A 57,515-nucleotide genomic window follows, 5' to 3' on the forward strand; every position below is an offset into this window, starting at 1 on the left:
TCAGAGGAGCAAGCTCCTCATCAAGTCCGCTCGACTTGCATGTATTAGGCACGCCGCCAGCGTTCGTCCTGAGCCAGGATCAAACTCTCCATGAAAGTTGAGTTCCATTGCTCATTTCAAAACTGACGAGATTATAAAATCTCATTGTCGATCTCACCCGAAGGCAAGATCGGTTTAACTCACTCGTTGTTCAGTTTTCAAAGATCAATTCTGTTTCTGTCGCTTTGACAATCTCTCGTCTCAGCAACTTTTATAGTATATCACGTTGGTTCCAACTTAGCAAGCACTTTTTTTTGAAAGTTTGTTTCAAGCATTTCGCTTGCCGTGTCTCTTCACCGTGACATCCAACCACCGTTTCGCGGCCGGAAATATAATATAACACACGGGTCAGTTATTATGCAAGCATTTTATTAATATTTATTTGCGGGGTGAACACGCATGAAAAATCTCTTCTATAATATAGACCGAAAAAGCACACTTAAACAAAGCAGTATTGCGTCCATGAAACAAAGTAAAAACCCGCCTCTTCTATAGAGACGGGTCTAAAGATATCTTATCTATTCGATGCCGAGCATTGCATAGCGCAAAACAATAATGATAAACAATATCCACATCAGCCAGTGTACCTTTACGTCGCGACCGGACATTTTTGCAAATACGGAGAGCACTACGTACGAAATAATACCTGCAGAGATTCCGTTAGCGATACCGCCAGTGAACGGCATCAATACAATTGTCAGGAAAGCCGGGAATGCGATAAAGAAATCATCCCATTCAATTTCCCGCACCTGGCTCATCATTAATACTCCCACGATAATGAGCGCGGGTGCTGTAGCAGCTGCCGGTACGATCAGTGCCAGTGGAGCGAGGAACAGGGAGAGAATGAACAGAACTCCTGTAGTTACCGCCGTCAGACCTGTACGTCCGCCTTCAGCTACGCCTGCAGCACTTTCCACGAATGCTGTTACTGTACTAGTTCCCAGGAAAGCCCCTGCACTGACACCGCCAGCATCCACGAGCATTGCTTTACCCAGCTTCTTCTCGCCTTGCTCCTTGTTCTTCAGCAGACCAGCACGGCCTGCAGTACCTACGAGCGTACCGAAGGTATCGAACAACTCAACAAATGTGAAAATAAAAATAACTTCCAGCAAGCCAATGCCAATGGCGCCCTTAATATCCATCTGCCCTACAGCCAGGTTATCAAAGGATGGGAACCAGCTTGCACCGCTCAGTCCCGCTGTGTTCGTTACACCCATCGGAATCCCGATCAATGTCGTTGCCACGATCCCGATCAGAAGCGCACCCTTGACCTTCAACACCATCAGAATCGCAATCAGGAAGAGACCAATTAGCGCCAGCAACACGTCCTTGTGCTCCATGAAGTTACCCAGCGCCAGGTTGAACGCCCCGCCAGCAACAGGCTGGCTGATGTCTGTTCCCGGATTAATGTTAACCGAGACCAGATTACCCAGCTTGAAGCCGATAATGGTGATGAACAAGCCAATACCGACTGTAATGGCAACCTTCAGGTTGTTCGGCACGGCCGTCAGCAGCATTTGACGAACCTTCGTCACGGTCAGGATCAGAAAAATAATACCGGATAAAAATACAGCACCTAAAGCAGCTTGCCACGTAATGGCTCCGTTCGAGCTCAGCACGACGGTCATAAAGTAAGCGTTCAGGCCCATACCCGGAGCAAGTGCAATCGGAATGTTAACAAACAATCCCATCACAATTGTAACGAGACCGGCACCTACCGCGGTGGCGAAAAACACACCCTCCTGCGGAATGCCAGCACCATCAGGACCCAGAAACAGATTGTTGACGAACAGGATGTAAGCCATCGTCATGAAAGTCGTCAAGCCTGCAATCATCTCGGTTCTGACATTTGTTCCGTGTTCCTTTAACTTAAAGAAACGCTCCATTGTTGAGATATCCCCCTTAAAATTAGTGACCAACGACGAAAAGCCCTGAAGAAATATCTCCAGGGCACCCGCTTAAAAAGATATGCATCCCAGCAGTACTGAGCCGGTTGATCCAATTCCATCAACTCTTCCTTCTCCTGCTCCGGGAGTAACACCAGCTGCTTGGATCCAGTCACTACCGGCGGGTGAGAATAAAAAGATGATGGGTGGAGCAGCACAGTCAGCCGCTAAAGCTTGCATTTCTTTTCGTAGCCAGATCATTACGGTGACCTTGTAGAGACTCCCGGGCCGATTCCCAGGATTATACGAAAAAAGCTTATATATCGTTGTTGTCATATTATCTATGAACATTCTAGGTCGAAGGCGTGTTTTTGTCAACAAAAAAAGCGAATAATCGACATTTCATTTCCTGGTATTGTTCGGAAATAACGTCTCACAGCGAAATCTCTATCTCGAACCTCAATAAGTGGCAGCTAATAAAAAGCCCTCCTGCTCCTAACGCATCACCTAACACAGATGATACGCCATAGTGCAAAAGGGCTTCTAATATTAAATCCGGCCTCTCAGTCGAGCTCTATTCCCACTCAATCGTTGCCGGCGGCTTGCTCGTCACATCGTATACGATGCGGTTGACGTTGTCGACCTCGTTGACGATGCGTACGGAGATTTTCTCCAGCACATCCCACGGAATACGCGCCCAGTCAGCGGTCATGCCGTCGATGGACGTAACAGCACGAATGCCGACGGTGTAGGAGTACGTACGGGCATCTCCCATAACTCCAACGGATTTCATGTTCGGCAGCGCGGTGAAATACTGCCAGATTTCGCGGTCAAGACCGGCCTTGGCAATCTCTTCACGCAAAATGTAATCCGAGTCGCGGACGATGGTCAGCTTCTCTTCGGTAACCTCACCCAGCACGCGAATTGCAAGGCCCGGTCCCGGGAACGGCTGGCGCCATACAATTTCCTCCGGCAGACCAAGCTCTTCGCCAACCTTGCGAACCTCGTCCTTGAACAAGGTCTTCAGCGGCTCAATCAGCTTGAACTTCATGTCCTCCGGCAGACCGCCGACATTGTGGTGGGATTTGATCGTTTGAGCCGTATCCGTACCACTTTCCACAATATCTGTATACAGCGTGCCTTGAGCCAGGAAGGCAAAATCATCGAATTTTGCGGACTCCTCATCAAACACGTAAATGAACTCATTGCCGATCAGCTTACGCTTTTGCTCCGGATCATCGACACCCGCAAGCTTGGACATAAAACGATCACGCGCATCAATCTTGACCACCTTCATGTCGAACTTGCCGACGAAGGTTTCCATGACGCTTTCCGCTTCGCCTTTGCGCAGCAGGCCATGGTCAATAAACATACAGGTCAGCTGGTTGCCAATCGCCTTGTGAATGAGCATAGCTACGACGGAAGAATCAACGCCGCCGCTCAGTGCGCAGAGAACCTTCTGCTGTCCGACCGTCTCGCGGATTTCGCGGATCTGATCCTCAATGAACGTCTCCATGCTCCAATTGCCTTCACAGCCGCAGACCTCGTACAGGAAGTTCTTGATCATCTCATTGCCCTGCAGGGAATGACGAACCTCCGGATGGAACTGCACCGCGTACAGCTGCTTGTCCACATTGCTCATCGCTGCGATCGGGGCAGATTCCGTGCCCGCGTCCAGCTTGAAGCCGGTTGGCAGGGACACAACATGATCCCCGTGGCTCATCCAGACCGTCTGGTTATTCTCCAGACCTTTGACCAGCACCGAGTTCTCATTGAACATCAGCTCAGCCTTGCCATACTCCCGCTTGGAGGCACGTTCTACCTTACCGTCCAGCTGATGGGCCATCAGCTGCATGCCATAGCAAATTCCAAAAATCGGAACCTTCAAATCATAGATAGCCGGATCCACATGCGGTGCATTTTCTGCATACACACTAGAGGGTCCTCCGGAAAAAACGATGCCGCGCGGCGACAACGCTTGAATCTTCTCGACTGGAGTATTGTAAGGCAGCAGCTCGCTGTATACTCCCAAATCACGAATCCGTCGTGCAATAAGCTGGTTATACTGTCCACCGAAGTCCAAGACAACGATGATTTCATTAGGCTTGTTCATTAACGGGCCTCCCTCAATTATTGAGATTAATTATACGCAACCCCAATTCATACCGTCAAGGAAAGGGAGGGGATGTTTTTATGACAGCTTTTTGGCGAGAGAACGGCATTGCCGTAAAAAGCTTACCTTCTCGCTTCGACTCAGCCTCTCCGCGCCGTACGCAGTACGTTCCCACAGAGCAGCAAAGGAGGCCAGCTCGGCACAAAGCTGTGCTTCGCGGAGGGGCAGAGCCTGCATGTACTTTTTGACGGTAACCGCATTCCCCATTGCTCCATAACGTCTCGCAAGGCGTCTCCATACCTGATCTGCCGCACACAATAGCTGCTCTCTCTCCAGCACAGCCGCATCCTGCGCGGCTCCTTTACGAAGCCTGTTCCCGAGAAGACGCACCCGCCACATCCGGACCGCAGCCACGGTAAGAATAGGCAACAGAAGCAGGGCACACAGTGTGATCAGCAAGAACTGCGATGAAGCAGCTCCGTTCTTCAAATTTCTCCACGACTCACCCAGCATTTGCATAAAAGCGCCGATCTGCTGCGTCAAGCCCTGCTTAGAGGGAATTGCCTGGGAGCTCATAGCGGGCCCATCTGCATGATAGCCCGGAGTAGGATCAAAGGTCGTCCAGCCCTGCTCCGGCACATATACCTCCACCCAGGCATGAGCCTCCTGCTGTGTTACTCGGTACGTATCGGACAGCTGGTCATCCCGCTCCCCGGGGGCGAAGCCGGTCACATATCTTGCCGGGATGCCTTGGGTCCGCAGCAGCACGGTCATCGCGGTAGCAAAATGAGTGCAGTACCCCTGCTTCTGCTGAAACAGAAAATCATCGACGAAATCCTCACCCCCCGCGGGAATGGTGGTGTCCAAGGTGTAAGGAAAGTTATTTTTCAGATAGGCCTGTACATTCAGCGCCTGGCTGTAGACATCATCTGTCTCCTTTGTCAGCTGGAAGCCCAGCTTTCCAATGCGTCCGGGAAGATCGGAAGGCAGCTGGAGGTAAGGAGATAACGCACTTTGGAGCCCCTCCTCTTGTAATACCTGCAGGGAAGCTTGGGACAGGAGTCCTTCTGGAGAAGTCTTCTTCTCCGTGAAGGCCTGCTTGCCGTCAGGCGGCTCCAGAGAGACCGGCTCCGATGTTACGGTGTACGATTTCAGGCCATCTATGCCCCCCTCCAGATACATAGCACCGGAGATCAGGCCGGATGCAAGCGTTGGAGACAGCGCTTCTCCGTGATGGTCTGCAAAGCCTTCGACTCCGCTCACGACACCGCCAGAAAATATCGGCATCCCATCATACGCGGAGCTGTGCAGGGTAAAGGTCTGCCTATGAGCCGCTCCGGAGGCCGGCTGCCGGGTGGCGGCGCTACTCCCGGTTTCTAAAGAAACCGGCACGCGGTCTTCGGCAATCCAGCGCCTGCCGGAATAATAGGCCATTGCTTCTCCCCGCCAGTACGATGGATGCCCTGACTGCACGGTAAACACCAGCTCGGTGTCGATCTCAAGCGGTCCGCCAAGATCTCCGCTCAGCGCATCATAGCCGGTGCGGCTGCTCCCTCGGCTTTTCACAGAGCTGCCGGTCATGCCTGCAGACCAGTCCGACACCCGTTGGACCATGGATTCCAGCGTCGAGCCGTTCCCGGAAGCTGGCTCCACCGCCTGGCCTGCGGCATACAGCATTCCCGGCACCCCTGCTGCAGCGAGGGTAATCCATAGCAGCCGGCTCCGCAGGCTGCTATGGAATGCCTTGTTATGCAATACAGGCACTCCCTCTTCTCCGGGACCCGCTTCTTCCAGCTGTAATGAAATAAAGAAGGAGATCCCTTGCGCCAGCAGCATCCAAAATGCACAGCGGATAAACCCGCCATAGACAGGCAGCTCCAGCGCGCCCTCCAGCACAGCAAGATACAGGACTGTAGCTCCGCCAAACAGCCATAAGCTGCCGCGATGCAGAAACAGCAGCTGCACCGCCGATACCAGCGTTGCCCAGCCCAGCAGAAGAATCAAGGCGCGGCTTTCTGTGCTGAGCCGGCTGAAATGCTGCGGCTGCGACAGCAGGGCGGCATCACTCGGGAGAATATTCTGAAAATACTCTCCCACCCCATACAGCAGAGATGGCGTATCCAGCAGATAGCCCCAGCACCCAAGCAGCAGCACCGCATTCAGCGGAAGCCACAGCCATTCCTTCAAGCCGCTCAGTCCCTGAAGCAGTAATATACCGGTCAGGTAGAATAAAAGGTCCAGCATTTCTCCTCCGTTACTCCCGCCCAGCCCTTGAAGCGGCAGCAGCCACTCGATCAGCAGCCCGGCGGCAGGAAGAGTCATCATGCATCTCAAGACAAACGGAGAAGCGTTAGAGCTGCGAAGCTGCTGACGCGCGGCTTGTTCAGGCTTCTGCATCGGAGCGGATATTAGGCTCATGGTACTCCTCCTGATCAGGCAGGCTGTCCGTCAGCCCTGCCGGGTAAAAAAATCCGTCACGGAGGTCAAACAGCCGACCCCCGGACTCCATCCATTGCCGTTCCAGCCCGGTCAGCTCTCTGCCGCCGGTCTGCTGCTTAGCGAGAATAAGATGCACGGTAACCTGCTTTCCAGCCCGCCGCAGCCTGAATATTGCTTCTGCCAGCCCGGGGTGCAGGACACCGGTGACGACGTGCACGTCCAGCGAACGGGATGCGCTGAATTCATCCAGCTGCAGGTCGGCTTCTGCCGGGGAAGCCTGCAGCTGTACATTTGCGAGCGGCAGAAGCCAGCCGCCTTCCCCGCCCTGCTCTTCTCGGCGCAGATGTACGATGGAAGCCGTGTGGCCCGGCAGCTGTAAATATGCTTCGCCTTGAGTCAGCGCCGCCCGGTACAGCAAGCCGGCCGCTGCGGAAACAGCGAGCTCAAAGAGCTCATCGCCAGGACAGCTGCCGGAGATGGGATAACCGGAAGCCTCCGTATCGAGCAGGATCAGCCGCTCTGTCAGCGGTCCTTGCTCCGGAACACGGCTATGCAGCCTTCCCGCTCTGGCACTATTCTTCCAGTGAACCCACTTCAGCGGATCACCCGGTACATACTCCCGGAGGTCCAGCCCCGGCCAGCCCTGGCTATGGAAAGGAGAAGGAACGTCCTGCTGATCCATTGCCAGGATTCGCTCATCATAGCCCTTCAGATTCATCGGCTTGGGCAGCACAATCACCTGAATCTCCCTCATTCCCTTCACCTCCCTGTGATAACGGAACCAGCCGAACATATCGCCCCACTTCACCGTACAGGTCCCCCCTTCCCAGCTCCCCCGCTCCTTCAGCGGAATCCGGCAGCTGAACTCAGCAGACCGCCGGAAGCCGGGGAACCAGAGCTTGCGGACGACCGCTCCCCCGATCTGCACCTGAAGCATCATCCACGGTACTGGCATCAGCGTGGCGAATTTCAGCGAAACCGTGAGCTCTGTCTCTTCACCTGCATAAATGAAGACAGGTGAAAGCCGGCGGTCTATCTTGATCGCCCTTGGTCCGGTCAGGCCAAGCAGAGCGCCACTCAGCAGTATGGCCGTGCACAGCAGCCACAGAAATCGCAGCGACGCCCCGCCGAGCCAGGTGTAAAGGACCCCTGCGATGCCCCAAAGACATATAGCTCTTAGCCAGGCCCAGGCCACGCTGCTCCCCGTGGCTAAGGACGCCTTGTCTTCTGTTGCAGGGCGGGAAGCCGGCGGATGCGTGCGCTTCATCCACGTCCGCCTTTTGCCGCTCGCTGCCGTGGCAGCTCAAATCGGCTCAGCAGCTGCTTGACGGTATCTGCTGCGCTCCATCCGGACGCCAGGACTCCGGAAGCCGGCTGCAGGCGATGAGCCAGTACGGGCACAGCGACCCGGAGACAATCGTCCGGAATGACGTACATCCGGCCATCCATAAAGGCAGAGCCCTGGGATGCTCTCATCCAGGCCAGGACTGCCCGCGGACTGATGCCAAGCCGGATGCCCTTATCTGTGCGGGAGGACGCTGCGATCTGCACCAGGTATTTTTGAATGCTGTCGTCGACATACACCCGGGAAGCCGCCCGCTGCATAGTCAACAGCTCTGAAGGGGCCAGGAGAGGTCCCGGCAGCCGCTGCGCGCCTTCGCCGTGTGCCCGCTGAAGCAGCAGCAGCTCATCCTCCATATGGGGATAACCGAGCCCCAATTTCATCATAAAGCGATCCAGCTGAGCCTCCGGCAGCCGGTTAGTGCCCTCGAACTGCATCGGATTTTGCGTGGCCAGCAGGAAAAAGGGGGATTGCAGCGGGTAGGTTTCGCCGTCCACACTGACAGTCCCCTCCTCCATCAGCTCCAGCAGCGCAGACTGGGCCCGGGAAGAGGCCCGGTTAATCTCGTCCGCCAGGATCAAATGGGCTGAAAGCACGGGGCCCCGCTTGAATTGGAATTCTCCGCGCTGCGGATGATACATCATCGTTCCCGTAATGTCGCCGGGCATGAGATCACTCGTAAATTGAATTCTGCCAAAATCACACCCCAGCACGGATGACAGGGTCCGAACCAGCTTGGTCTTACCTACGCCCGGCACATCCTCCAGCAGCACATGCCCGCCGGCCAGCATAGCAATCAGGATTAGAGAAATTTCTTCGTCATGACCCAGGATGACAGAGCTTGTCTTTTTGACGACCCTGGCAAGCAGCTCCGGTCCCCAGTACGGGTGTGCCTGCTCTTGGGACTGCCACGATGAATGGAACAATGGCCTCCACCTCTTCTTCTCGTTCATTTCTCCCTTTGAACTGAACATGTGCGGGAGTCTATGAATAGGTTTTCCAAGATTGCAAAAAGATAGACCACGTTTGGCGGGAGATTTTGGCGCACAACCTAAAGAGCCCCCGAAATCAAAGGATTTCGAGGGCTCGGGTTATTTACGTATAGGGTACCTAGTAGGCCAGTGTGAACAGACCTTTGATGTGGGACAGGTAACGCATGTTACTTGCTTCCTTCATCAGCGTTGCCGGCAGACCTTTAAGCTGGGTCTTGTTGGCGCCGATCGTACCGATCGCGTCCTTGCGTCCCAGGCTGCCCAGCGTACCGGAGAATACCGGCAAGAAGGCTTCCATAGCTCCGCCATTGGCATAAGCAAACAGGTTATAGCCTACAAGCTCGCCCATCTGCCAAGCCAGCTGTGCTGTTGGCGGATACGGACGGCCTTCCGGCCCCATTACCACAGCGCTGTCGCCGGCCAGGAATACATCCGGGTGGGAGGTAGACTGCATGAACTCATTGACTGTAGCACGGCCGCGGTTCACTTCGATGCCGCAGTTCGCCACCACGGAGTTGCCTTGTACGCCGCCTGTCCATACCAGTGTACTTGTTTGAAGCGTGCTTCCATCCTTCAGCTCTACTTCGGTGCCGTCCATCTTCGTGATCGGCAGGCCCGTAAGGAAGTTTACACCGCGCTTTTGCAGACTTGTCGTCGCACGGTCCACCAGCTCTGGCGGGAAGCCTGGCAGAATGGAAGGTGCTGCTTCTACGCAGTACAGCTTGATTTCGTCCGGAGAAATGCCGTATTTATGGGCAAGCTCCGGACGCATGTCAGCATACTCGCCAACAAGCTCAACGCCGGTCAAGCCGCCGCCGCCTACTACGATTGTAGCGTCTGCCGGATTCTTCGTTCTGCTGTATTCCGCAATGCGATCCTCTACATGCTTATGCAGACGGTTTGCATCGTTCACGGATTTCAGCACAAAGCTGTTCTCCTGCAGTCCAGGAATGCCGAAAAATGCGGTTTCGCTGCCCAGTGCAACAACCAGCATGTCATACGTCAAAGACGCGCCGTTTTCCAGAGCTACCGAGCGGCTGTCCGGCTTGATTTCCTTAACGGTACCGATCTTCAGGTCTACGTTCGCATCGCGAAGCAGCCTGTCCAAAGGCAGGGCAACCGCCTTTTCAGCAATATTGCCAGCCGCCAAACGATGCAGCTCGGTAATAATCTGGTGCGTTGTAAAACGGTTAACTACCGTGATTCTTGCGTTCATTCCGAAATGCTCACGGGCCGAGAGAGCGCTCAGCAGACCGCCGTAGCCTCCGCCCAGGATCAGAATATGTTTAGACATGACCATCCTCCGTTCTTATCCAGTTTCTTAATTAACGTTTCGTTTGTCCTTCGCGCTCATTGAGCACATCCAAGTAAGCCTGTGCAAAGCGCAGGCCCTTCTGTACCTGAGGGTCCTTCAGCATTTTCATCAAGCCAAATACGCTGATGCTGTTGCTGTCGCCTTGAAGGCGCACGCGGTCTCCGGCCTCAATGGCCGCAGAAGCGGTGCTCTTCATCGCATCGGTTACCGGCTTGGTGAAGCCGCTGAGTGAAGCCATGGTGTCCTCGGCGAGAACCGGGTCGGTAGCTACCGATTTTCCGAAGTCATATGCCTTGGTCATGAACGTCAGCATTTCAGCCAGCTTGGGAAGCTGCTCTACCAGTACCGTCAGGGATTCCTGAATTTCAGGCTTCAGCAATTGATCAAACACATCCGGAAGTCCCGCTTGCGGTGCTCCCAGATTTTCGGCAACCTTCTCCGAGCCTTCGGACGATTGCGGACGGGATGTTTCTGTCATGTTAATTGCCTCCTTTGCTTTAAATAAGGTCCCAAGAAGAAATGGCGGCGATTGAACCGGTTCGTCATTGTGTTACTTTCGGGATAACCGGCCGCTATTATGCATCACTGCTTAAAAGTGAGGGTTTGTGGAAATCTATATCGCCAAAACAAAGCAGGGGGATCGCCTCCCCCTCCCTTTTAAACCGTTTCGTTGGGATTGTGATTATTATCTCAACCTCTAGTCTATAACTTGTGCCTCATAATTACAAACAAAAAATGCACGTTTTTTCTACAAAGTTTGAATTTGATAAGCATGCTCTTTCATCACCACATGATTCAGCGGATGACCCGAGAAGTGCAGAATATCGCGGAGCGGAATCCACACGGCATTCCCCCAAATCATCACCTCGGAAGGCTGCTTCATCGAGGTATCTGGAGACCAGAGCATGCCAAGGCCCGGATCGGCACTCCATGACGCTCCACTAAGCGATACCCTGGCGGTTCTCGATGGCGCATCCCAGCTCACCCGTCCGCCAAGGCGCTCTACCGCAGAGCGCAGCGGCACCATGAGTCGGCCGTTCTCTATCCGGTATTCACCCGGCTGAAACTCAGCCGCCAGACCGGCCATGTCGAGCGTCAGCACCTTGCCCTGATCAAACAGCTGTCCGTTAGGAACGATATGCTCGGCAATCCACCTAGATCCTGGCTGCGACTCTTTAGGCTTGACTTTGCTCTGTACCTTGAACTGTACCGGTGCGGTCTCAGGCGTCAGCACGGCAAAGCGGTACCCTGCCTCCTTATAATGCTCGATAATGCGGGGCAGCGCCTTAACGGTTTCCTCGTGCCCTGCGCCATCGTGCAGCAGCAGATTGATCTCATCTCCTGCCGTCTGCATCGTGGATTGGCGAACAATCTCGTCGGCAGGCACACCGATCCGCTTGGAATCACCGCTGTCTGCATTCCAGTCGAACACACGGTAGCCTGCCTGCTTCAGCAGCTTGAAATAGGTTTCGTCAAATTTTCCTGCTGTGCCTCCTGGCGCCCGGAGCAGCTGGGGCCGTTCGCCTGTGATGCTGCGAATAATTTCCTCAGTCTGCTTGATTTGATCCCAAAACAGCGTGAATTTTCGGTATAGCTGGCTGTAATCATGATCATAGGTATGATTGCCGATGGCGTGACCTTCCTCCGCAATGCGGCTGACCAGCTCCGGACGCTGCTCGGCCTGCTTGCCGAGGATGAAAAAGGTCGCCGGAACGTTGTTCTCTTTCAGGATGTCCAGGACCTCTCCGGTCAATCCGGAAGGTCCGTCATCAAAGGTCAGATACACGGTTTTGGCTGGGGTCTCGGGGACTTGAGGGACCGCAGGAGCTTGAGGCGCGCTGCTTGAAGACAGCAGGCTATGGAGGAGCTTCACCGCCTTGGCCTGCATAGAGACCGCCATATTGGCCGCTTCAGAGTCTGCAGCCTTTTTCATTGTGAAGGGCATTACTGGCTTGGCATCTTCTATAGAATGAAACGTAGGATGATCCGGCTTGGCGGGGTTAACGGGTGGAGACAGATATGGCTCATCCGGCTTCAGCATTAGAAGCCACATGATTCCGCACACCGCGCATACCAGGAACAGCATTGCTTTTTTCATATGAATCTACCTCCATCATAATCTATGAGATTGACCGTTCACTTCGGATTTTCTGATAGATTATATGGGGGCTGCTGTTGAAAAAGACTACGCGGGTGCAATTAAAATTAAAGATTTCGTGATGAAGCATGTTCTATGAAAAAAACCGCTGCCCCAAGGCAGCGGCTGATGCTTTATGATCTGACGGCGCTTAGCACTTCCTCTACATGGCCCGCCACCTTCACCTTATTCCAGGCCTTCGCGAGACGCCCCTCCTCATCCACAAGAAACGTGGAGCGAACAATGCCTTCATACTCACGGCCGTACATTTTCTTAAGCTGCCACACTCCGAACAACTCACTCACACGGTGCTCCTCATCCGAGAGCAGCAGAAACGGCAAGCCGTATTTCTCAATAAATTTACTGTGAGACTTTAACGGATCAGGGCTGATGCCAAGCACGACTGCTCCCTCCGCCTGAAGCTCCTCATGCGCATCCCGGAAGCCGCAGGCTTCGTCTGTGCAGCCGGGCGTCATATTTTTGGGATAAAAATAAATCACGACCTTCTTCCCCTTGTAATCACGCAGGGACACCTGCTCACCGTTTGAGGCCGGCAGGGTAAAATCAGGAACCGTCTGTCCAATCTCCAGGCTCATCTCACTCATGATCTGTTCACTCCTCCTATACTTGTCCATGCTTCAGCTACTTCTTATCTTATGAAATGGATGAAGGCCGTGCAACTTTTCGATACAGCTTCTGCAAAGCTAAAATTGCTTGTCTTTTCGAAAATATCTATAATAGAATGAATACTTGTACAGAGCCAGCAACCATTATATTTATAAATGCACTTGTGCAGTCCCCGAAAGGAAGAGCCTGATGAGCATGAGCCGAAGAACCCGAAAAGCAGCAAAAAGAAAAAAATTCAAGAAAACAATGATTTGGACGGTCAGCCTGCTATTGGCGGGTATTTTAGGATACGGTACTTATTATGGAACATCGTTTTACCAAGGATTGGACAGCCTGCAGAAGAACGGCGAGGCTTCTCCCTTCCGCAATGTGGAGCAGGTGGACGCCAAGGCGCCGGAGCCTCCGAAATGGGAAGGCACAGAGCCTGTTAATATTTTGCTGATGGGCGTCGATGCCCGGGGCTTTGCGGAGGACGAAATTCCACGCTCGGACACCATGCTGGTCGCCTCGATTGACCCTGTGGATGAGACGATTCATTTATTCTCTGTCATGCGGGATACGTACACTGACATTCCGGGACACGGAAAGAGCCGGATCAATACCGCGGTCACTCATGGCCCTAATACCGCTATGAAGGCGGTTGGCGATCTGCTCGGCATCCCGGTCCAGTATTATGTGTACACGGATTTTCAGGGCTTTATCAAGCTGGTGGATGCCGTGGGCGGCGTTGATTTCTATGTAGAGAAGGATATGAAGTACGGCAGCAAAGCAGACAATCATGAATATGATATCGACCTGAAGGAAGGCATGCAGCATCTGGACGGTGACAAGGCACTGCAATACGCGCGTTTCCGTTATGATCAGATGGGAGATTATACTCGGACCGAACGGCAGCGTGAGCTGCTGAAGGCTGTAGCGAAGAAGCTCCAGACTACAACCTCGATTATGAAGCTTCCAGACATTTTGGAATCCATCAGCCCTTATATCGACACGAACCTCGACGTCAGTGATATGTGGAAGCTGGCCAATGTCGGCTATCAGAGCGAGATGAAGGGCAGTGAGCAGATTCCACCGATGAAGCTGGTCGTGGAGACCACTGTGGGCGGAGCCTCGGTGCTCACGGTCGGGAATCCAGAAAGCCTGAAGGATTATGTACAGGACGTTCTGAATCCCCCTGCCCCGGAAGTAGAAGAAAGCACCGGCACTAACAGCAGCACCTCTACACCCAACAACTAAAGCCCATCATACGGACAGGCCGCCATCAGTGCAGCCTGTCCTCATTATTGAGGAGGAAGCATCCAATGACACAATCTATGAACAGAACACGCTCGGCCGAGCTGTATGAGGAAGCGCTGAAGCATATTGTAGGCGGGGTCAACAGCCCGTCCCGCTCCTTTAAAGCCGTAGGCGGCGGCGCTCCGGTATTTATGAAGCAGGCCCGCGGCGCGCATTTCTGGGACGCAGACGGGAACCGGTACATTGATTATCTGGCCGCCTTCGGACCGATTATTACCGGACATGCCCATCCTCATATTACAAAGGCTATCACCTCAGCCGCTGAAAATGGTGTGCTGTACGGAACGCCGACCGAGCTCGAAATCCAGCTTGCCAAAATGCTGAAGGATGCCATACCATCCATGGATAAGGTCCGATTCGTCAATTCCGGCACCGAAGCGGTCATGACGACCATTCGTGTCGCACGGGCTTATACGGAGCGCAGCAAGATCATCAAGTTCGCCGGCTGCTACCACGGCCACTCTGATCTTGTGCTCGTAGCCGCAGGCTCCGGTCCCTCCACGCTTGGCATTCCGGACAGCGCGGGCATTCCGCCCAGCATTGCCCATGAGGTTATTACCGTCCCCTTCAACGATCTTGAGGCGCTGCAAGAAGCTCTGGAGCACTGGGGAGATGACGTAGCCGCAGTTATGGTGGAGCCCATCGTCGGCAATTTCGGCATGGTTATGCCAAAGCCCGGCTTCCTGGAAGGGCTGTGCAAGCTAGCTCGCGCTAACGGCTCTCTCGTCATTTATGATGAAGTCATTACCGCATTCCGTTTCCATTATGGCTCTGCCCAAACGTATCCCGGCCTTCTCAATCATGAGGCAATCCAGCCCGATCTGACAGCGCTGGGCAAAATTATCGGGGGCGGGCTGCCCATCGGCGCCTACGGCGGCCGTAAAGAGATTATGGAGCAGGTTGCTCCGCTCGGTCCTGCTTACCAGGCGGGAACGATGGCCGGCAATCCGGCCTCCATCGCCTCCGGCATCGCGTGTCTGGAGGTGCTCCAGACAGAGGGCGTATATGAGGAAATGGAGCGCCTGGCTATCAAGCTGGCAGACGGTCTCCAGGCCTCGGCCCAGCGGCATGGCATTCCGCTGATGATCAACCGGATTTCCGGCGCCTTCTCGACCCACTTCTGCAGCCACCCGGTCACCAACTATGAAGAGGCTCAGGATACGGACGGCGAAGCCTTTGCCGCCTTTTTCCGCCACATGCTGGATCAAGGCATCTTACTCGCGGCCTCCAAATATGAGGCCTGGTTCCTGACCACCGCGCATCAGGCTGCAGATATTGATCAGACTTTGGCTGCCGCAGAGGAAGCCTTCCGCCGGATGGCAGCCCAGGCGTAGACGTTGAATTCTAACAGACACTAAAAAGACATGGCCGTGTCAGGATGCCTTGACGCGGTCATGTCTTATTTAGTGAGCTGATATACAATGAATGACGTTAATGACTTAATGACGGGATAAATCACTATGAGTTATGAGTTATGAGTTCATTATGGATTAATAAAAACCGTCTTCAGCTTTTGGTGGTACTGAACATCCAGGCCCAGTCCCTGTACCAGTGCAGAGAGCGGGACATAGGTTTTATGTTCCTTGCCAACCTTGTGCAGAAAGGCTGGCGTAGTAAGGGGCACAGGGCTGCCATTTACCTTGATGTGATTTGATCCGATTGTAATGACCACGGTCCGCCCCTTGTAAGTAACCGTAGCACTTGAGGTTTCGTTGCTCCATACTGTGGTTGCACCGATGGCATTGACGATATCCTGAATGGCTACATAGTTCTGATTCTTGACCAGAACCGGCTTGTACGGCGTATTCAGGACCTTGCCGTTCACGATAATATTCATCGGCTGCCCGGGCTCTGCGGCCGCAGGCTTGGTGTAGCTGCCCCATATGGTGTTGGCAAACACCTTCGCCATCGTTTCGTATCCGTACTGATTAGGGTGGATGTCTTCCAGTCTCAAAATATGCGTCATGGTCATTTCTCTGCCTACAAATTCCTTGGCGACCGGAGCCACCTTCACAGAAATCCCCTGCTGACTAAACTGCTTCGCCAAACCCTCGATATGCCCGGTAAACAGTGCTGCAGCCTGATTCAGCTTGGCATAGAGCGCTTTGCCGGCAAGCTCAGGAATGGGATTATACTGGTCTGCAAGGACGATAACAGCATCAGGATTCATACTATGAAGACGATGGACAACCTCCGTCACATTCAGTGTGTAAAGCTCAAACAGCTCCTCGGTCAGCTTCGCCAGCTCATCGGCATTTGCCGCTCCGGCCATGGACGTCAGATTGTACATATCATTGCCGCCAATGGTCACGGTGATCAGGTCGGCATTCTCAATAAACGCGCGGGCGGCCGGAGCTTCTCTACCGATCTGCTCTGTGCGAGGATCCGGGATCAATGGCTGAATGTCATCCGCGGTCACGGAGCGTCCATCTGCGATAGCCTGTACATAATGCTTCAATCCCTCAACCTTCAGCCCGGCAATGCCCAGATTCACGGTCTCGGTTCTGCCGTGCAGCAAGCCCTGCTCCAGCAGGCGCTCGACAAAGCCATACGGCTTGGAATTGAGATCCATCCCCGGCTCATAGCCTACGGTAAGCGAATCTCCCAGACTGACAATCCGGAAGGGCTCCGGCGGGCTTGAAGACGCGGCATGGATGGCGGAAGGCTTCCCTCCCAGCGAGGCTGACAGCATGAACACCGCCAGCGTGAGGCTGCCGGCAGCCTGGAACAGCCTGTTTCTCCACAATATTGACATGATAACACTCCTTCTCATTTCATTCTTTTTCCAGTTTACCACCTCGGCATGGATCGGCGATACCGCTATGCGGGAATTCATCCAGGACACGCAGTACCCTTCTTCAAGGCTGCACAAAAAGCGGCGATACCAGGGATTGCCCCGGCATCGCCGCTGTAAAGCCTTTGGAACAACCGTTGCCTGCCGGAGAGGTCCCGGCCTGCGGATTACTTCTCCCGGTTCTGCTTCTCCACCTGCTCCAGATACTTATCATACCGGTCGTCCAGCTCCTTGCCCAGCCGCCGATATGCCCGGATCTCCTCGGCAATAGGATCATGCTTCGTCTGAATGACAATCTCATAGGGATGGGAGATTCGGCGCCGGCCTTCTTCCTGTACCTCTCCGGCCTCAAGCTCCCCTTCCGTTAGCAGCTCGCTCAGCCTCCGCTGCAGTTCCTGATCCCGCTCCTGCTTCTCGTTCATGAGATGATCTCTCCTTACACTTGAAGATTAACCGGCCGCGTCCGCCAGCACCTGCAGCAGCTCTTCATGAATAGCGCCGTTCGTGGCCGCAATGTTGCGCACCTTCAGGCTATAGGGAGACCCGTTGGTATCCGTTACCCGGCCGCCGGATTCTTCAATCAGCAGCACCCCGGCTGCCACATCCCAGGCGTTCAGGCCGATCTCCCAATAGGCGCTCAGGCGCCCGGCAGCAACGTAAGCCAGGTGCAGCGCAGCCGAGCCTCCCGCGCGGACGTTCCGCACCTTGGGAACGATGGCCTGCAAAGCCTCCATATTTTGCGGAAGATTGGAAGCCGCATCGATCGGAAAGCCTGTGGCCACCAGGCTGTCCGACAAGACGACCTCCCCGGACACTCGTGTCGGGTTGCCGTGGACATAGGCCCCCTTGCCCTTCTCGGCAATGAACAGCTCATCCCGGGAAGGATCATAGATAACGCCCAGTATGATCTCCCCCTGATAAGCCAGCGCAATGGATACCGAGTAGAAGGGGAACCCGTGCACGTAGTTGGTCGTCCCGTCAACCGGATCAATAATCCATACATAATCCTCTTCCAGCGCCGTCTCCAACGCCTTGGCTGAAGCCTCTGGCCCGGGCTCGACACCCTCCTCACCGAGAATGGCATGGTCCGGAAAGTGCGTCAGAATCAGTCTGCGGATCATCTGCTCCGCCCCCTTGTCCACTTCAGTCACAAGATCCTGGGCAGAGGTCTTGGTATTCAGCTGCTGTACCGTTCCCTGCTTGCTCTTGATCCATTCTCCGGCCTTGGCAGCACAGTTGATAGCAACAGCGGCATAGCTTTTGCTGCTCACGACATAAGGCGTCTTCTCTTTATCATTCAAAGCACTCACTCTACTTTCATATGAATCTTATAAACCTATTGTATTCCCCTTTTGCGTCTGAAGGAAGGGCTGCTATATTAACAACGAGCTGTATATTCATATTCAACAAGCACTTGACGGCTATGGTGTAACCTCAATTGCGGCCTGGTTAAGGAGCTTTACCCCATCTCCCTCTGCCGCGGCAAAATCACGCATCAGGCCAAACAGCGCCTCATCCTTCTTCTTGGCCTCAATCATGACATCAAGCTGCGGGGTGATCGCTGCAATCTCTCGTAAAAAATGAAGCAGCGGCGGCATCTCGACACCGTCCGCATGACTGCGAATATCGGTGGGCGATTTCGGGCTGGACACGTGAATCTTGGGCGGCAGAGGGTTGTCACCCTCCGAGCCGGCCTGCGCCAGCGGCGAATTCCAGGTCTCCAGCACATCCCGCCACAGCTCGCCTGGCCGCTCTCCTTCATGGTTGACCCATTGATGGTGCAGATCGAGCACCATGGGCAGCCCAAGCTTCTGACATACTGTTAACGTTTCTACGGCGTTAAAGGTTTTGTCGTCGTTCTCAAGCGTCAGCCGCTCCTTGATATCCTGGTCCAGCCCCTCAAAATGCTCTATAAAACGGGCCGCCGCCGAGGGCTTGTCCCCATAGGCGCCGCCAATATGAATATTGTTCTTCATTCGGCCGCTGAACCCGAGCGCATGAAGCATGTCGGTATGATGCCGCAGATCCTTGATCGAGTTCACCAGCACCTCCGGCCTCGGCGTGCTCAGTACCGTGAAATGATCCGGATGAAAGGACACGCGCATCTCGTGCTTGCGCACAAAATCCCCGACCTCTGCGAACGATTCCCGAAGGGCAGGGAACGGATCCCAATCGTCCAGATCGCCATGGGTGGCAAGCGGAATCAGCTTCGAGGTCATTCGGTACACCTTAATGTCGTGTGCGAGATTATGCTTCAGCAGCCGGAGCGTATTGTGCAGGTTCTCCCCTGCAATCCGCTCCAGCCGGCGAAGACCGGCTTCCCGGTCGTCCAGCTTCTTGAAGCTGGCCATCGTCATCGTTCTGGACGGGGAAGAATTCTGCACGACGGTGGACATGGCCACATAACCGAAGCGGACAATCATGCCTGATCTCCGAAGAACATTTCGTGCGCCAGAGCCGTCTGCAGCCTGGACTCCTCCTCGGTCAGCTTCCGTACGAGCTGCAGCTCGACAGAGGTCACTTCCTGTCCCTGAAAGTTGATTTCAGAAACACACGCGGTAATTTTTACGATGGCGGAGGCGACGTTCTCCGGAGTATAAGCGATCACCTTTTGTCCCGTAGGAAACACGCGGAAGCCCTGCTTCAGCATCTTGCCCCGGCCGTACTCCAGCAGCTCATACAGCTCCTGCTCGTTCTTGAACTTGCACACGGAATTAAACTCGGTTTGAAATCCCATAGCCAGCCATCCTTTCACCTGATAATGTGAGATTATAGTCAAGGGGAGCCGTGTTCAACGCGGACTCCCCTTTTGTTATATATTCAGTATACTGCATTATACCTCATTCTCATAAATGAGAGATTGCTTGTTCTCATAGCGTGCCAGCCCGAGGCTGATCATCTGATCCAGCAGCTCGCGGTAGGACATTCCGGTTTCGCGCCACAGCAGCGGGTACATGCTGAACGGCGTGAAGCCCGGCATCGTGTTCACTTCATTAATGAGGATACCTCCGTCATTGCGCCGGATAAAGAAATCAGCCCGGGTAATTCCGCTGCCCTCAATCGCCTTGAACGCCCGGATCGCAAGCTCTCGCAGCGTATCCGCGGTCTCTGCATCCACCGGTGCAGGAATAAGCATCTCTGACTGTCCGTCCGTATATTTGGCGGCATAATCATAGTATTCACTGGAGGAGACGATTTCACCCGGGATAGAAGCAATCGGCTCCTCGTTCCCCAGCACGCTAACCTCTACTTCGCGGGCATCTACGAATTCCTCGACGATGATCTTGTGGTCATACTTCAGTGCCGTCTCGATCGCCATAGCAAGCTGGGCCGCGTCCTTCGCCTTCGAAATGCCCACGCTTGAACCCAGGTTCGCCGGCTTCACGAAGCAAGGGTAGCCCAGCTTATCCTCAATGCCCTGCACCAGCTTGTGGCTGGCCCGCTTCCACTCGGCCTGCGTAAAGCAGCAGTATTCACACTGCGGCAGCCCGGCCTGCGCAAACAGCTTCTTCATGACCCCTTTGTCCATACCGGCAGCGGATGTCAGCACGCCAGTGCCTACATAAGGAATGTCTGCCATTTCGAACAGCCCCTGGATGGTTCCGTCCTCGCCAAAGGTTCCATGCAGGAGCGGAAACATAATGTCAATGTCCGGCTGCTGACTGCCGTACAGACGGCTGAATACCGCATTCAGCGCAGCCTGTGTTCCGCTGCCGCCAGAGAGCTTCAGCTCCTCCTTATCCTTAAACGGAGCATCAAGCTTGCCGCCGATTCTCCAGGTTCCCTGCTTCGTAATGTAGAAGGGAATCATTTCATACTTGTCAAAATCAAACTCATTCATGACGGCAAACGCCGTAGCCAGCGAAACCTCATGTTCTCCTGATTTCCCGCCGTAGACCAGTCCTACCGTTAATTTATCCTGTCCCATGCCATACCTCTCTTTTTGCAATTTCAGCAGTGTTCACTGCATTCATTCCATTCCTTATAACTCATCAGGAATATGGTAAAAACGGTACACCGTATTCTCGCTCCAGGCATAGGAATCGCGATAGTCCCAGTAGCGGTGCTTGCTGGAGACGGTATGCGCATTGACCAGCGGCATCCCTCCGGCGTCGAAGGCCGTGACGATCGTGCTGTGCTGAAATGCTCCGTCGCCGTCCCAATCATAGACGATAACATCTCCAAGCCTCAGCTGCTCCGCACGCTCGACCTGCTCTCCCCGAAGACCCGAGCCGCTGTATTCCAGGTATCGGGCGAAGCTGTTGGACACCGCCCAGCTGTAGCTCCACCATTCCCGTCCGCCGACGTAACCCTTGTACCACCAGCCTGTTTCTCTTTTACCAGTATAGTGGATTGGCGCTTTGCCTGCAAAGAGGCACTGCGAGATATAATTGGTGCAGTCCACGGCGAACTGGGCAAACTCCGGATTGCCGGAATCCCACCACTGATCCGCATAGGCAGCCGCCGCTTCACGGTCATACAGCCCGGCCCGGCTTCTCATTCCTGCCGCGTACACGCCGCGATGATTAATGAGCGGCACCGACTTCGCCGTCTCCCAGCCATGAACCTCTTCAGACAATGATGAAGAAGGCGGGCCCTGCTCCGGCTGGCGCTCATCCTCCAGCGACTCCACATCGACAATCAGCCACGCATCTCCATCACGAAGCAGCGTCAGCCGCTCACGCTGAATGACGTCTTCCCGGTGGAGCATGCCTCTTTTTTCATAATAAAACAGACTGTGCAGCCGAAGATCCGCAATGACCTGGTCCTCCGTTTCCTTCAGCACCCGGGTCAGCCGGGCTTTCGTTTCACACCGGCGCGGATTCACTCCGCGCTCAGCAAACCAGTGGCGCAGCCGAATCTGACGTTCACCCCGCTGCAGCAAATAGTTGAGATCTGTCACCACCTGCTCCTTGAGCCCTGTCCCGTAATCGACGCGGTTCTGATTATATTGATCCACATAGGCGTACAATACATTTTTCCAAGGACTGCGCACCTCTCTGGCTATAGACATCGCTCATCGCCCCTTTTTTGACATCACATTCCCGCTCTTGATCATTGCCGCTGGCCGAAACGTTCAATCCCTGCCTGCCTTCTATTTCCGATTATATGAAGAACGTCCTCCTGCTATGAGCCGCAGTTTATAGAATATGATGTTATGCATAAATAGCATAAGGCTGATTTCAAGCAGGGATGAGTGTCCTCATTATTTGTCAAAACCCGGTGAATTCCGCCTTTTTCAGCCTCAAATCTTCTTAAAAAATGCTTTACGCTGGTCCGTGTAAACGTTATAATTATAAGTAGCTATTATTTTGAAATCATGTTTCATCTAGTGAAACAACACTGTTGTTTTCTGAAGCTGTGCAGATGTTTACAAGGGTGCGTCAGCCGCACCGCTATGGATTGACTTAATTCAAGGAGGGTCATGTAATGTCAGTGAAGGATCAATTCTCCGTCTCCCGTTCGCTGGAGGTGGCAGGCAAGAACTATCGCTATTTCAGCCTTCAGGCTCTGGAGGAGCAAGGCTTGGGCCAAGTATCAAAGCTCCCTTTCTCCATCCGCGTTCTGCTTGAAGCCGCAGTGCGCCAATTCGATGGCCGGGCGATTACCGAAGAGCATGTAAAGCAGCTCACCCAATGGGCTGAAACCCGGGATGCCAATAAGGAAATCCCGTTTATTCCTGCGCGGATCGTATTGCAGGATTTCACCGGCGTACCGGTCGTAGTTGACCTGGCCGCGATGCGCGACACCGTGAAGAAGGCCGGCGGGGATCCGAAGCAGATCAATCCGCTGGTTCCGGTTGATCTCGTTATTGACCACTCCGTTATGGTTGACGCCTTCGGCACCGAGCAGGCGCTGGAATATAACATGGATGTTGAATTTGAGCGCAACGAGGAACGCTACCGCTTCCTGCGCTGGGCACAAACCGCATTTGATAACTTCCGTGCTGTTCCTCCGGGAACCGGTATCGTCCACCAGGTAAACCTGGAGTACCTGGCTTCTGTAGCTGCTACGAAGACAGTAGATGGCGAAACCCTCGTCTTCCCTGATTCCCTGGTAGGTACAGACTCCCACACCACCATGATCAACGGCCTTGGCGTTGTTGGCTGGGGTGTAGGCGGTATCGAAGCAGAAGCCGGCATGCTGGGACAGCCGCTTTACTTCGTAACTCCAGATGTCATCGGCTTTAAACTGACAGGCAGCCTGTCCGAAGGCGCAACCGCTACGGACCTTGCGTTGACTGTAACGCAAATGCTGCGGAAGAAAGGCGTTGTCGGCAAATTCGTTGAATTCTACGGCCCTGGTCTGGCTAACATCAGCCTGGCTGACCGTGCGACCGTTGCGAACATGGCTCCGGAATACGGCGCAACCATCGGCTTCTTCCCTGTCGATGACGAAACCCTGACTTACCTGCGCGGCACTGGACGTTCCGACGAGCAGGTAGAGCTGGTTGAATCCTACTATAAAGCTCAGAACATGTTCCGTACTGCAGATACACCGGACCCTGAATTCTCCGATGTTATCGAGCTGGATCTCGCTTCTGTTGTACCGAGCCTTGCCGGACCGAAGCGTCCACAGGACCGCATTGAGCTGACACATATGAAGGACAGCTTCAATGACATCATCCGCACTCCGATTGATAAAGGCGGATATGGCCTGAGTGACGAGAAGATTAACCAGAAGGTCACTGTGAAGCATAAAGATGGTACGACAAGTGAAATGGATACAGGCGCTGTCGTGATTGCAGCCATTACGAGCTGTACCAATACCTCCAATCCAAGCGTTATGCTGGGTGCCGGTATTCTGGCGAAAAAAGCCGTCGAGCGCGGCCTCAAGAAGCCAGGCTTCGTGAAGAGCAGCTTGACTCCAGGCTCCCTCGTCGTCACCGACTACCTGGAGAAGGCCGGCCTGATGCACTACCTGGAATCGCTCGGCTTCTACGTTGCCGGCTATGGCTGTGCAACCTGTATCGGTAACTCCGGTCCGCTTCCGGACGAAGTCAGCGAAGCGATTGCCGAGAACGATATGACGGTAGCGGCTGTATTGTCCGGTAACCGTAACTTTGAAGGACGCGTTCACGCACAGGTGAAAGCCAACTATCTGGCTTCGCCGCCGCTCGTCGTTGCTTATGCACTGGCCGGCACAGTGAACATCGACCTGCAGAACGATCCGATTGGCTACGATCCGAACAATGAGCCGGTATACCTCAAGGACATCTGGCCAACCAGCACAGAAATCCGTGAAGCGATGGGCGTATCCGTCAGCGCTGAAGCTTTCCGTGCGAAATATGAGCATGTCTTCACCGCCAACGAGCGCTGGAACCAGATTCCGGTTCCTCAAGGCGAGCTGTATGAGTGGGACAGCAATTCCACTTACATTCAGAACCCGCCGTTCTTTGAAGGCCTTGGCAACGGCTTGAATGACATTCAAGATATTCGCCAGGCTCGTGTTCTGGCGCTGCTGGGTGATTCCGTAACGACGGACCATATCTCCCCGGCAGGCAACATTGCTGTTAACAGCCCGGCAGGCCAATACCTGAAGGACCATGGTGTTGAGCGCAAGGACTTCAACTCCTACGGCTCCCGCCGTGGTAACCATGAGGTCATGATGCGCGGTACCTTCGCCAACATCCGGATCCGTAACCAGGTTGCACCGGGCACTGAAGGCGGCGTAACCACGTATCTGCCAACCGATGAAGTGATGTCCATCTATGATGCTTCCATGAACTATCAGGCAGGCGGACAGAACCTGGTTGTTATTGCCGGTAAAGAATACGGTACCGGAAGCTCCCGTGACTGGGCTGCGAAAGGCACCTACCTGCTCGGCGTCAAGGCTGTTATTGCCGAGAGCTTTGAGCGGATTCACCGCTCCAACCTGGTCGGCATGGGCGTACTGCCGCTGCAGTTCCAGGAAGGCCAGGGCTGGCAGAGCCTCGGTCTCGAAGGCCATGAGACTTTTGATATTCTCGGCCTGAGCAACGACATCAAGCCAGGACAAGAGCTGCACGTTACCGCAACTCGTGAAGACGGAACCCGCTTCGAGTTCCCTGTCATTGCTCGTCTGGACAGCATGGTGGATGTCGATTACTACTACAATGGCGGTATTCTCCAAACCGTACTGCGTCAAATGATTGCCGACAGCAAGTAAGCTGAAAGCACACTTATATAGGCTGCGCCCGGGACCTCTGGATCCCGGGCGCAGCCTTTTTGTTGACCCATTGACTTATCATACCTGCGACACACCATGTAAGGAGGATGGGACCAGATGGGCTTTTTGCTAACAGGACCTTGATTCCTCTTTTCTGGTCCTTTTCTCCTCTTTTGCAGCTAACACGGTTTCAAGCGCTTCGATTAAGGTTAACAGGTTACAAATCATTTCTTACATAATCATTTTCTATAGCCCGATGTACCCGTAATCGCTATCTATGAAGAAAATGTGTGACAGGAGGTTTGAAGCTATGCTGAACATTCAATCGGCGCTGCCCTTTCATCATCAGTACCCGCGTCCTCAGACGATGAGCCCTAACCGCAAGGAACAGGAGACAGACAAGCCTGCTTCCTTCCACGATATTTTGACCCGTACGATGAACGAAAAGACAAAAGGGTTGTCCCGCAAGATCTAACCGATCTCGCGGAGACAACCCTTTTGTCTCTTCAGGATATCATCAAGCCCATCTCTCTTGCCGCTTCCTTCAGCAAGGGCGCAAATTGCAGCAGTGTATCCGGGGACAGCCGGTTCACCGGACCCGACAAGGACAAAGCGGCGGCAATCCTGCCCTGATGATCAAAGATGGGTACCGATACCGCAACCGCACCGGGCTCCCGCTCTTCAATACTGATGGCGTAGCCCCGCTTCCGGATATCTCCCAGCTGCCGGCGATAAGCCTTCTTGTCGACGGTCTCGGGCCAGTCAGGGTCCAGTAGCAATTCCTCCTGTACAGCAGGGGATGCAAAGGCCACCAGCACCTTACTGGATGCTCCAACATACAGCGGCAGACGAGCTCCCACCTGAGCCACTCTGCGGATCGCCTGATTGCTCTGTACTGCCTGTATCCGGATACGCTCTGCACCATCCCTCAGATACAGGCTGATCGTTTCCCCCAGCTGGTCCCTCAGGCTCTCCATCAAAGGAAGCAGCCGTACCGCCGGATCGTCACTATGCGACAGATGGGTGGACAGCTCCCAAATCTTCATACCTAGCCTGTATTTATCGGTGCGGCTGTCCCGGACAACAAATCCCCGCTCCTCCAGTGTCGCCATCAGCCGGTGTACCGTGCTCTTATGCAGTCCGATCTGGGAAGATATCTCTGTAAGCGCCAGCTCCTGGGCTTTGGTGAAGCACATTAATATATCAAGCGCCCGTTCAACGGCGCGAACGGTCAGTTTGCGATCTTCCATACCGCCCTTCCCCTCTCAATGTTTCATCACGTGAAACCTGGTTACAAGAATTATATGAAAAATGATTAGGGAAGTAAATGGATTTCCAGTTTTATTTCTGTCAGAAATCCCTGATATTCATTGACTTTGCCTGTAGCCCGGCATACGATAGATTATATTTTCATTTTTTATGGATGTGAAAGAAACCTTGGTAAGGAGGGGCCATACATGAGCATGGCTACTGGCAGAAACGCCCCAATCTCCCGCACCGCTGAAGCCGATTCAACAAGCTCTGTGCTGTCGACAGGAATGATTCGCCTCAAGCATATTTTGCTCGCTCTCATTCTATCCGTCGTCTTCTTTCTTATATTTTGCTTTATCGCGCTGCATGCCTATATCGCATGGGTGCTCTCTAACCCTACCGTAGCACCGCTGTATTCCAACCCCAAGCTCGCCAAGGGCATGGACTATGAAAGTGTGAACTTCCCGTCCCTGAACGGCGAGAAGACAATCAGCGGCTGGTACATTCCATCGGAAGGCTCGAACCGCACCATTATACTCAGCCATGGATACGGGGCGAACCGGGAAGAGACGTGGGTGCCGATGTATGATCTGGCCCATTACGCTCATAACCTGGATTTCAATGTGTTGATGTTTGATTACGCTTTCGCTTCGCAAACGAGCAAAGACGTTGCTACCGGAGGCAAGGAGGAGAAGCTGCAGCTGCTGGGAGCGATCGAGCTCGTGAAGCAGCGGGGCGCGAAGCAAATTGTCGTCTGGGGCTTCTCTATGGGAGGCGGAACGGCCTTGCAGGCAGGACTTGAGACGAAGGATATTGATGCTATGATTCTCGACAGTGCGTTCCTGCTGGAGCCGGATACACTATATCATAACATCAAGAATCAGATTGACCTTCCGCGTCACCCTTCTCTCGAAATTCTGGAGCTGCTGTTTCCGGTGCTGAACGGCACCAGTCTGGATCAGATTCCGTATCAGGAAGTGAAGAAGCATGATTATCCATTTCCTACCCTGATCCTTCACGGGACGAAGGATGACAAGGCGCCTTACCCGATTGCCGAAAAAATAGCAGCCAACCAGACTCACCCTGATTCAAGCTCGTGGATCGTAGAGAATGCGCGGCATGAGCTAATCTTCCGGGAGCATCCCCGGGAGTATCTGCGCCGGGTGTCCACCTTCCTCGGCAAGCTGGAGCCGCCAGAGGCTTCGTCATAATGATTGTCACTATAAGCCTGTCTTGTTTGCAGCTTCTGCTGCCCGCAAGACAGGCTTATTCTTGCTCCAGCAACAGCAGAAGCAGGGTCTTCCAGAATATTCTCAGGCGGGCATGATACAGGCTCCCTCCAGAATATATCAGTAGAGTCTGACATGAAATGGATGGACAGGGGGAATTGAAGTCATGTTGTATATTTACGGTCCTCAGCTTCCAGCCCGGATTCTGGAGGAGATTATATTTTGGAAGCAGCAGGAAGCGGAGCATACCGAGGTAATCAAGGCCATCATCCCCGGGCTGGAGCAGGTCTACATCAAGCTGCTGGATGATTGGGCGATCGTATTTACAGAGACGGAGAAAGCTGCAGAACAGCTCCTGCCGTCTGCCAGCAGCCATGGCGCTTTACCGCCAGGAATAATTGCTCCCATTGAGCAGCTGGTGAGCATGTCCATGCACCAATCCAAGGTGTTCATTCAGCAGCTTCGGCTTATGATGGAGCGCAGTGCTGCCGTTCAGCAGCTTCCCCTGGCTCCGGTCGTACTGGAGCATATCATCCGGGAGTCACAATATTTCCTGGATGTGTTAGCGCAGCTGAACAAGCCGGGGTCGCTGGAGATCTTGATGCAGCAGACCAAGCAAGGCAGCAGCCTCTCTCATGAACCCGGCTCCATCACGCTGTTCAAGCAGGACTCTCCAGAGGCCGTCCTCTCCTTCTCAGGCCGCTCGGCCGAGAAGCTTCAGCCTGTGCCTATAGGCGGTCACCGGCTGCCTCCGCTTCCTTATGCTTATGATGCACTGGAGCCCTACATTGATGAGAAGACGATGCGGCTTCACCATGACAAGCACCACCAAAGCTATGTAGACGGCTTAAATCAAGCCGAGAAAAAGCTTGCAGAGTCGCGCCAGCAAGGGCGCTTCGACCTTATAAAGCATTGGGAACGAGAGCTTGCTTTTCATGGAGCGGGTCACTATCTGCACACCCTCTTCTGGAGCATTATGAGTCCTGACGGGGGCGGTAAGCCGGTGGGTACGCTGGGAGACGAGATGGTTAGAAGCTTCGGCAGCTTCGATGCCTTCCAGCAGCAATTCAGTCAGGCGGCAGAAAACGTGGAGGGCAGCGGCTGGGCAATATTGGTGTGGAGTCCCCGCAGTCAACGACTGGAAATCCTTCAGGCTGAGAAGCATCAGAACCTGTCACAGTGGGATGTCGTACCGCTGCTGGCCCTTGACGTATGGGAGCACGCGTACTACCTGAAGCACCAGAATGATCGCAAGTCATACATTCAGGATTGGTGGAAGGTCGTGTATTGGCAAGAGGTTCAGGCCCGGTATGACAAGGCCAGCCGGCTCAAGTGGGAGCCTTTTTAGAAGGGCTTGAGAAGCCAGCCATTAAAAAAAAGGGTGTTACCTCTCGCAGCAGCGAAAGGAACACCCTTCATACAATCTTAATTCCTGATTAAAGACATAAACTCTGCACGCTGTGCAGCATCGTTCTGGAACGTGCCCCGCACGCCGGAGGTGATGGTCTTGCTGCCCGGCTTCTTCACGCCGCGGGAGCACATGCACAGATGCTCACCTTCCACAACAACCATGACCCCTTGCGGCTTCAGCACCTCAACCATAATATCGGCGATCTGGCTAGTAATCCGCTCCTGAACCTGCAGGCGGCGCGTGACAGCCTCCACCAGACGAGCCAGCTTGCTCAGGCCGGCAATCTTGCCGCTCGGTACATAACCGATGTGGACCTTGCCGAAGAACGGCGCCATGTGATGCTCACACTGGCTGTAGTACACAATATCCTTGACGATGACAAGCTCCTCGTGCTGCTCATCAAACGTAACGCCCAGCACATCACGGGGATCGACCTCATAGCCTGCAAATATCTCCTCGTACATCCGAGTGACACGGGCGGGCGTATCCAGCAATCCTTCCCGTTCGGTATCCTCACCGATCAACTTCAGGATCTGCTGGACATGATACTCAATCTTCTCCCGATGCTCTGCTACATGATGATTCATATAATCCTTCACGCCAGCCATGGTATACCCCTCTTTCCTGATGCCTGTTCAGCATGGATTGTTATTTCTATTTAAAGACCGTTTATTTGCGTTTGCGGGACTGGCCCGGAGCCTTGCCTGGGAGCTGCTGGTTCTTCATCATTTGCTGAGCGCGCTGCATCTGCTTGCCGTTCAAGTTATAGCCCATTTGCTTCGCCATCTTCTGCAGCATCTCGGGGTTGCTCTGCATCTTCTCCAGTTGCTTGCGGAGATAGTAAGCACCGATGAAAAAGCCTCCTACCAGACCCACGATCAATGTAATGATCGGAATGACAATATTCATGACTTGACCACCTTTTGTTCACAATATTCACCATATTCATGGCATATTACGAAACCTATCATAGCATGTCCCATCAGGGACAGCAAATGAAAAAAACGTGTCATTTCTCCTCCAAGCGACCCCGGGATCAGGCCTCTGAGCCCCGCCTTGCAGGCAGTGCATCCTCCAGCTGGAGCAGAGCACGCTTGATCTCCACGCCCCCGCCGTAGCCAACCAGTGCTCCATCTGTACCGATGACGCGGTGGCAGGGAACAATGATCGGCACAGGATTCTTATTATTAGCGCCGCCGACCGCTCGAACAGCCTTCGGCCTTCCGATCGCTTCGGCGACCTCCCTGTAGGACTGGACCGTGCCATGGGCGATATCGTTCAATGCGGTCCACACCTGCACCTGAAACGGCGTGCCGCGCAGATCCAGCGGAAGGGTAAACTCCTTCAGCTCCCCGCGGAAATATTGCTCCAGCTGGGATACTGCGGAGCTAAGCTTCTCTTCGCTGCGCTCATAGCCCGCTCCGCCGGCCCAGGTCCGCGACCATTGCTGAAGCACTGCCTCCTTCACCGTAAAGGGACCAAACTCCACCAGGCAAATCCCCGCAGGCGATGCAACAAGCGTTAATGTGCCAATCGGCGTCTGGACCTCATCGTAATAAAGCACCTCTGCCGGTATAACCGGTGTTCCCATCGGCTCGCCGACTGCTGCGGGCTGACCGGCTGTGCGCTCTCCACCGTCCACCTCCGCTGGCGCAGAGGAGCCTGCAGCGGCTTCTTCCGGAGTCAGCTGCTGCAGCGCCTGCTGCAGCATGCTCCGAACCTGTTCATCCTGCTCGGATTTCATGCCTTTATTCAAGTTGTTCAACGCTTCCTCGCCTCCAATGCGGCCCAGAGCCCAAGCAGCAGTTCCCCGCAGCTCCGGCCTCGGATCCTTCAGCAGCACTTCGCTCAGCTTCGGCACTGCAGATGCATCTTTGAAATTACCTAAGGCGATCACGGCGTTACGCTGGATCGGCTTACGCCCTCTCCAGGCCGCCGAGGTGTCGCCAAAGGCCTCCTTAAATTCCCGGTTGCTCATATCGAGCAGCGGAAGCAGCAGCGGCTTCGCCTTGTCGGGATCCGGCTGCAGCTCCGCATGATGCGTCCAGTTCAGTCCCTTGTTCTTGGGACATACAATCTGACATGTATCGCACCCGTAAAGGCGATTGCCGATCTTGCGCATATATTCATCGCTCAGAAATCCTTTAGTCTGCGTCAGAAAAGAAACGCACCGCTGAGCATTAAGCACTCCCGGACCGACCAAGGCATCTGTCGGACAAGCATCAATGCACCTTGTACATTCCCCGCAGTCCTCGGTGACCGGCTGATCCGGGGGAAACGGCAAATTCGTGACCATTTCACCTAGATAAATCCAGGAGCCGAACTTTGGAGAAATAATAGCGCAATTCTTGGCGCTAAAGCCGATGCCGGCTCGTTCAGCCACGGCGCGGTCTGATAAAGCTCCGGTATCCACCATGCTCTCCAGCACGGCCTCCGGCACTCTTTCCCGAATGAACGCCTCCAGCCGCTGCATGGCATCCCGCAGAACCTGATGATAATCCCTGCCCCAGGCCGAGCGGGCCATGATGCCCCGGTACTGCCCCGGCTGGGATTTCGGCGGATTGCTCATCTTGGCGGGATAGGCTACCGCAATCGCAATGAGCGATGCTGGCTGGGTGCCCGGCAAGGCAGGCGTAACGCGCTTGTCCAGGTCCGGTTCCTCGAAGCCGGATTCATAGCCCAGCTCCCGATGACGCTGCAGAATTCCCCGCAGGGACACAAATGGATCCGCTGATGCGAATCCGATGTCATCAATGCCCATATCTGGCGCAGCCAGCTTGATCTCTTGCTTTAGCGCCTCCCAGACGGAAGGCGCCGGGGCATAAGCCCCATGTGCGGAATGCATCTCCACGCCTCCTTATGGCAGGCTGTTTGACTCCTGCTGGAGCTACAGCCCTTTAATCTCCGACAGCGGCCAGAAAATAAATTCGGCCTTGCCTACAATTTCCGACCGTTCCACCGTGCCGAATTTGCGGCTGTCTTTGGATTTTTGAAAATGACGGTTGTCTCCCATCACGAAATAATGTCCTTCTTCCACGGTAACCGGTCCGTAATCCGGGTCCTCGATCGGAACATCTGTATACTCTTCCTTCTGGGCTTTGCCATTCACGTACAGAATGTGGCCCTTGACCTCCACTGTATCGCCAGGCACTCCGACGATCCGCTTCACGAGAAACTCCTTCTTGTCCGGACCGTCACTGGGATCCTTTAACACAATGACATCCCCGTGGCGGGGGTCGCCGAAGCGGTATCCAATCTTATTAATAAACAGGCGCTCCGAGGCCGTCAGCGTCGGCTCCATCGATTCGCCCTTTACCATCGACAGGTTAAAAACAAACATATTCAGCAGCAGCATGATGGCAAAGGCAATGGCAATGGTCTTGATCCAGTCCCACAGCTCGGCTGCAAAGCTGGCTTCCTTCTTGCCTTTAGGCGCATCATTATTTCCGGAGGAACCCGGGGGTACCGTCTGTTCCATTGTACACCTTCTTTACTCGAGAATAGCCTGGCCGCGATACCTGGCCTCATCCGGCATACTAATAGAAAAGCATATCTCAGGTCCATTTGCAACGACCCGGGATATGCTCCATATCAAAATGCGATCTTGACCTTCACGGCTGGGCTACGATGCTCAGCTTCTGAAATGCAGTCAAAATTTTATTCGCTCCGTATCCCATCGCTTCGTAAAGAGGCATGGCGGCGGCGTTATGCTCATCTCCAGCCACAAGGATGCGGCTGACCTTGCGTGATTGAAAACGCTGCTCCATTGAAGATACAAGCGCTTTGCCGATTCCCTTTCGGCGGTAATCCGGATGAATTGCGATCCGGTAGTAGCACCCGTGATTGCGCTCGATCGTACCGATCAACGCACCGACGAGCATTCCATCTTCTTCCGCGACCATAATGAGGTCGGAATCCCAGGCGAGCTGTCTTGAAAATGGCTCCATTGTGTTTTCGTAGCATTCTTCGGACAGTGCAACCTGCAGCAGCTCAATAACCCGGTTACAGTCACTTAATTGAAAGGAACGAATATGCATTTCAAAATCTCCCTTTTCGTTAGCATGGTACGGTTTACGCGGTTTACAATATTGCATTTTACAATATTATAGTATTCCGTTGATGCAAACCTAACAATAATGATGACTACAAAAATGGCGAAAAACCCGCTTTCTTGTCCATTAAACCACATAATTCTTTCAAATTCACGGTTTTTCTTCTGTAAGCGCTTCATATAAAGCGATTACATTTCAAGCATATTATTCCGGTCTCCTTTAATCCAGCAAGTTGATCAGAATTTAATTAAAATAAACGCCAGCTTGTCTTTACATTGTCCAAACATACTTGTTTTCGAAAAAAAGCAGTAACGAGAGCAGCAGCGCAAAATGGCGCAGCGTTTTCGGACTCAAAAGTTGATTTAATCCATCAGAAAGGTTTAAAATATGGAGGAATGGACAATTACATATATGGATTCACCGTGTGATAAATGGTTCTCCCGTTACGGGAGCAGCCCTTTACTCATAAAAAAACATATTACAGGAGGTTTTTTTCACTATGGCATTTCAATTACCATCTCTGCCTTATGCAAACAACGCGCTGGAGCCTCACATCGATGCACAAACGATGGAGATCCACCACGACCGTCACCATAACACCTATGTAACGAACCTGAATGCAGCGCTGGAGAACGCTCCTGAGCTTCAAGAGAAGTCCCTGGAGGATCTCATTGCAAACCTGGATGCCGTTCCAGAAAATATCCGTACAGCCGTTCGCAACAATGGCGGCGGCCATGCAAACCACTCCCTGTTCTGGGAAGTCATCGGACCTAACGGCGGCGGCGCTCCTACCGGTGCACTGGCTGACGCGATCGAGAGCGAGCTGGGCGGCTTCGATAAATTCAAAGAAGATTTCGCTAAAGCAGCAACCACGCGCTTCGGCAGCGGCTGGGCTTGGCTCGTGCTGAACAATGGCAAGCTGGCTGTAACCAGCACGCCGAACCAGGACAGCCCGATCATGGAAGGCCAAACGCCTCTTCTCGGCCTGGACGTATGGGAGCATGCCTACTACCTGAAATACCAAAACAAACGCCCGGATTACATCTCCGCTTTCTGGAACGTTGTGAACTGGGAAGAAGTCGGCAAACGCTACGACAGCGCGAAGTAATATCGCCTGCCCAGCACTTCAAGCCGTCCCGCTGCAGCTGCAGCGGGACGGCTTTTTTGGCATAATGAACGGATAGAAACAGGATTCTCAGAACGGCGGTATCTTTATTACCAATGTTCAACGGAGCCGATCGACAGATGATTAGCTCCACTCGCAAGCGCCTGCTTGATTTCCTCTTCGGTTCGGATCAGTCCGCCGACAATGAGAGGCTGCTCAATCCTCTGCTTCATTTCCTGGATGACTCTCGGCATCAGGCCCGGCATCAGCTCTACCTCATCAGGACGCGCCTGACGGATCATCTTGACCGCCGTCTCCAGCGCCGGCGAATCAATGGCAAATACACGCTGTATGGACAAAATACCGGCTTGACGCGCCGCGTTCACGGCATTCGTCTTCGTCGTTACAATGCCGTCAACACCAAACCGTTCCGCAATGTACTGCACGGCTGAATGATCTCTACCGAGTCCGCCGACCATTTCCAGATGCACGAACACCTTTTTGCCGCTGTCGTGCAGGCTCTTGACAATGGAGGATAGATTCATAATATCGCCGGCCATCAGAATAACACGCTCTACACTGCTGTTCACCGCCGCCTCGATTTGATCAATGGAAGTGATCGAAGCGATAATCGGGAATTTAACACGTTCGCGTTCAGAATGTTCTATGTGGATCTCCCCCTTTAGACTCTATCCAGCTTAAAACGGGAGCTTCAGGAGAAGATAAACAGAGTGTAAATTGTATGTAAGCGCAGCCTCAGCACAGCAAAAAAACCCGGACACAAGTCTCCCTCCTCGAGGAAGCATGTGCTCGGGTTTTCTCATCGTCTCTACCCATTCCAATGCTTTACTACATTAAAGATTAACAGGGTAATGTTATCTGAAATAACTTTATGAATTAAGCAGACGTTAAATATTTGCAAAATAAGCGTTCAATATGCGCAAAAAAACGTTGGGAAACGCATAGCGTTCCATATCGTCTGCGGTAATCCACTGATACAGGGGACCTGGCGAGGAGCCCGCTTCCGGGATGGAAGGAGAAGCGTCATACGCCGCCGCGCTCTCAGCGGCCATTGCCGGCACTGCCGGTGACCAGGAGCAGGTATATACCCGCATATTCCAGTGAATGTGGCTAAAGGTGTGCTCTGCAGCCATAACATGCTCTCCGGGGACGACGGGAAGCCGCTCTCTGCCAAGCTCCTCCGCGAGCTTTTTGGCCGCCGCCGCATCCGGGAGCATGACATGCCGAGCCGCATCACCATCAGGCGGAACCTCCGAAATATGAGGCAGCTCCCACATACCGGCAAGCAGACCCGTTGATGGGCGCTTGCGGATCAGCACCTTGCCGCTCTCGACTCCGCTGCCCTCAATGATGGCAGTCAGCCGATATTCCTGGCGGGGAGGCTTGGCCTTGGCCTTGACGGGGAGCTTGTCCTCCATGCCTTCGATCCGCCCGCGGCAGTGCACCATCACGGGACAGGTCAAGCATTTGGGCGATTTCGGCGTACACACCAAGGCTCCAAGCTCCATAAGACCCTGGTTGAAGTCCGAGGCGCGTCCTTCCGGAATGAGCTGCAGCACCAACTCCTCCATCAGCTTCCGCGTGCCGGTCTTCATAATATCCTCCTCGATCAGGAAGTAACGGGACAGCACACGCATGACATTGCCATCCACCGCAGGTGCAGGCACATTAAAAGCGATGCTGCGAATCGCCCCCGCCGTATAGGGACCGACCCCCTTCAGCGATGCCACCTCTTCCTTGCCGCTCGGCATGATGCCGCCGTACTGATCCCGAATCTGGCGTGCAGCATACTGCAGGTTCCGCGCTCTGGAGTAATATCCGAGGCCCTCCCAGCATTTCAGCACTTCATCCTCCGGCGCATCCGCCAAAGCCTCCACGGTAGGGAACTTCTCGATAAAACGATTGAAATACGGAATGACCGTATCCACCCGCGTCTGCTGCAGCATAATTTCGGAGATCCAGATGAAATAAGGATTGCTGTGCCTTCTCCACGGCAAGTCCCGCTTGATGACGACATACCAGTCCAGGAGCTCCTGGCTGAAATAACGTTGCTGTTGTAATGGGTCCATGACCTGTTTCATTCCTTTCGCTCAATCACGGCAAAAGCAGAGGCAAGCTCGCTCTGATGAGTAATCGTAATGTGAGTGTTATAGCTCTCCGGCTCCGTAATGCCAAGCCTTGCCCAGCATTCCCGGCTAATGGCTGCCACCGGCCGCCCGGCGTTATCCGGCACAATTTCCATATCCAGAAATCCGATCGTATGGCCGATTCCACAGCCGAAAGCCTTGCTGATCGCTTCCTTCGCCGCAAAGCGCCCCGCGATGAACTCAGCCCGGCGTTTCCCCTTGTCTGCTGCAAGCCTTCGCTCTGCCGGTGTTAATACGCGCTCCACAAATCGTTCGCCGTGACGCCCTTCCAGCAGGAGACTCACGCGGCTGATTTCCAGCACGTCATGCCCGATTCCATATATTATGATCGCCAGCCCCTTTTAGCGCTTCCCTAAAGTCTACAACCCCATCTATTGTATCAAAAAAACCAGCGCGCACCTATGAAACCGGCGCGCACTGGCTGCTTTAGCCTAATCAGGCTCTTATTCCGCTCTCAGGCAGGTGCATCTGAGACTTCATTCATTAGATCCCGGGAATCGCATTGCGCTTGTGCGCGGTTCGGCGATAGTAGCTTTCCAGCTTCTCCCGGACCTCTGGCGCCACTTCCTTGCCCTCCAGATAGTCGCTGTTGTCATCATACTTGATGCCAAGCTCCTTCTCATCGGTCTGTCCTTCCCACAGCCCGGCAGTCGGAGCCTTGTCCAGCACGGCCTGCGGAACACCCAGGTACGAGCCGATCTGGCGGACCTGACGCTTGTTTAAGGTGCTGAGCGGAGTAATGTCCACGGCACCGTCTCCCCATTTCGTGTAGAAGCCGGTAATCGCCTCGGAAGCATGGTCGGTACCGACCACGAGCAGATTCTGCTCGAAGGCAATCGCATACTGAATGACCATCCGCATCCGGGCCTTGACATTACCCTTGCCCGGAATGCTCATATGCTGGTGCACACCGATATTTTTCATCCCGTGCTCAACCTCCAGGGCCACCTCGTTCACAGCATCCTCTACGTTCGTCTCCATCGTGTATTTCAGCTGAAAGGCTTTGGCGGTCTCGTAGCTGTGCTCAATATCCGGCTGCTGCCCATAGGGCTGGAAGACGCCGAGCGTCTTGAATTCCCGGCCCAGCTCCTCCGTCAGCTCATCCGTTGCCCGCTTGCACAGTCCGGTCGCTACCGCACTGTCCAGCCCCCCGCTAATCGCGATCAATAGTCCCGAGGTGCCCGAATCCTTCACATACGATTTCAAAAAATCTACACGCCGTCTGACTTCCTGCTCTGCATTGATCTCCGGCTTGACGCCCAGCTCAGCAATAATCTGTTCCTGCAGGCTCATGCTTGCTCGCTCCCTTCATAATTAACACCGCAGTGTCCGGTTCATGTCAAGAACCTTGTGATTAAAAAGACCCCGGGGCCTCGGTGGTTCCGAATGCTACGGGGTCTGAAATTACTGACATTAGAGCATTAACGGCAGTAACGGTCAAACGCATCCGCGAGATCTGCCGCAATTTCCTCGGCGGAACGATTCTCAACCTGATGGCGTTCGATAAAATGAACCAGCTCCCCGTCTTTCAGCAGGGCGATGGATGGAGATGATGGCGGATAAGGTGCAAAATATTCCCGGGCTTTCGCCGTTGCTTCCTTGTCCTGTCCCGCAAAGACGGTGAACAGGTGATCCGGCTTGACGCTGTTCTCCAGCGCACGGGCTACACCCGGACGAGCCTGGCCTGCGGCACAGCCGCACACCGAGTTTACGACGACAAGTGCCGTTCCCGCTGCTCCCGGAAGCTTCGCTTCTACTTCCTCTGCTGTTGTCAGCTCCTGGATGCCCAGGCTTGTAAGCTCATCGCGCATTGGCTGAACCATATCACGCATATATCGGTCAAAAGACATACCCATCGTGCTTCCACTCCTTATATAAACAAGTTTATTCTTCATGAATACGGAATAACCGCTAACTTATATTATACAAACCGATGAACTGAAAGCAAGATATGTACGCAGACCTGCAGAAAAAGCGGACCCCAGGTCTGTGGAATCCGCTTCCTCTCACTCCCGCCTAAGTAGAGGGCTTGTTCACGCCGTCCAGCTTCTTGTCCGGAGCCGGTGAGCCCTGGCGGTGCTTGTTCTCCTGCTTCTGGAGCTGCTGCTGCTTCGAATCATTTTTGCTCATATCTGTGATAGCCTCCTTTACCGTGAGATCTCGACCTTATTATGGCTAGGGCAGGAAAAGATTATCCGCAGTCACCCCATTGTCCGATCCTTGGTAAAGAGTAAGCATAAAGAGTGCAAAAAATACAGGCAAGCCGCTTGGGTTACACAGACAAAGTGGTATAATAAACGGGTTAAGCATCACATATTGCAAGTCTTACAAGTCAATCCATAATGAAGATGGATCAGGTCCATAGGCCTGCTTATAAAGGAGATACATGAACATGCTGCATTACGATGTCATTGTGGTCGGCGGAGGTCCCTCCGGCCTGATGGCCTGTGTCGCCGCCGGCGAACAGGGCGCCTCAGTTCTGCTGGTTGATAAAGGAGACAAGCTGGGACGCAAGCTGGGAATATCAGGCGGCGGCCGCTGCAATGTTACTAATGCCAAGGAGCCGGACGAGCTGATCGCTCACATTCCGGGAAACGGACGATTTCTGTACAGCTCGTTTCAGCATTGGAATAACCGGGATATTATGCGTTTTTTTGAGGGTCTGGGAATTCGGCTGAAGGAGGAGGATCACGGCCGGATGTTTCCTGTCACCGATAAAGCCTCCAGCGTGGTGAACGCCCTCGTCGGCAAGGTGAGAGAGCTCGGCACCGAGGTGCTGACCAACAGTCCCGTAGAGCGTATATTATATGAAGGAAATCAGGCGGCCGGCATCCAGCTGAAGAACGGAAAGACCTTCCGCAGCCAAGCCGTCATTCTTGCCACAGGCGGGCAATCTGTGCCGCAGACCGGCTCGACCGGAGACGGCTACCCTTGGGCAGCCGCAGCAGGGCACACCATTACAGAGCTGTACCCTACTGAGGTGCCTATTGTATCGACAGAGCCGTTTATTGCTTCCAAGGAGCTGCAAGGGCTGTCGCTTCGGGATGTTGAGCTGTCGGTCTGGAACCCCAAAGGCAAGAAGGTCATTGCGCATCGGGGCGATATGCTGTTTACGCACTTCGGGATCTCGGGACCTATTGCGCTGCGCTGCAGCCAGTTTATTCGCCAGGTGCAGAAGAAGTTTGACACGGTTAATGTCGAGATGGCTGTCGATCTGCTTCCAGACCTTTCGCTTGGCGGCGCCGAGGAGGAGATTCGTTCCCGTCTTTCCCAAGAGCCGAAGAAGGCTGTGAAAAATGTACTGAAGGGATGGCTTCCGGAGCGGATCATTCCGCTGCTGCTCAGCCAGGCCGGGCTGGACGGCGATACGGCGGCAAATGTCGTCTCCCGGGCGGCTGTCACTGCCCTGGCTGCCGTGCTGAAGAAGTGCAGCTTCCGCGCTTGCGGCACCCGCTCGCTGAAGGAAGCCTTCGTGACCGGGGGCGGAATCAGCCTGAAGGAGGTGCAGCCGAAGACGATGGAATCCAAGCTCATGCCGGGCCTCTTCTTCTGCGGCGAGATTCTGGATGTCCACGGCTACACCGGCGGCTATAACATTACAGCCGCCTTCTCCACCGGCTACACGGCAGGCAAGCATGCTGCCGAGGGAGCGCGGGGGTAAGCGCGGCCGAAGGACGCATGGGGCTTGAGCTGCAGCGGGCGGCTGATGCGCGAACCTGCCCGGAGTCTGCCGAGGGGTCTTGACTTGGCAGGCTTTAAGGCTGTCGGCCGCTACCCTCTTCGACCCAGTGAAGGCCTCATCATGAAGTGCGGGAGCAGCAGGGTTACAGCTGTCCCTGCCGTTGCTGCGATCAGCAGGCCGAGCCAGCCCGGCGCCAGCGACAGGCCCAGCACCAGCGAAAGCAGCAGGCATGGCAGCAGCAGCAGGGTTTGGACAGCGAGCGTGCCGGCCTGCATTTCCTGCTGCGTCGTAAATGGCAGCACCTTGGCGAGGCTGGACTCCGAGAAGCCCTTCCATTTTAGCACCAGCACATAGGTGATGATGAGCATGATGAGCACGTAAACGATCAGTTTAACAAACAGAGGCGGAACCAGCACGGCAGGGACACCAACCGACGTCATCTGCAGATAGAGCAGCAGGCTCTCCTGCTGCCGCAGGAACGCCTTGACCCCGGCGGAAGCAAAGCGCTTGTCGGGCGCTGGACTGCGGTACAGCCGGCGCGAGCGGCGAAACAGCCACGTCTTGCTCCGCACCTTGGGCAGCCTGCCGAGCGCCTGCGTCACCAGCAGGTCGGTCAGCTTCACGCGGCTGCGGGCATCCATTTTGACATCATTTGTAAACGTGTGTGGATCCCGGGCTTTTGTACGCATGAGCCAAAAGGAAAGCCCCAGAAATACAGCACCTGCCATGAAGAGAGCCGGGATATGCCTGCCCATCAAGGACAGCAGAGCTATATAGATCCCAAGTGACGACAGCCGCAGGCCTGCGGCAAGAGTATACTTGCGGAGCCCGGCATACTTCGCCTTAACGGTGTGGGTCAGCAGGCTGGCATTCCAGCCGATCCCCGAAGCCAGAAAGGCCCATCCCGTCAGCTGCCAGCCTTCCAGATGAAACACTCTGTACCAGAGCGGGAGCAGCAGCCATGTAATGCTGCCTGCCAGAACGTTTCCAGCCAGAACGCTGTACAGCAGGCCGCGCCCTCTCAGCACTTCCATCCACCTGTTCTGCTGCCGCAGAAACAGTGCATCTGCCGCATCCACAAACAGTAATACACCTCTGGAGAACAGGACAAGCAGGATTATGGCTGCCGGCAGGGAAGGAATCTGCTCCACCTCAGGTGGCAGCGTTACCTTCCACAAGTCTCTGTACAGGCCGATGCCGAGCGGCAGACCAAGCAGCACTAGATACAGCAGAACGGTCTTATCCACGACAGAACTGATCGCTGACCACTGCTGACGAAAGTGATGCTGTAGACGGCGGCGAAACAGCTGCCGGGGATGATGGATCCGGGGAGCAGCTGGGACCGGGCTTGGAATATTTTCGGGACGTGTCTTCATAGGCCTCTCCTCATGTCATGGCATCAAAGCAGTCAAACAGCGAGCCCTCCGGCAGACCAGCGGCCTGCCGAATGTCTTGGAGGGTTCCCCGCGATACGATCCGCCCGTTCGAGAGCATCATAAAGGAATCACAGATTCGCTCTGCCGTATCCAGCACGTGCGTACACATTAAGATGCCTGCTCCCCGCTCCCGTTCCTGATTCAGCAGCCCCAGGAAATCCTTTGTCGCTCTGGGATCCAGACCGATGAACGGCTCGTCAATGATATAAACCTCGGGCGAGGACAGAAAGCCGATCATAAGCATCATTTTCTGCTTCATGCCTTTGGAGAAGCCGCCCGGCAGATCATGCCTGACATGATCCATGCCGAACTGCTGCAGAAGCTCATTCCCCTTCCGTTCAAAGTGGGATTCAGGGAGGCCGAAGGCAGCAGCAGCCAGATCCAGATGCTCCCACAGGGTTAAATCCTCATAATAGATCGGCTGCTCCGGCACATAGGCGTATCGGGGCGGATCTCCCGCTATGTAAATGTCTGATTTGGCATGCTCCAGCAGGCCCAGCATGGTTTTAATGGTTGTGCTTTTGCCGGCGCCATTGGGACCGATCAGCCCCAGCAGCTCGCCAGGTGCGACGCTAAAGACAATATCCTGGATTTGCAGCTTGCCGGGCTCATAGCCGGCTTCCTGGATATTTACGCTCAGCACCGGGCGTGTGTTCGCCCTGCTTTGTGAGGGTTTTTCATTCTCATTTTCCATAGGCTTCATAATAGCTTGTATTTCCCACCTTTCGCGTTCAATCTAATTGGAAGCATTATGAATTAATCTTGATCCCTGTTACATACGAAAAAACGACGACAGGGTTGCACCCTCCAGGCCGCTGGAAGGCACATCGGCACATCGGCACTTCGGCATACAGCAAAGCAGCGCCCCCTATGAGAAGCGGGGGCGCTGCAATAGATAAGACAGGCTGACGCGAGCGGGCTATAACTGAGTCTGCGGCGCGGGTGCTGCGGTTAGCCTCCCGCCATCCAAATGAAGGGAAAGCGTGGCTTCAGCAGCCAGCAGCTCGGGGTCATGCGTAATCAGGAGCACGGCTGCACCGCGGTGGCAGGCACTCCGGCACAGCTTCACAATTCGGCTGATATCCCGGTAGTCCATCCCGGCCGTCGGCTCGTCCAGAATGTACAGCGCCTTGGGAAGAATCAGCTGGCATATGACAGCCAGCAGGCGGCGTTCACCCCGGCTGAGGAGATATGGCGAGGCTTCCAGCCGGGCGGTCAATCCCGCCTCGGCCAGCAGCTCCTCCGCCAGCTCGCGCTGCTGCGGCGTCAGCTCCGGCCGCTGTGCCGGCGGCAGGCCGCCATGCAGGCCGTAGATCAGCTCCTCCCATACACTGTGGGAGGTGAACATATGCTCCGGCTGCTGGAACACGTATCCGAACAGGGCAGCTGTTTCATGGACAGGCCGTCCGGCCAGGTCCCTGCCCTCATATGAGATCGTGCCCCGCGGCGCGGGCGCAAGGCCCATGAGCAGGCGGCTCAGGGTCGTCTTGCCTGAGCCGTTCTTTCCCGTGAGCAGGGCCCATTCGCCCCTGCGCAGGGTAAAGGCTGCGCCTGCCAGAGCCCGCCGGCCGCCGGGATAGGTGAAGGTTAGACCCTTCACCTCCAGCAGGGCGGGCCCCAGCGGCGCAGCCGCCGCTGCCTCACGCGGCAGGCGAGGCAGCAGACCCAGCTCCGCCAGCTGCCCATGGCAGCGGCGCAGCAGCTCTGCCGGCGGCCCGTCGAGCACGACGCCGCCGCCGCTCAGGACGATGACGCGCGACGCGGAGCGCGCGGCATCGTCAAAGCGGCCGGACGCGGTGATCACCGTCCGGCCCTCTTCCTGCAGCGCGGTGCACAGCTGCAGGAAGCTTCCCTGCGCCGCGGCGTCGAGACTCGCGCAGGCGTCGTCGAAGACGAGCAGCTGCGGCTGCAGAGACAGCACCGCAGCAATAGCCGTACGCTGCCGCTGTCCTCCGGACAAGCGGCGCACGGCATCGTGCCGGCGGTCACTCAGCTGGACCGCCGCCAGAGCCAGATCTATCCGCCGGTTCACTTCCTCCGGCGGATGGCAGAGGTTCTCCGGGCCGAACGCGACCTCGTCCTCCACGATCCCTCTCACCAGCTGTGCCTCATGCTCCTGAAAAAGCACACCCGCAGCCGGAATGATCTCCGCCAGCTCCGCTGCGGCAGGGTCCAGCCCCATGACTTCCAGCTTCCCCTCCCGCAGCCCGCCGCCGCTTCGCGGCAGCGTGCCGTTCAGCAGCTGACAGAGGGTTGATTTACCGCTGCCGCTTGCGCCAATGATCGCCGTCCAGCTGCCACAGAGAATTTCAAGATTGACCTCCTTCAACGCATAGGAGGATTCACCGTCATACCGGTAAGAAAGCTGCTCACTGTGAACAGCTTTCACGACCGCTGCTGTCCTCATCCGGACACTAGCCCTTCATGCCCAGTGCAAACCGGCGGAGCAGTCCGGTCTTCTCCACGGCATCGCCGATGACCTTCGCCAGCAGGCCGCACAGCACGACACCGCTCACAATGCGCACGGCCAGTGCCGCCGCCAGGACGCCAGCAGGCCAGGCAGTATATCCGAACATCTGCGCCGCGAATACGAACCACAGCGGCACGAGCGCACCGCCGGCCAGCATCATTACGCCAGTGCTCCATTTCTTGTAACGGAATGCGGCGAAGAGACCCTCAGCAACGACCGCATAACAGGCTGCCGCGGTAAAACAGGCCGGAATGCCGTAAGTCGGTCCCGTCAATGCCTGAATGGTACCGCCGATCATGAAGGTAATGGCCGCTGTTCCCGGCTTACGGATAATGTAATAGGCGAGCAGGCCATACACGATATACAGCCCTGTAGTGACAGAAGTGGCAATCGGTCCTCCCAGGCTTGTCAGCAGCTTGTTCACCGGGCTCAGGTACATCGTCAGCACGCCATTGACCGCGGCCAGCATGGCCATCAGGACAATATCCTGAGTCGTAAATTTTCTGGATGCTTGCATAAGTTCAGTTCCCCCATTTCAATTCAGTTGGCTTGATAAATCCCATTGTGCCGCCTTCCCCCTGCATTCGTCAACCTATTTTTATTGTACAACGGTTAACAATCTACATGTAGATGCCTGTCCATATCGTCAAACCCGCCATGAGCAGGAATAATGGCAGGCTCCACCATGGGATCACGCTCTTGTTCCGAAAGGTCCTATGGGAATAAGCGGTAAAGCCTTTAGACTCCATCGCTCCCGCCGTCTGCTGCACTCTGCGCAGGCTGTTCAACAGCACGGCAGCAATGAATCTTGCCCCCCAGGCCAGTCTTCCCTTCAATCCCTTCGGCGGCCGCCCTCCCCGCACTTGCTGGGCTGCCCGGATCATCTCCCCCTCCTCCTCCAGCATAGGAAGAAAGGTTAACGCCGTGGAAATGCCAAACGCAAAGCGATAAGGAATACGCAGCCGCTGCACCATCTCCGCCACCAGCTCCTGTGGATTTGTTGTAGCGATATAAGTCAGAGAGGACAGAAACAGGCTGATCATTCGCAGGCTCATTTCCCCGGCCTGGTCTACTGCCTCCACGGTCAGCCGCAGCGGCCCCCACGTCAGCCATACCGTTTCCCCAGACACGGTCAAAGCCGTGAGCAGAAAATAAGGCAGCGCCACCGCCGCAATCAACCGCACCCCGCGGTACATGCGCCGCCACGACATCCCGGCGCCCCACCTGGCTGCCACAATGCACAGCCCGAGCAGCAGCAGCTGGCTGGCGGTTCCCTTCCACAGCATAGCCATAACCGCGATACACAGGAGTCCCGCCAGCTTTCCGAGCGGGTCCCAGCGATGCAGCAGGCTGCTGCCTGCTTCGTATTGGATCAGCATTTTTGTCCCCTTCTTTCACTGCACATTGGTTCGAAACCGTAGTTTCAGGTTTAAAAGTTTTTGACTTCTTTTTTGCCTTTTCGGCCATACTAAGCCAAGTGTAATGATATAAATCCGGGTGATCCACCACGGTTCACGAACAAAAAAGCTGCCGTTAGCGGATGACTCTATATTGAGTGATGCCTTATGAATTCGTCAATATGAAACCTGATGAGAGACGCGCGGCGATTTTCGGTGAAAGGAGGCGCATGTGGAATGTATATTGCCATTACGATTGTCATCCTGATGGTCATGCTGACTGCAGCCATCACGCAGTTCGGGTACGTTCAAATTACGCAGATGAGGGTCAAGAACGACCTGCGGCTGTTTACCATCCTGGAAGGTCTGGGACTGTACAGCCGGGACCGCTACGAGGCACTGGCCAAGACCGAGGTTACCCTGCAGAGCATCGACGGGTTTAAGCTATCCGGCGCCGCCATAGCACCGCATCCCCGCTCCAAGCGATGGATGATTATCGTGCACGGCTACACCGGCTCCCGGGCTTTCTCCACCCAGTTCCTGGATATGTTTACGGAGGAAGGATTCAATGTGCTGCTGATCGACCAGCGCCGTCACGGGCAGAGCGAGGGCCGCTTTACTACGTACGGCTATCAGGAGAAATATGATGTGCAGGCTTGGGTGAACTGGCTGCTTGAGCATTATGGCGAGGAGCTCGAAATCGGTCTTCATGGTCAATCTCTCGGCGGCGGCACGGTGCTGGAGTACTTATCCCTGGACGTCCCACCCCAGGTGAAGCTCGTCATTTCCGACTGTGCTTACTCGGATCTCAGCGAGCTGATGAAGCATCAGATTACGAAGCTGAACAGGCTGCCTGTTCATTTCCTGAAATGGGTTAACAACCGGATCCGCAAAAAAGCAGGCTTTAGCTTCGAGCAGGTCAGTCCCATCCGCAGCGTGCAGCAAAGTCCGCTTCCTGTGCTTTTTATTCACGGCTCCCGCGATAATTATGTTCCCACTCATATGAGCGTGGACATGTACGAAGCCAAGCAGGGTCCCAAACGGCTTCTGCTGATTGAAGGCGCAAATCATGCCGCAGCCTACCATGTCCATCCCCAGCAGTACCGCGAGGAGGTTCGGTCCTTTATCCGGGAATATCTTGGTGAAGCCTCGGCCGCGTCTAAGTCTGCTCTAGAGTCTGTAGGGGCTGCAAAGGAATCGGCTGACTCGTCGGCGCGCGTCCCGCTCTTTCCGGATTCGATTTCCAGCCTGTAGCTCCAAACATCTAAAAAAACAGCCTCTGTCAAGACAATCCGTCTTGACAGAGGCTGTTTAAGTTTGAAAGCCGATGCAGCTTATATGACCTGCATTACGCCAGCGTATCGGCTGCCTGGCCTTTATCTACAGGCTGCAGCACTTCACCGCATAATTCCTTTAGCTTACGCTGAATTTCTTTAAACTCTTCAATTCCTGCTCCGGTAATGCTGTAGCCTTCACCATGCGACGTCAGGTAGTTCTCCTGGGTCAGTCGCTCCAGCTCGTATTTCACTTCCCGGTCTCCCACTCTGTAGCCGTGGCGTTCCAGCTCTGGCTGCATATCGCTGATCGTAAGATCCCGTTGATGAGCGTGGTAAAGCATATGAATGCCGATAAACAAGCTTTGTACATCTGCACGCATTGGCTGTATCTCCCTTCACTCTTCTAGGCCGCGGCCTGCAATCCCTTACTTATTACCCGTTCCGGGACAGGCATAATCAGCCGGCATCAAACCCCTCTTGACGATCTCTTCCGCTTATACTATCTTAGAATAATTCTAATTTTATAAAGAGGTGATCCCTTTATGTTCCACAATATGCCTTACGAAGGAACGGCAAGTGAACAATATACCCAGGTTCTGGGACAGCTCAAAGCTCTGATCCACGACGAGCCCAGCAGCGTAGCCAATATGGCGAACGCCTCAGCCTTGCTTCAGCATTTTCTGAAGGATATTAACTGGGTCGGCTTTTATATTTATGATGGCAAGGAGCTGGTCCTCGGACCGTTCCAGGGACTGCCTGCCTGCATTCGCATTCCGCTGAACCGCGGCGTATGCGGCACAGCAGCGGCGCTCCTGAAGACGCTCGTCGTGGAAGACGTCCATGCCTTCCCTGGACATATCGCCTGTGATGCAGCTTCCAACAGCGAAATTGTCATTCCCGTACGGAAGGACGGGAAGCTGTTCGGCGTGCTGGACATCGACAGCCCGATGAAGAACCGGTTCAGCCCGGAGGATCAGCAATTTTTGGAAGAGTTCGTCGGTATTCTGCAGGAGACTCTGTAAGCATGCCGTCCTGTTGTGCAGGACTATAATCTGGCTTCGGCATACACCTTCATGGCATCCCGAAGATAGTGGGCGAGGCGCGGATGATAGACATCGTACAGCTTCTTGAAATCATCCTGCTCCACGTACAGCTCTCCAAGATCAATATATATCTTCTTACTCGGCGTGTAGAAATGGCCTACCCAGCGGTAGTGCCTGTCAATGATGCTCTGCACCTCCGGGTGCTCCGGCTTCAGGCCGGAATCCATGGCCCGGCATAGATCCAGATAAATCTCATCCGCTTCCTTCTGGGTGCTCAAATAATCATCCTTGGACCAGCGGCTGTCCTCCTCCCGCCCCTCCTGCGAGGGGCCTTCTTCAATGTGTAGACTGTCATTGCTCAAATAGCCGGACTCCGGAGCGCCTTGGCCTCCCAGCCCGGCAAGCCAGGTCTCCGGATTCGGCCCCGCCCCCTTCTCCAGATCAGACAGGGTTCGGTCAATCGTCTCTGTCATCATCTGGAGCCGGCGGACCTTGTCCATCAGGCTCTGCTTGTGGGCCAGCAGCGCCGCGATAATGTCCTGCTCCTGCTCATCCAAAGTCAGCTTCAGCTGACTTGCAGGGATGTGTAGCTCCATATTTAAAAGGATGAGCTGCAATCTCAGCAGATCCTGTTCCTCAAAACGGGTGCTGCCCTCTTCATCCGGGGACAGTTGCAGCAATCCCTGCCTTATCCATTCCTGCAGCCTGGGAGCTCCGACACCGGAAACACGGGCGATATCCTGCAGGTTGTAAGCCATTCGTCCCGTCACCTCTTTCTCTCTGTGCTTGGTTCTGTTTATGGGCACATCTTACTATCGCTTCATATATAGAGTTAGACGTTTTACCACGAAATCAAACACAAAAAACCGCTTCTTTACGCACGGATTTACGAATTCATCCATGCGCTCTGGAAGCGGCTTTTTATTTAGCTAGAGCCTTCGGTTACAATATGCTTTACCCGGCCGACCTGACCGTCCTGGAGGCGGACCTTGATCCCATGCGGATGGGTTGGCGAGTTCGTTAAGAGATCCTTCACCACTCCGCGGGTAAGCTGTCCTGTCCGCTGATGCTGCTTGATAACAATATCCACCACAAGGCCTGGCCGGATCGCGGATCGCTGTTGTCCGTTCATGCTTCACCTCGTTTAGCGCTGATATGCACAGCGTCATTTTCTACGGAGTCCACATTAAAGGATGCCAGCGGAAAAAGCAAATGTACCGGGCCTTACCCATTTCCTTTATAGATAAGAGGCTTTATAGGGGAGAGCCGCCAAACAGGAAGCGATACTTCCAGGAGCCGTCAAAGTCATCAACCATGACTCCCCCGGCTTGGCTGGAGTACGTGTGCAGCAGCTTGCCATCTCCCAGGTACATGGCGACATGGGTAATTCTCTGCGATGACTTGTTCACCCCGGCATACGCTGAAGCAGAAGATCCCCGGTAGCTCATAAAGAATACCAGATCCCCGCGCTTCAACTGGCTGGTGCTGTACACCGCGGCCCCCTTCTCCTGAATGTAGGCACCCTGGGAGCGTGAGTCGGACGGAAGCTTCAGATCCGCTCCCTCCATAAAGATTTGACGCATCAGGTCCGAGCAGTCAAACGTGGTGGTTGTGCTGCGGCTCGATCCGTATTCATAGGGTGTGCCCAAATATTTCATGCCCGACTGAATGACCTTCTCGACGCTCGAGCTGCTCGACACGCCTTTAACCGACGTATTGGCCGCCTCAATGTATTTGGTGGAAGCATAACCCGTCGTCCCGTTTCCGGTACGAATGCGATACCAGTCGCCCGACTGCGCCAGAATGCTCACATCGTCGCCTTTATAAATCTTGTCCACAACCTTGCCTCCGGAAGAAGGCGTGCTGCGCAGATAGACATTGCCCGATGCCTCAGCTGAGGCGGCAGCCGCTGCCTGTTGTGCCGGACCAAAGGCAAAAGCCCCGGCGATCGCGACAGAAAGCAGCGCGCTTGTGCAGATTTTTTTCCACGGTTTGCTGGAGTTGTTCATCATGTTCAAGTTCATGTTCGGTATTCCTCCCAGATGTCTGATCGGGTTATCCGGCCCCTCTCCGTACTCCCGCCCTCATTATATCGGGATGACATCCGGGCACGCATGCTACATTGTACATGGTTCCCCACTCCACTTTTTACCAAAAACAAGGGACTAAAGTCTCTTTTATACCGTTTATATGGTTGGATTACTGTTATTTAGCAGCTAACTTGCAGCCGAAGGCCGGGATCTTCTACGGTTGCCAATCACAATGCCGCCCAAAATGAGCAGCACCCCCAGCCATTGCAGCCAGGCTACCGGCTCTCCCAGCACGAGAGCAGACATAGAAACGGCTACGGGCAGCTCGGAGGCCGTCAGTATAGTGCCAAGCCCCGGCCCGACATGCGGCATGCCGATGGAGAACAGCAGCGGCGGGAGCACGACGCCGAACAGACCCAGCAGAAATCCATAAGGAGCCACTCCGCTTACGGTCGAAAGGTCCAGGATAAAGACGGGCGGAAAGCATAGAAATACAGTGATCATGCCGCCTGTCGATAACAGCGCCGTCTTCAGCATTGCCGGTGTGTCTCTGCCGACTGCGCTGCTGAGAAAGATGAACGCCGTAAATGTGAGCGACGCCAGCAACGCCCAGAGAATGCCTGCTGCGGAAGCCGCAAGCCCCCCGCTCTGCAGAAGATTCGCTGCAAGCACCGAGCCGGCCAGCAGCACCAGAATAGACAAAAGCTTCTGCCTCGAAGGCTTATTCTTGTAGAACAGCCACTCAAACAGCGTGCCAATCCAGACAAACTGAAATAAGATGACGATGGCCAGCGACGCATTCAGCGTCTGCAGTGACTGATAATAGAAAATGCCGGTCAGGCCAAACGGAATGCCGGAGAGCAGCAGCTTAAGACTGGAGCGGGAGCGGGCTCGCTTTCTTCCGGTGATGATCACGGCGACCCAGGCGAGCAGTGCGCCCACCGCGTACTGGCTTCCCGTGACCTCGGTTACGGTAAAGCCTGCAGCGTATGCCAGCTTGACCATGGTGGACAACACCCCATAGCAGCAGCCGCCCAAAAAAACAATCCATGCATAATGCCATCGCTTCATTGCTTCTTTCCCCTCTGAAATAAAATAGCCACACCACTGTCATTATATGACAATGGTGTGGCGAAAATAGAGCTAGCTCTAGAAAAGTCCACAGCCTCAATTTTAGAATTTCAACAATTATGAAGTATAGGATGGCGTCAAGGGCTTGTCAATCCTTTTATGGGCAGGAGCTATTCAGTATCGCTATGAGAAAATTTTTCTGTTTTTCATCTGCTTTTCAGCAAGCTCCGGTATGATAGGTGTAGCGATGGGTACACGCACGGGAGGAATTAGTATATGAAAGCATCTGCAGCCTTAGGCGGTGTCCGGATTTTACTGGTGGACGATGAGCCGCATATTTTAGAATTTCTCGAAATGGGATTGATCGGGGAAGGATGTCAGATTAAGCTGGCGGACGACGGACGCAAGGCCTTGGCGGCGGCGGAAGCCTTTCAGCCGCATGTCATCATTCTGGACGTCATGCTCCCCGGCATGAACGGCATGGAGGTGTGCCGCGAGCTGAAGGCCGCCGGCAGCGACGCTGCCGTCATCATGCTGACGGCCCGCGATGAGGTCGGGGACCGTGTCGAGGGCCTGCGGATCGGCGCCGATGACTATATGGCCAAGCCCTTCAGCTTCGAAGAGCTGCTGGCCCGCATTCTGGCCCGGGTTCGGAATCAGTTTCCGGGACTGCTGGGCGAAGTATCTGCAGGCCCCTTCAGGCTGGATGACCGCAAACGCCGCATTACCTATGAAGGTACTCCACTGGCGCTCTCTCCAACAGAGTATGATCTGCTCAGGCTGCTCATACAGAAGAATGGCACCGTGCTCAGCAAGAGTACCATTTTAAGCCTCGTGTGGGATTATGATTTCGGGGGCCAGGACAATATTGTAGAGGTGTATATCCGCTCTCTGCGCGAGAAGCTTGGAGATAAGGAGCACCGGTTGATCCGCACGCTTCGGGGAGCCGGGTACCGGCTCGATCTGCCATGAGGAGGTACCTTCAGCGGCTGCGGGAGGGCCCCCGTTCTCTGCGGTATCAGCTGCTGTCCCGCTCCCTTCTCGTGCTGGCGGTGCTGCTGCTTATGATCGGTTTTGTTCAGTATGTGCTGATGCGAAGTGTCATTTATCAGAATCAGGCCGACATGATGCATGCCCAGCTGCGGAGTCTGTCGATGGACTTTCGCGAGATATGGATGACAGGCGGAGGGAGTGGCGGTACTGGCGGTGAAGCCCCGGTTCCCGGGGGAAGGAGCCGGAATAGAGAGACAGCAGAAGCTGCCGAGCCCTTGAATCGCAGGCCGCTCCTGCTGCTTCCGGACACCTCTCTGGCCTGGATCAACAGGGAAGGGCAGCTTCAGGCTCTTCGCGGCCACAGCTATGCCCCGCCCCAGCTGGGCACTGAAGCTTATCTTGCGCTGATGTCGGCGGAAACCCGGCTTCCCGAGCTGTACCGGCTGGTTGATGGACCGGATGGCACTAAGCAGCTGGTCGTGTTCCGGCTGATCGGGAGCCCCGCCCAGCCGCAGGGTTTAATGCAGCTGGGTGTAAGTGCAGCTCCGTTGCAGGACGTCATCATGCGCCAGCTGATGACCTTTGGCGTATTGTCTCTGCTTGCTCTTGCCGGGGGAGTCGCCTTGTATCTGCCCCTGCTGCGCCGGACCCTGACTCCCCTTGATAATATGGTGGCTGCGGTGCAGCGAACCGGGGCACAGACGCTGAATGAGAAATTCCCGGCTTCTCAGGGCCAGGTTGAAATTGACCGCCTTGCGCAATCGTTCAACGGGATGCTTGAGCGGCTGGAGCACTCATTCCGGGCAGAGGTGGAGGCTAAGGAGGGAATGCGCAGATTCATCGCGGATGCTTCGCATGAGCTGCGTACCCCGTTGACGTCTATTCACGGCTTCCTGGAGGTGCTGCTTCGGGGGCATGTCAGTCCGGCCCAGCTGGAGGCTGCTTTGCGGAGCATGCACGGAGAATCCGGCCGAATGAAGAAGCTGATCGAGGATCTGCTGCTCCTGGCCCGCCTGGATCGTTCACCGGGCCTGGAGCTGCAGACAGTAAACCTCGCCGCCTTGATTGCTGAGGTGGAGCCCAGCCTGACCGTGCTTGCCGGTGATCGGCAGGCCGTCTTTCAGCTTCAGAAGGAGCTGATCAGCGCCTGTGATCCCGACAAGTTCAAGCAGGTGCTGCTGAACCTGTTTCACAACGCGGTACAGCATACGGATCCCTCCACGGGCAGCATCACGGTCAAGCTGATCCGGACCCATAATGAGGCCGAGCTGAGCGTTTGGGATAACGGCTCCGGCATCCTTCCAGATGCCCTGCCCTATGTCTTTGACCGCTTCTACCGAAGCGACGTCTCCCGAGCCCGTAAATCGGGGGGCTCGGGCCTTGGGCTAGCGATCTCCCGCTCCATTGTGGAAGCCCACGGCGGCATGATTGCAGTTGAAAGCACACCCGGTGAAGGCAGTGTGTTTCGCGTCCGCCTGGCCCTTGTTCAGTGAGCTTCATTGCGGTCCCGAACCGGGAACCAGCCTGGCACGTTCATGATGGCATTCCACAGCGCGTCAGGCACGACCAGCTCCTCCTGGTCCTCCGGGCCGACGGTAGTGCGGATGCTCTCTTCCCGGCCTTCTTCAACCTTTTTTACCCAGTCCGGCTCTACAATGAGCTCACGGCCCAAGGCTACCAGCGCCGAGCCTGCTGCAAGCACCTCCATCGCCTGCTCCGGGGTATGCACCGAGCCGACGCCAATCAGCGGCTTCCGCGTACCAATCGTATCCAGCAGCAGCGCAAGCGTGGTCTTTGTCACATCCGGGCCTGTTCTTGGCTTGATGGTGTAGTCCATCAGGGACACATGGAGATAATCCAGCGGCTCTTCCGCCAGCTTATCCACTAAAGCCAGAGTATCATCCAGGGTAAAGCCCGGCGTTGTTGCCTCTTCCGGAGAGAAGCGGTACCCGACGGCAAACGGACGGTCAGCCTTTTTCCGAACCACATCGGTGACCTCCTTCACTACAGCCAGCGGAAATGCCATTCTCTTCTCCAGGCTGCCGCCCCATTCATCTTCTCTGCGGTTGGAATGCGTAGAGAAGAACTGGTGGATGAGATATCCGTTCGCTCCGTGAATCTCGACACCATCATAGCCGGCCTCGATGGCTCGGCGTGTCGTCTCGCCGAAATCGGAGATAATGTCCCGAATCTCTTCATCTGACAGACTGCGAGGCTGTACGCCGCCGCCCCGCTCCTCCGAGGCCACTGCACTGGCACTGACCACGTCGCCGTTCACAAGCTCGGGCGGGCAGGAGCGTCCTCCGTGGAAGATCTGCAGGATGGCTTTGGCGCCTCCCGAATGAATGGTGTCTGCCAGCTGGGCCAGACTGGATGTCATCTCATCACTATGGCCGCCGAATTCACCGGGAAAGCCCTTGCCATTTCCCGATACATAGGTGCAGGCGGTAATAACCGCCCCTACTCCGGCTGAGCGCCTTGCATAATATTGCAGCTCCTGCGGGGACACGGTGCCGTCCTCGTGAGAAGCATAATTTGTCATCGGCGCCATGACCAGGCGGTTATGCAATTGAAGTCCTGATTGAAGCTGTACAGGCTCAAGCAATGCTTTAAAGGCTTTATTCATCATGGTTAAGTATCCCTCCAGATTTAAAAGATGAAGACCAATAGTATAATACCCCAGCCTCATTACAGCATACCCTTAATTCGCACAAGATTGCCAACTTCGACACAAACCGGCTGGAATGGAGCCTTTTCCGGCTAGAGTCGGCCTGTGCTGCTCCTCCCTACTATCCATGTCAGCCAGGCAGCTATATAATAGAATAGGCTTTGCGGCCATAACGGATTCAGAGGTGATGCCACTTGGAGAACTGGATTACACAATTTACCGAGCAGTATGGATACTGGGGCGTATTCCTTATGATGGCCCTGGAAAATATATTTCCTCCCATCCCGTCGGAGGTGATCCTGACCTTCAGCGGTTTTATGACGACGTACACCGAGCTGACCGCCCCGGGCGTTGTTCTTGCGGCAACACTGGGCTCCGTCTTCGGTGCATGTATACTGTATGGCATCGGGCTGCTGCTGGATGTAGAGCGGCTGGAGAAGCTAGTAGATCGATGGGGGCATATACTCCGCGTCAAACATGAGGATATTTACCGCGCAGACCGCTGGTTCGACAGGTACGGTTACTGGACGGTGTTATTCTGTCGCATGGTTCCCCTCATTCGAAGCCTCATCTCGATTCCGGCCGGCATGTCCAATATGAAATTCGGCATGTTTCTGCTGTTTACTACCCTTGGCACCCTGATCTGGAACATCATCCTGGTCATGCTGGGCTCTGTCCTTGGCGACGCCTGGGAGGACATCGTGGCTTTTATGGATGTATATTCATACATAGCGTATGGCTTGATTGCAGCAGCAGGCGTGTTTGCGGTCATTCTGTTCATTCGCAAATTCAAGAAGTCGGCCTAGAATCAAGAAGACAGACGGCTTGTTCAGATAGTTCATTTGAATGAAGGAGAGTTGGGATTACGATGGATTTTGTATTATTTATGAAGGCCGTCATTCTCGGAATGGTGGAGGGCTTGACCGAATTTGCGCCGGTCTCCTCCACCGGACACATGATTATTATGGACGACATGTGGCTGAAATCAGAGGAGTTTCTGGGGAAATACGTTGCGAACACCTTTAAGGTCGTCGTCCAGCTGGGCTCTATCCTTGCCGTCGTTATCGTCTTCTGGAGCCGGTTTATGGATCTGCTGGGCATCCGCCGGAAGCAGCCGGCGCCGGGGGCGGAGCATGGCAGACGCCTGAAGCTCGCGCAGGTCATCGTCGGCCTGCTGCCAGCAGGGCTGCTGGGTGTGTTCTTCGAGGATATTATTGATGAATATCTGTTCTCGGTGGAGACGGTGATGATCGGCCTTGCCGCCGGGGCGGTGCTGATGATTGTCGCCGACCGCTTCAGCCGCCGGGAGCCACAAGTGACGACCGTTGATCAGATGACCTACAAGCAGGCACTCGGGGTCGGGCTGTTCCAATGCCTGTCGGTCATTCTACCGGGCTTCTCCCGTTCGGGCTCCACCATTTCCGGTGGTGTCATGCTGGGGATGAGTCACCGCGCAGCCGCCGACTTTACGTTCATTATGGCTGTGCCGATTATGTTTGGCGCAAGCCTTATTTCCCTGGTCAAAAACCTGGAGTATTTCTCCATGAGCGCCCTTCCCTTTTTCATCGCGGGCTTTATCAGTGCATTTCTGTTTGCCCTCATCTCAATTCGCTTCTTCCTGAAGCTGATCAACCGGATCAAGCTGGTGCCGTTTGCCATCTATAGACTGGTGCTCGCTGCCGTGATCTTTATTGTATGGATCCAGGTGAAATAAAGGCTTCGCCAGGACATCCTGGCTGCACCGCACACGAAATAGAGCCGTCCTCCGGATTGCAGTAATCCGGAGGACGGCTCTTTTGACGAGGGATGCAGAGTTGTCTAGTCGAGATAGCCTGCGAGCCCTTTGGACACCAGGTAGTCCATCTCGCTGTCCAGAATTTGCTCTACGACAAGCTCGCTGAGAGAGACGTCCCGCTGCTCCAGCACATAATCCACCAGGTCGTCGCTGTCAATATCGACCTCACCCTTGGCGCCCTGATGCGCTTTTTGCAGATAAGCCTCCTCATGCTTCAGCACAAGACGGATATCTCCCACCGCCGCACCCGTCCGGGACGCGATAAATTGTTCCAGCTCCTGCTTGTTTAATGATTGCTCCATAGCTGCATGTCTCCTGTCTTTAATTAGCGTTGGATTCAGACTCAAAGAATAGAATAACTTACTTCCTATGCGCCTACAAATAGACAAGGTGTTCTTATCTAAATACGATTCTAGCTGCAAAAGACTTTAATATAAAAAAAGGGGCACCGAGCTCGCAATAAAAGCGAGCACGGTGCCCCTATTTTCGGTTTCTTTCAGCTTCCTAATGTAAAGATTCGTTTCAGATGCACCACGAATATAGCCATTGCTCCTTGCATATGCATGCCGGATAGAGCCGAGGATGTGGCCACATCATACCCGTGTCTGTGCTTGAGTCCGCTGTTCTTCGCTTCAATTTTGTAGCGCTCTTTGCCTTTTTCTTTGAAAGCCTCACTTTCCTGAAACGCCATTTGTTTGGCGTGCACCCCGGATTTAATGGTGACGGAGTACGTCTTGCTCTTGGCGCCCTCCTTGTAACATCCCTCTTTCAAGGGACACCTCTTGCACTGCTCTACATCAAAGTAGTAGGTGTCGGCTTGGTTCTTGCCCGTCTCCTTCTTGCGTCCCCCTTGCGATCAGGTTATACAAGGACGTGTACGGGCTGAATGAAAACGAAGGTTGATTATGGAACAGAGGGTTTCCGTTCTATCTTGACGGTTTTGCAGTAGATGACGAAGGAGCGGAGGGAAGAGGGAGGCTGGAGAAGCGGAGCGCTCGCCTTTGTCCCCGGATTCATCCGCCAAGCGGTATGAACAAGAAATCTGGGGACAACAGCGATCGGAAGCCCCCTCTTTCTGCAGCGACCACGCCTTCGTTGGCGGATACACCATCTTTTGGGTTGAGTAGTAGCGGGCTCCTTTTCTTAGTTGAATTAAAAGCAGGGATTGGCATGCAGGATCTAGAAGGTATTATCGCAAGACTGATCCTATTTACTCGGGAGGTTGCTATGAAGCATACAGGACTCGGAGGCAAAAGTATTATCCTCAGACTTGAAATGGACACGAACCGGATCAAATTCGGCCAGGTCG

General features: G+C 54.6%; 54 protein-coding genes, 1 rRNA gene, 1 pseudogene and 1 riboswitch (1 of these 57 running past the window's edge). Of the genes and pseudogenes, 15 read left to right on the forward strand and 41 right to left on the reverse strand.

Annotated elements, in window-relative coordinates:
• The 10 genes from JJQ72_RS14940 to bcp form a co-directional block, all read right to left on the reverse strand.
• A 16S ribosomal RNA gene (locus tag JJQ72_RS14940) occupies positions 1-95 on the reverse strand; the annotation flags it as partial.
• 462 nt (positions 96-557) lie between these two features.
• A complete protein-coding gene (locus JJQ72_RS14945) occupies positions 558-1,925 on the reverse strand; it encodes an NCS2 family permease (RefSeq protein ID WP_208204172.1) in 1,368 nt (455 codons plus the stop codon).
• A 229-nt stretch (positions 1,926-2,154) separates the two neighbouring features.
• A riboswitch (purine riboswitch) is annotated at positions 2,155-2,254 on the reverse strand.
• Between the two features lie 245 nt (positions 2,255-2,499).
• Positions 2,500-4,038: a glutamine-hydrolyzing GMP synthase gene (gene guaA / locus JJQ72_RS14950; RefSeq protein WP_138224513.1), complete on the reverse strand. Its 1,539-nt coding sequence runs from the start codon at positions 4,036-4,038 to the stop codon at positions 2,500-2,502.
• A gap of 78 nt (positions 4,039-4,116) precedes the next feature.
• Complete coding sequence (locus tag JJQ72_RS14955; protein WP_208204173.1) at positions 4,117-6,456, reverse strand: transglutaminase-like domain-containing protein; 2,340 nt, start codon at positions 6,454-6,456, stop codon at positions 4,117-4,119.
• A complete protein-coding gene (locus JJQ72_RS14960) occupies positions 6,422-7,744 on the reverse strand; it encodes a DUF58 domain-containing protein (RefSeq protein ID WP_208204174.1) in 1,323 nt (440 codons plus the stop codon). Before JJQ72_RS14960 ends, JJQ72_RS14955 begins: the two co-directional genes overlap by 35 nt.
• On the reverse strand, positions 7,741-8,745 hold the full coding sequence (locus tag JJQ72_RS14965; RefSeq protein ID WP_243896117.1) for an AAA family ATPase: 1,005 nt from the start codon (positions 8,743-8,745) through the stop codon (positions 7,741-7,743). Before JJQ72_RS14965 ends, JJQ72_RS14960 begins: the two co-directional genes overlap by 4 nt.
• A gap of 184 nt (positions 8,746-8,929) precedes the next feature.
• A complete protein-coding gene (locus tag JJQ72_RS14970) occupies positions 8,930-10,105 on the reverse strand; it encodes an NAD(P)/FAD-dependent oxidoreductase (protein ID WP_138224507.1) in 1,176 nt (391 codons plus the stop codon).
• 31 nt (positions 10,106-10,136) lie between these two features.
• The gene (locus JJQ72_RS14975; protein WP_138224505.1) at positions 10,137-10,604 is read right to left on the reverse strand and encodes a helical membrane plugin domain-containing protein; all 468 of its coding nucleotides are present in this window, start codon (positions 10,602-10,604) and stop codon (positions 10,137-10,139) included.
• 270 nt (positions 10,605-10,874) lie between these two features.
• A complete protein-coding gene (locus JJQ72_RS14980; protein ID WP_243896118.1) occupies positions 10,875-12,224 on the reverse strand; it encodes a polysaccharide deacetylase family protein in 1,350 nt (449 codons plus the stop codon).
• Positions 12,225-12,397: 173 nt separating this feature from the next.
• Entirely contained in the window at positions 12,398-12,859 is a 462-nt protein-coding gene (gene bcp, locus JJQ72_RS14985) for a thioredoxin-dependent thiol peroxidase (RefSeq protein WP_138227607.1), read from the reverse strand.
• 226 nt (positions 12,860-13,085) lie between these two features.
• Here bcp and JJQ72_RS14990 point away from each other — a divergent pair, with 226 nt between their 5' ends.
• Both JJQ72_RS14990 and JJQ72_RS14995 read left to right on the forward strand, forming a co-directional pair.
• Positions 13,086-14,126: an LCP family protein gene (locus JJQ72_RS14990; protein ID WP_208204176.1), complete on the forward strand. Its 1,041-nt coding sequence runs from the start codon at positions 13,086-13,088 to the stop codon at positions 14,124-14,126.
• Positions 14,127-14,203: 77 nt separating this feature from the next.
• Positions 14,204-15,520 (forward strand): glutamate-1-semialdehyde 2,1-aminomutase, encoded by a 1,317-nt coding sequence (locus tag JJQ72_RS14995; RefSeq protein WP_208204249.1) that lies wholly within the window; start codon positions 14,204-14,206, stop codon positions 15,518-15,520.
• A 149-nt stretch (positions 15,521-15,669) separates the two neighbouring features.
• Here JJQ72_RS14995 and JJQ72_RS15000 read toward each other — a convergent pair whose 3' ends face one another.
• From JJQ72_RS15000 to JJQ72_RS15030, 7 genes are all read right to left on the reverse strand, one after another.
• Complete coding sequence (locus tag JJQ72_RS15000) at positions 15,670-16,941, reverse strand: SGNH/GDSL hydrolase family protein (protein WP_243896119.1); 1,272 nt, start codon at positions 16,939-16,941, stop codon at positions 15,670-15,672.
• A gap of 206 nt (positions 16,942-17,147) precedes the next feature.
• On the reverse strand, positions 17,148-17,402 hold the full coding sequence (locus JJQ72_RS15005) for a hypothetical protein (RefSeq protein ID WP_138224502.1): 255 nt from the start codon (positions 17,400-17,402) through the stop codon (positions 17,148-17,150).
• A gap of 27 nt (positions 17,403-17,429) precedes the next feature.
• The gene (locus JJQ72_RS15010) at positions 17,430-18,281 is read right to left on the reverse strand and encodes an inositol monophosphatase family protein (RefSeq protein ID WP_208204177.1); all 852 of its coding nucleotides are present in this window, start codon (positions 18,279-18,281) and stop codon (positions 17,430-17,432) included.
• Positions 18,282-18,401: 120 nt separating this feature from the next.
• Positions 18,402-19,403, reverse strand: coding sequence for a UV DNA damage repair endonuclease UvsE (gene uvsE, locus JJQ72_RS15015; protein ID WP_138224500.1), 1,002 nt, complete (start codon positions 19,401-19,403; stop codon positions 18,402-18,404).
• On the reverse strand, positions 19,400-19,717 hold the full coding sequence (locus tag JJQ72_RS15020) for a hypothetical protein (protein ID WP_138224498.1): 318 nt from the start codon (positions 19,715-19,717) through the stop codon (positions 19,400-19,402). The genes uvsE and JJQ72_RS15020 overlap by 4 nt, the downstream gene beginning before the upstream one ends.
• A gap of 96 nt (positions 19,718-19,813) precedes the next feature.
• A complete protein-coding gene (locus JJQ72_RS15025) occupies positions 19,814-20,908 on the reverse strand; it encodes a D-alanine--D-alanine ligase (protein WP_208204178.1) in 1,095 nt (364 codons plus the stop codon).
• 54 nt (positions 20,909-20,962) lie between these two features.
• Positions 20,963-21,994, reverse strand: a complete 1,032-nt coding sequence (locus JJQ72_RS15030; protein ID WP_208204179.1) for an amidase domain-containing protein — start codon at positions 21,992-21,994, stop codon at positions 20,963-20,965.
• Between the two features lie 416 nt (positions 21,995-22,410).
• Between JJQ72_RS15030 and acnA the strand changes: the two genes are divergently transcribed.
• Together acnA and JJQ72_RS15040 are read left to right on the forward strand one after the other, a co-directional pair.
• The gene (acnA, locus tag JJQ72_RS15035; protein WP_208204180.1) at positions 22,411-25,128 is read left to right on the forward strand and encodes an aconitate hydratase AcnA; all 2,718 of its coding nucleotides are present in this window, start codon (positions 22,411-22,413) and stop codon (positions 25,126-25,128) included.
• Between the two features lie 310 nt (positions 25,129-25,438).
• Positions 25,439-25,603, forward strand: coding sequence for a hypothetical protein (locus JJQ72_RS15040; RefSeq protein ID WP_208204181.1), 165 nt, complete (start codon positions 25,439-25,441; stop codon positions 25,601-25,603).
• A 31-nt stretch (positions 25,604-25,634) separates the two neighbouring features.
• Here the strand turns inward: JJQ72_RS15040 and JJQ72_RS15045 are convergent, their stop codons facing one another.
• A complete protein-coding gene (locus JJQ72_RS15045; protein ID WP_208204182.1) occupies positions 25,635-26,378 on the reverse strand; it encodes an IclR family transcriptional regulator in 744 nt (247 codons plus the stop codon).
• A 207-nt stretch (positions 26,379-26,585) separates the two neighbouring features.
• Between JJQ72_RS15045 and JJQ72_RS15050 the strand changes: the two genes are divergently transcribed.
• Together JJQ72_RS15050 and JJQ72_RS15055 are read left to right on the forward strand one after the other, a co-directional pair.
• On the forward strand, positions 26,586-27,590 hold the full coding sequence (locus JJQ72_RS15050) for an alpha/beta hydrolase (RefSeq protein ID WP_208204183.1): 1,005 nt from the start codon (positions 26,586-26,588) through the stop codon (positions 27,588-27,590).
• Between the two features lie 184 nt (positions 27,591-27,774).
• Entirely contained in the window at positions 27,775-28,956 is a 1,182-nt protein-coding gene (locus JJQ72_RS15055; protein WP_208204184.1) for a Fe-Mn family superoxide dismutase, read from the forward strand.
• Positions 28,957-29,033: 77 nt separating this feature from the next.
• Here JJQ72_RS15055 and folE read toward each other — a convergent pair whose 3' ends face one another.
• The 5 genes from folE to JJQ72_RS15080 form a co-directional block, all read right to left on the reverse strand.
• Entirely contained in the window at positions 29,034-29,627 is a 594-nt protein-coding gene (folE, locus tag JJQ72_RS15060) for a GTP cyclohydrolase I FolE (protein ID WP_208204185.1), read from the reverse strand.
• Between the two features lie 61 nt (positions 29,628-29,688).
• Positions 29,689-29,928 carry a YneF family protein gene (locus JJQ72_RS15065; protein WP_138224482.1) on the reverse strand — a complete coding sequence of 80 codons (240 nt, stop codon included), beginning with the start codon at positions 29,926-29,928 and terminating at the stop codon, positions 29,689-29,691.
• A gap of 127 nt (positions 29,929-30,055) precedes the next feature.
• The gene (gene queG / locus JJQ72_RS15070; protein WP_138224480.1) at positions 30,056-31,864 is read right to left on the reverse strand and encodes a tRNA epoxyqueuosine(34) reductase QueG; all 1,809 of its coding nucleotides are present in this window, start codon (positions 31,862-31,864) and stop codon (positions 30,056-30,058) included.
• Between the two features lie 42 nt (positions 31,865-31,906).
• Positions 31,907-32,497 carry a signal peptidase I gene (lepB, locus tag JJQ72_RS15075; protein WP_138224478.1) on the reverse strand — a complete coding sequence of 197 codons (591 nt, stop codon included), beginning with the start codon at positions 32,495-32,497 and terminating at the stop codon, positions 31,907-31,909.
• 133 nt (positions 32,498-32,630) lie between these two features.
• Complete coding sequence (locus JJQ72_RS15080; protein ID WP_208204186.1) at positions 32,631-33,056, reverse strand: GNAT family N-acetyltransferase; 426 nt, start codon at positions 33,054-33,056, stop codon at positions 32,631-32,633.
• 514 nt (positions 33,057-33,570) lie between these two features.
• Between JJQ72_RS15080 and JJQ72_RS15085 the strand changes: the two genes are divergently transcribed.
• Complete coding sequence (locus JJQ72_RS15085; RefSeq protein WP_138224475.1) at positions 33,571-34,179, forward strand: superoxide dismutase; 609 nt, start codon at positions 33,571-33,573, stop codon at positions 34,177-34,179.
• Positions 34,180-34,286: 107 nt separating this feature from the next.
• Here JJQ72_RS15085 and JJQ72_RS15090 read toward each other — a convergent pair whose 3' ends face one another.
• The 5 genes from JJQ72_RS15090 to JJQ72_RS15110 form a co-directional block, all read right to left on the reverse strand.
• Positions 34,287-34,850 (reverse strand): glycerol-3-phosphate responsive antiterminator, encoded by a 564-nt coding sequence (locus tag JJQ72_RS15090; protein ID WP_347880765.1) that lies wholly within the window; start codon positions 34,848-34,850, stop codon positions 34,287-34,289.
• A gap of 234 nt (positions 34,851-35,084) precedes the next feature.
• Positions 35,085-36,266: an A/G-specific adenine glycosylase gene (mutY, locus tag JJQ72_RS15095; RefSeq protein WP_138224470.1), complete on the reverse strand. Its 1,182-nt coding sequence runs from the start codon at positions 36,264-36,266 to the stop codon at positions 35,085-35,087.
• Positions 36,267-36,274: 8 nt separating this feature from the next.
• Positions 36,275-36,670: a holo-ACP synthase gene (acpS, locus tag JJQ72_RS15100; RefSeq protein ID WP_138224468.1), complete on the reverse strand. Its 396-nt coding sequence runs from the start codon at positions 36,668-36,670 to the stop codon at positions 36,275-36,277.
• A 157-nt stretch (positions 36,671-36,827) separates the two neighbouring features.
• On the reverse strand, positions 36,828-37,637 hold the full coding sequence (nadE, locus tag JJQ72_RS15105) for an ammonia-dependent NAD(+) synthetase (RefSeq protein WP_138224466.1): 810 nt from the start codon (positions 37,635-37,637) through the stop codon (positions 36,828-36,830).
• 128 nt (positions 37,638-37,765) lie between these two features.
• Positions 37,766-38,200, reverse strand: coding sequence for a BrxA/BrxB family bacilliredoxin (locus tag JJQ72_RS15110; protein WP_138224464.1), 435 nt, complete (start codon positions 38,198-38,200; stop codon positions 37,766-37,768).
• A gap of 536 nt (positions 38,201-38,736) precedes the next feature.
• Between JJQ72_RS15110 and JJQ72_RS15115 the strand changes: the two genes are divergently transcribed.
• Positions 38,737-40,005: a BaiN/RdsA family NAD(P)/FAD-dependent oxidoreductase gene (locus JJQ72_RS15115; RefSeq protein WP_208204187.1), complete on the forward strand. Its 1,269-nt coding sequence runs from the start codon at positions 38,737-38,739 to the stop codon at positions 40,003-40,005.
• Positions 40,006-40,115: 110 nt separating this feature from the next.
• On the opposite strand, the gene JJQ72_RS15120 is transcribed toward JJQ72_RS15115, so the two are convergent.
• From JJQ72_RS15120 to JJQ72_RS15140, 5 genes are all read right to left on the reverse strand, one after another.
• Positions 40,116-41,402: an ABC transporter permease gene (locus tag JJQ72_RS15120; protein WP_208204188.1), complete on the reverse strand. Its 1,287-nt coding sequence runs from the start codon at positions 41,400-41,402 to the stop codon at positions 40,116-40,118.
• A 10-nt stretch (positions 41,403-41,412) separates the two neighbouring features.
• Positions 41,413-42,156: an ABC transporter ATP-binding protein gene (locus JJQ72_RS15125; RefSeq protein ID WP_138224459.1), complete on the reverse strand. Its 744-nt coding sequence runs from the start codon at positions 42,154-42,156 to the stop codon at positions 41,413-41,415.
• 225 nt (positions 42,157-42,381) lie between these two features.
• The gene (locus tag JJQ72_RS15130) at positions 42,382-43,851 is read right to left on the reverse strand and encodes an ABC transporter ATP-binding protein (RefSeq protein WP_347880763.1); all 1,470 of its coding nucleotides are present in this window, start codon (positions 43,849-43,851) and stop codon (positions 42,382-42,384) included.
• Positions 43,852-43,876: 25 nt separating this feature from the next.
• Complete coding sequence (locus JJQ72_RS15135; protein ID WP_208204190.1) at positions 43,877-44,449, reverse strand: ECF transporter S component; 573 nt, start codon at positions 44,447-44,449, stop codon at positions 43,877-43,879.
• A gap of 103 nt (positions 44,450-44,552) precedes the next feature.
• Entirely contained in the window at positions 44,553-45,311 is a 759-nt protein-coding gene (locus JJQ72_RS15140; RefSeq protein WP_208204191.1) for an energy-coupling factor transporter transmembrane component T family protein, read from the reverse strand.
• A 255-nt stretch (positions 45,312-45,566) separates the two neighbouring features.
• On the opposite strand from JJQ72_RS15140, the gene JJQ72_RS15145 reads away from it, so the two are divergent.
• Positions 45,567-46,583 carry an alpha/beta hydrolase gene (locus JJQ72_RS15145; RefSeq protein ID WP_208204192.1) on the forward strand — a complete coding sequence of 339 codons (1,017 nt, stop codon included), beginning with the start codon at positions 45,567-45,569 and terminating at the stop codon, positions 46,581-46,583.
• A 94-nt stretch (positions 46,584-46,677) separates the two neighbouring features.
• Here JJQ72_RS15145 and JJQ72_RS15150 read toward each other — a convergent pair whose 3' ends face one another.
• Positions 46,678-46,986: a hypothetical protein gene (locus JJQ72_RS15150; protein WP_138224449.1), complete on the reverse strand. Its 309-nt coding sequence runs from the start codon at positions 46,984-46,986 to the stop codon at positions 46,678-46,680.
• A gap of 162 nt (positions 46,987-47,148) precedes the next feature.
• Between JJQ72_RS15150 and JJQ72_RS15155 the strand changes: the two genes are divergently transcribed.
• A complete protein-coding gene (locus tag JJQ72_RS15155) occupies positions 47,149-47,628 on the forward strand; it encodes a GAF domain-containing protein (RefSeq protein WP_208204193.1) in 480 nt (159 codons plus the stop codon).
• A 23-nt stretch (positions 47,629-47,651) separates the two neighbouring features.
• Here JJQ72_RS15155 and JJQ72_RS15160 read toward each other — a convergent pair whose 3' ends face one another.
• From JJQ72_RS15160 to JJQ72_RS15175, 4 genes are all read right to left on the reverse strand, one after another.
• Positions 47,652-48,407, reverse strand: coding sequence for a MerR family transcriptional regulator (locus tag JJQ72_RS15160; protein WP_208204194.1), 756 nt, complete (start codon positions 48,405-48,407; stop codon positions 47,652-47,654).
• A gap of 167 nt (positions 48,408-48,574) precedes the next feature.
• A complete protein-coding gene (locus JJQ72_RS15165; protein WP_208204195.1) occupies positions 48,575-48,781 on the reverse strand; it encodes a YwbE family protein in 207 nt (68 codons plus the stop codon).
• Positions 48,782-48,902: 121 nt separating this feature from the next.
• Positions 48,903-49,673, reverse strand: a complete 771-nt coding sequence (locus JJQ72_RS15170; RefSeq protein ID WP_243896120.1) for a C40 family peptidase — start codon at positions 49,671-49,673, stop codon at positions 48,903-48,905.
• A 192-nt stretch (positions 49,674-49,865) separates the two neighbouring features.
• Positions 49,866-50,750: an EamA family transporter gene (locus JJQ72_RS15175; protein ID WP_138224441.1), complete on the reverse strand. Its 885-nt coding sequence runs from the start codon at positions 50,748-50,750 to the stop codon at positions 49,866-49,868.
• A 276-nt stretch (positions 50,751-51,026) separates the two neighbouring features.
• Here JJQ72_RS15175 and JJQ72_RS15180 point away from each other — a divergent pair, with 276 nt between their 5' ends.
• Positions 51,027-51,722 (forward strand): response regulator transcription factor, encoded by a 696-nt coding sequence (locus JJQ72_RS15180; RefSeq protein WP_208204196.1) that lies wholly within the window; start codon positions 51,027-51,029, stop codon positions 51,720-51,722.
• Positions 51,719-53,236: a sensor histidine kinase gene (locus JJQ72_RS15185; RefSeq protein ID WP_208204197.1), complete on the forward strand. Its 1,518-nt coding sequence runs from the start codon at positions 51,719-51,721 to the stop codon at positions 53,234-53,236. The genes JJQ72_RS15180 and JJQ72_RS15185 overlap by 4 nt, the downstream gene beginning before the upstream one ends.
• Here JJQ72_RS15185 and JJQ72_RS15190 read toward each other — a convergent pair.
• On the reverse strand, positions 53,230-54,369 hold the full coding sequence (locus tag JJQ72_RS15190) for an NADH-dependent flavin oxidoreductase (RefSeq protein ID WP_481856855.1): 1,140 nt from the start codon (positions 54,367-54,369) through the stop codon (positions 53,230-53,232). The two genes, JJQ72_RS15185 and JJQ72_RS15190, sit on opposite strands and share 7 nt — an antisense overlap.
• A 236-nt stretch (positions 54,370-54,605) precedes the next feature.
• On the opposite strand from JJQ72_RS15190, the gene JJQ72_RS15195 reads away from it, so the two are divergent.
• Complete coding sequence (locus tag JJQ72_RS15195) at positions 54,606-55,217, forward strand: DedA family protein (RefSeq protein WP_208204199.1); 612 nt, start codon at positions 54,606-54,608, stop codon at positions 55,215-55,217.
• Positions 55,218-55,279: 62 nt separating this feature from the next.
• Complete coding sequence (locus JJQ72_RS15200; RefSeq protein WP_138224433.1) at positions 55,280-56,125, forward strand: undecaprenyl-diphosphate phosphatase; 846 nt, start codon at positions 55,280-55,282, stop codon at positions 56,123-56,125.
• A gap of 104 nt (positions 56,126-56,229) precedes the next feature.
• On the opposite strand, the gene JJQ72_RS15205 is transcribed toward JJQ72_RS15200, so the two are convergent.
• Complete coding sequence (locus tag JJQ72_RS15205; protein ID WP_138224431.1) at positions 56,230-56,508, reverse strand: DUF2309 domain-containing protein; 279 nt, start codon at positions 56,506-56,508, stop codon at positions 56,230-56,232.
• 194 nt (positions 56,509-56,702) lie between these two features.
• Positions 56,703-57,047: pseudogene (locus JJQ72_RS15210) on the reverse strand (transposase); the annotation flags it as partial.
• Positions 57,048-57,433: 386 nt separating this feature from the next.
• Here JJQ72_RS15210 and JJQ72_RS15215 point away from each other — a divergent pair.
• Positions 57,434-57,515 carry the beginning of an NAD-dependent malic enzyme gene (locus JJQ72_RS15215; protein ID WP_208204252.1) on the forward strand. Its footprint extends 1,334 nt past the window's final position, so only the first 82 of its 1,416 coding nucleotides appear in the window; it begins with the start codon at positions 57,434-57,436; its stop codon lies beyond the right edge, outside the window.

The sequence above is a fragment of the Paenibacillus sp. F411 genome (assembly GCF_017582705.1).
GTDB lineage: Bacteria > Bacillota > Bacilli > Paenibacillales > Paenibacillaceae > Paenibacillus_AQ > Paenibacillus_AQ algicola.

Coding starts and splice junctions, on each gene's coding strand:
- JJQ72_RS14945 (WP_208204172.1), bottom strand. CDS start 1,925: ATGGAGCGTTTCTTTAAGTTAAAGGAACACGGAACAAATGTCAGAACC.
- guaA (WP_138224513.1), bottom strand. CDS start 4,038: ATGAACAAGCCTAATGAAATCATCGTTGTCTTGGACTTCGGTGGACAG.
- JJQ72_RS14955 (WP_208204173.1), bottom strand. CDS start 6,456: ATGAGCCTAATATCCGCTCCGATGCAGAAGCCTGAACAAGCCGCGCGT.
- JJQ72_RS14960 (WP_208204174.1), bottom strand. CDS start 7,744: ATGAAGCGCACGCATCCGCCGGCTTCCCGCCCTGCAACAGAAGACAAG.
- JJQ72_RS14970 (WP_138224507.1), bottom strand. CDS start 10,105: ATGTCTAAACATATTCTGATCCTGGGCGGAGGCTACGGCGGTCTGCTG.
- JJQ72_RS14975 (WP_138224505.1), bottom strand. CDS start 10,604: ATGACAGAAACATCCCGTCCGCAATCGTCCGAAGGCTCGGAGAAGGTT.
- JJQ72_RS14980 (WP_243896118.1), bottom strand. CDS start 12,224: ATGAAAAAAGCAATGCTGTTCCTGGTATGCGCGGTGTGCGGAATCATG.
- bcp (WP_138227607.1), bottom strand. CDS start 12,859: ATGAGCCTGGAGATTGGACAGACGGTTCCTGATTTTACCCTGCCGGCC.
- JJQ72_RS14990 (WP_208204176.1), top strand. CDS start 13,086: ATGAGCCGAAGAACCCGAAAAGCAGCAAAAAGAAAAAAATTCAAGAAA.
- JJQ72_RS14995 (WP_208204249.1), top strand. CDS start 14,204: ATGAACAGAACACGCTCGGCCGAGCTGTATGAGGAAGCGCTGAAGCAT.
- JJQ72_RS15000 (WP_243896119.1), bottom strand. CDS start 16,941: ATGTCAATATTGTGGAGAAACAGGCTGTTCCAGGCTGCCGGCAGCCTC.
- JJQ72_RS15005 (WP_138224502.1), bottom strand. CDS start 17,402: ATGAACGAGAAGCAGGAGCGGGATCAGGAACTGCAGCGGAGGCTGAGC.
- uvsE (WP_138224500.1), bottom strand. CDS start 19,403: ATGATTGTCCGCTTCGGTTATGTGGCCATGTCCACCGTCGTGCAGAAT.
- JJQ72_RS15020 (WP_138224498.1), bottom strand. CDS start 19,717: ATGGGATTTCAAACCGAGTTTAATTCCGTGTGCAAGTTCAAGAACGAG.
- JJQ72_RS15025 (WP_208204178.1), bottom strand. CDS start 20,908: ATGGGACAGGATAAATTAACGGTAGGACTGGTCTACGGCGGGAAATCA.
- JJQ72_RS15030 (WP_208204179.1), bottom strand. CDS start 21,994: ATGTCTATAGCCAGAGAGGTGCGCAGTCCTTGGAAAAATGTATTGTAC.
- acnA (WP_208204180.1), top strand. CDS start 22,411: ATGTCAGTGAAGGATCAATTCTCCGTCTCCCGTTCGCTGGAGGTGGCA.
- JJQ72_RS15040 (WP_208204181.1), top strand. CDS start 25,439: ATGCTGAACATTCAATCGGCGCTGCCCTTTCATCATCAGTACCCGCGT.
- JJQ72_RS15045 (WP_208204182.1), bottom strand. CDS start 26,378: ATGGAAGATCGCAAACTGACCGTTCGCGCCGTTGAACGGGCGCTTGAT.
- JJQ72_RS15050 (WP_208204183.1), top strand. CDS start 26,586: ATGAGCATGGCTACTGGCAGAAACGCCCCAATCTCCCGCACCGCTGAA.
- JJQ72_RS15055 (WP_208204184.1), top strand. CDS start 27,775: ATGTTGTATATTTACGGTCCTCAGCTTCCAGCCCGGATTCTGGAGGAG.
- folE (WP_208204185.1), bottom strand. CDS start 29,627: ATGGCTGGCGTGAAGGATTATATGAATCATCATGTAGCAGAGCATCGG.
- JJQ72_RS15065 (WP_138224482.1), bottom strand. CDS start 29,928: ATGAATATTGTCATTCCGATCATTACATTGATCGTGGGTCTGGTAGGA.
- queG (WP_138224480.1), bottom strand. CDS start 31,864: ATGCATTCCGCACATGGGGCTTATGCCCCGGCGCCTTCCGTCTGGGAG.
- lepB (WP_138224478.1), bottom strand. CDS start 32,497: ATGGAACAGACGGTACCCCCGGGTTCCTCCGGAAATAATGATGCGCCT.
- JJQ72_RS15080 (WP_208204186.1), bottom strand. CDS start 33,056: ATGCATATTCGTTCCTTTCAATTAAGTGACTGTAACCGGGTTATTGAG.
- JJQ72_RS15085 (WP_138224475.1), top strand. CDS start 33,571: ATGGCATTTCAATTACCATCTCTGCCTTATGCAAACAACGCGCTGGAG.
- mutY (WP_138224470.1), bottom strand. CDS start 36,266: ATGGACCCATTACAACAGCAACGTTATTTCAGCCAGGAGCTCCTGGAC.
- nadE (WP_138224466.1), bottom strand. CDS start 37,637: ATGAGCCTGCAGGAACAGATTATTGCTGAGCTGGGCGTCAAGCCGGAG.
- JJQ72_RS15110 (WP_138224464.1), bottom strand. CDS start 38,200: ATGGGTATGTCTTTTGACCGATATATGCGTGATATGGTTCAGCCAATG.
- JJQ72_RS15115 (WP_208204187.1), top strand. CDS start 38,737: ATGCTGCATTACGATGTCATTGTGGTCGGCGGAGGTCCCTCCGGCCTG.
- JJQ72_RS15120 (WP_208204188.1), bottom strand. CDS start 41,402: ATGAAGACACGTCCCGAAAATATTCCAAGCCCGGTCCCAGCTGCTCCC.
- JJQ72_RS15125 (WP_138224459.1), bottom strand. CDS start 42,156: ATGGAAAATGAGAATGAAAAACCCTCACAAAGCAGGGCGAACACACGC.
- JJQ72_RS15135 (WP_208204190.1), bottom strand. CDS start 44,449: ATGCAAGCATCCAGAAAATTTACGACTCAGGATATTGTCCTGATGGCC.
- JJQ72_RS15140 (WP_208204191.1), bottom strand. CDS start 45,311: ATGCTGATCCAATACGAAGCAGGCAGCAGCCTGCTGCATCGCTGGGAC.
- JJQ72_RS15145 (WP_208204192.1), top strand. CDS start 45,567: ATGTATATTGCCATTACGATTGTCATCCTGATGGTCATGCTGACTGCA.
- JJQ72_RS15150 (WP_138224449.1), bottom strand. CDS start 46,986: ATGCGTGCAGATGTACAAAGCTTGTTTATCGGCATTCATATGCTTTAC.
- JJQ72_RS15155 (WP_208204193.1), top strand. CDS start 47,149: ATGTTCCACAATATGCCTTACGAAGGAACGGCAAGTGAACAATATACC.
- JJQ72_RS15160 (WP_208204194.1), bottom strand. CDS start 48,407: ATGGCTTACAACCTGCAGGATATCGCCCGTGTTTCCGGTGTCGGAGCT.
- JJQ72_RS15165 (WP_208204195.1), bottom strand. CDS start 48,781: ATGAACGGACAACAGCGATCCGCGATCCGGCCAGGCCTTGTGGTGGAT.
- JJQ72_RS15170 (WP_243896120.1), bottom strand. CDS start 49,673: ATGAACTTGAACATGATGAACAACTCCAGCAAACCGTGGAAAAAAATC.
- JJQ72_RS15175 (WP_138224441.1), bottom strand. CDS start 50,750: ATGAAGCGATGGCATTATGCATGGATTGTTTTTTTGGGCGGCTGCTGC.
- JJQ72_RS15180 (WP_208204196.1), top strand. CDS start 51,027: ATGAAAGCATCTGCAGCCTTAGGCGGTGTCCGGATTTTACTGGTGGAC.
- JJQ72_RS15185 (WP_208204197.1), top strand. CDS start 51,719: ATGAGGAGGTACCTTCAGCGGCTGCGGGAGGGCCCCCGTTCTCTGCGG.
- JJQ72_RS15190 (WP_481856855.1), bottom strand. CDS start 54,369: ATGAATAAAGCCTTTAAAGCATTGCTTGAGCCTGTACAGCTTCAATCA.
- JJQ72_RS15200 (WP_138224433.1), top strand. CDS start 55,280: ATGGATTTTGTATTATTTATGAAGGCCGTCATTCTCGGAATGGTGGAG.
- JJQ72_RS15205 (WP_138224431.1), bottom strand. CDS start 56,508: ATGGAGCAATCATTAAACAAGCAGGAGCTGGAACAATTTATCGCGTCC.